The organism is Bacteroidota bacterium, assembly GCA_016722375.1.
Taxonomy (GTDB): Bacteria; Bacteroidota; Bacteroidia; order Chitinophagales; family LD1; genus Bog-950.
The window spans coordinates 1-57,671 of record JADKJG010000012.1; the positions used below are offsets into that span (position 1 = coordinate 1).

Annotated in this window: 52 protein-coding genes, 2 tRNA genes and 2 pseudogenes (1 of these 56 running past the window's edge); 34 read left to right on the plus strand and 22 right to left on the minus strand. The window is 42.9% G+C overall.

The genetic code is table 11. From position 1 onward, the window contains the following. Window positions 1-336: 336 nt before the first annotated feature. Genes IPP77_14960 through IPP77_14975 form a run of 4 tightly spaced genes read left to right on the plus strand, consistent with a single transcriptional unit; the run spans window position 337 to window position 2,442 of the window. Window positions 337-531 carry a hypothetical protein gene (locus IPP77_14960; GenBank protein MBL0310912.1) on the plus strand — a complete coding sequence of 65 codons (195 nt, stop codon included), beginning with the start codon at window positions 337-339 and terminating at the stop codon, window positions 529-531. After that, window positions 528-1,031: a hypothetical protein gene (locus IPP77_14965; protein MBL0310913.1), complete on the plus strand. Its 504-nt coding sequence runs from the start codon at window positions 528-530 to the stop codon at window positions 1,029-1,031. Before IPP77_14960 ends, IPP77_14965 begins: the two co-directional genes overlap by 4 nt. Beyond that, the gene (locus IPP77_14970) at window positions 992-1,537 is read left to right on the plus strand and encodes a hypothetical protein (protein ID MBL0310914.1); all 546 of its coding nucleotides are present in this window, start codon (window positions 992-994) and stop codon (window positions 1,535-1,537) included. The genes IPP77_14965 and IPP77_14970 overlap by 40 nt, the downstream gene beginning before the upstream one ends. After that, the gene (locus IPP77_14975; GenBank protein MBL0310915.1) at window positions 1,474-2,442 is read left to right on the plus strand and encodes a hypothetical protein; all 969 of its coding nucleotides are present in this window, start codon (window positions 1,474-1,476) and stop codon (window positions 2,440-2,442) included. Before IPP77_14970 ends, IPP77_14975 begins: the two co-directional genes overlap by 64 nt. Window positions 2,443-2,458: 16 nt before the next feature. On the opposite strand, the gene IPP77_14980 is transcribed toward IPP77_14975, so the two are convergent. The 3 genes and pseudogenes from IPP77_14980 to hemW all read right to left on the minus strand — a co-directional run bounded on the left by IPP77_14980 (window position 2,459) and on the right by hemW (window position 6,054). After that, window positions 2,459-3,598: a cystathionine gamma-synthase gene (locus IPP77_14980; protein MBL0310916.1), complete on the minus strand. Its 1,140-nt coding sequence runs from the start codon at window positions 3,596-3,598 to the stop codon at window positions 2,459-2,461. 28 nt (window positions 3,599-3,626) lie between these two features. Beyond that, window positions 3,627-4,864 (minus strand): annotated as a pseudogene (locus IPP77_14985) (DUF1015 domain-containing protein). A gap of 47 nt (window positions 4,865-4,911) precedes the next feature. Beyond that, window positions 4,912-6,054: a radical SAM family heme chaperone HemW gene (gene hemW / locus IPP77_14990; GenBank protein ID MBL0310917.1), complete on the minus strand. Its 1,143-nt coding sequence runs from the start codon at window positions 6,052-6,054 to the stop codon at window positions 4,912-4,914. Between the two features lie 72 nt (window positions 6,055-6,126). Between hemW and IPP77_14995 the strand changes: the two genes are divergently transcribed. The 15 genes from IPP77_14995 to IPP77_15065 all read left to right on the plus strand — a co-directional run bounded on the left by IPP77_14995 (window position 6,127) and on the right by IPP77_15065 (window position 20,809). Beyond that, window positions 6,127-7,899, plus strand: coding sequence for a BamA/TamA family outer membrane protein (locus IPP77_14995; protein ID MBL0310918.1), 1,773 nt, complete (start codon window positions 6,127-6,129; stop codon window positions 7,897-7,899). Window positions 7,900-7,903: 4 nt separating this feature from the next. Beyond that, on the plus strand, window positions 7,904-8,776 hold the full coding sequence (locus tag IPP77_15000; GenBank protein ID MBL0310919.1) for a DUF4271 domain-containing protein: 873 nt from the start codon (window positions 7,904-7,906) through the stop codon (window positions 8,774-8,776). A gap of 217 nt (window positions 8,777-8,993) precedes the next feature. Next, entirely contained in the window at window positions 8,994-9,866 is an 873-nt protein-coding gene (locus IPP77_15005; GenBank protein ID MBL0310920.1) for a uroporphyrinogen-III synthase, read from the plus strand. A gap of 301 nt (window positions 9,867-10,167) precedes the next feature. Next, window positions 10,168-11,367 carry a squalene synthase gene (locus tag IPP77_15010; GenBank protein MBL0310921.1) on the plus strand — a complete coding sequence of 400 codons (1,200 nt, stop codon included), beginning with the start codon at window positions 10,168-10,170 and terminating at the stop codon, window positions 11,365-11,367. Window positions 11,368-11,375: 8 nt separating this feature from the next. Then, a complete protein-coding gene (locus tag IPP77_15015; protein ID MBL0310922.1) occupies window positions 11,376-12,746 on the plus strand; it encodes an FAD-dependent monooxygenase in 1,371 nt (456 codons plus the stop codon). Window positions 12,747-12,933: 187 nt separating this feature from the next. Further along, window positions 12,934-13,569 (plus strand): TetR/AcrR family transcriptional regulator, encoded by a 636-nt coding sequence (locus IPP77_15020; GenBank protein MBL0310923.1) that lies wholly within the window; start codon window positions 12,934-12,936, stop codon window positions 13,567-13,569. A gap of 34 nt (window positions 13,570-13,603) precedes the next feature. Then, entirely contained in the window at window positions 13,604-14,869 is a 1,266-nt protein-coding gene (locus IPP77_15025; protein MBL0310924.1) for a TolC family protein, read from the plus strand. Between the two features lie 24 nt (window positions 14,870-14,893). Continuing rightward, window positions 14,894-15,784: an HlyD family efflux transporter periplasmic adaptor subunit gene (locus IPP77_15030; GenBank protein MBL0310925.1), complete on the plus strand. Its 891-nt coding sequence runs from the start codon at window positions 14,894-14,896 to the stop codon at window positions 15,782-15,784. Window positions 15,785-15,787: 3 nt separating this feature from the next. After that, window positions 15,788-16,711 carry an ABC transporter ATP-binding protein gene (locus IPP77_15035; GenBank protein ID MBL0310926.1) on the plus strand — a complete coding sequence of 308 codons (924 nt, stop codon included), beginning with the start codon at window positions 15,788-15,790 and terminating at the stop codon, window positions 16,709-16,711. Further along, window positions 16,708-17,451 (plus strand): ABC transporter ATP-binding protein, encoded by a 744-nt coding sequence (locus IPP77_15040; protein MBL0310927.1) that lies wholly within the window; start codon window positions 16,708-16,710, stop codon window positions 17,449-17,451. The genes IPP77_15035 and IPP77_15040 overlap by 4 nt, the downstream gene beginning before the upstream one ends. After that, window positions 17,451-18,557 carry an ABC transporter permease gene (locus tag IPP77_15045; GenBank protein MBL0310928.1) on the plus strand — a complete coding sequence of 369 codons (1,107 nt, stop codon included), beginning with the start codon at window positions 17,451-17,453 and terminating at the stop codon, window positions 18,555-18,557. Before IPP77_15040 ends, IPP77_15045 begins: the two co-directional genes overlap by 1 nt. Next, window positions 18,554-19,675, plus strand: a complete 1,122-nt coding sequence (locus IPP77_15050; GenBank protein ID MBL0310929.1) for an ABC transporter permease — start codon at window positions 18,554-18,556, stop codon at window positions 19,673-19,675. Before IPP77_15045 ends, IPP77_15050 begins: the two co-directional genes overlap by 4 nt. 332 nt (window positions 19,676-20,007) lie before the next feature. Continuing rightward, window positions 20,008-20,268 (plus strand): type II toxin-antitoxin system RelE/ParE family toxin, encoded by a 261-nt coding sequence (locus IPP77_15055; protein MBL0310930.1) that lies wholly within the window; start codon window positions 20,008-20,010, stop codon window positions 20,266-20,268. 127 nt (window positions 20,269-20,395) lie between these two features. Then, complete coding sequence (locus tag IPP77_15060) at window positions 20,396-20,698, plus strand: HigA family addiction module antidote protein (GenBank protein ID MBL0310931.1); 303 nt, start codon at window positions 20,396-20,398, stop codon at window positions 20,696-20,698. 15 nt (window positions 20,699-20,713) lie between these two features. Next, entirely contained in the window at window positions 20,714-20,809 is a 96-nt protein-coding gene (locus IPP77_15065) for a type II toxin-antitoxin system RelE/ParE family toxin (protein ID MBL0310932.1), read from the plus strand. Window positions 20,810-20,935: 126 nt separating this feature from the next. Here IPP77_15065 and IPP77_15070 read toward each other — a convergent pair whose 3' ends face one another. The 12 genes from IPP77_15070 to IPP77_15125 all read right to left on the minus strand — a co-directional run bounded on the left by IPP77_15070 (window position 20,936) and on the right by IPP77_15125 (window position 36,169). Then, window positions 20,936-22,600 (minus strand): ATP-binding protein, encoded by a 1,665-nt coding sequence (locus tag IPP77_15070; GenBank protein ID MBL0310933.1) that lies wholly within the window; start codon window positions 22,598-22,600, stop codon window positions 20,936-20,938. After that, window positions 22,590-23,663, minus strand: coding sequence for a DNA (cytosine-5-)-methyltransferase (gene dcm / locus IPP77_15075; GenBank protein ID MBL0310934.1), 1,074 nt, complete (start codon window positions 23,661-23,663; stop codon window positions 22,590-22,592). Before dcm ends, IPP77_15070 begins: the two co-directional genes overlap by 11 nt. A 231-nt stretch (window positions 23,664-23,894) precedes the next feature. After that, window positions 23,895-24,158 (minus strand): hypothetical protein, encoded by a 264-nt coding sequence (locus IPP77_15080; protein MBL0310935.1) that lies wholly within the window; start codon window positions 24,156-24,158, stop codon window positions 23,895-23,897. 286 nt (window positions 24,159-24,444) lie between these two features. Further along, window positions 24,445-24,516 (minus strand) — tRNA-Arg (locus tag IPP77_15085). 434 nt (window positions 24,517-24,950) lie between these two features. Next, window positions 24,951-28,607, minus strand: a complete 3,657-nt coding sequence (locus IPP77_15090; protein MBL0310936.1) for a PKD domain-containing protein — start codon at window positions 28,605-28,607, stop codon at window positions 24,951-24,953. Continuing rightward, a complete protein-coding gene (locus IPP77_15095) occupies window positions 28,576-30,096 on the minus strand; it encodes a hypothetical protein (GenBank protein ID MBL0310937.1) in 1,521 nt (506 codons plus the stop codon). The genes IPP77_15090 and IPP77_15095 overlap by 32 nt, the downstream gene beginning before the upstream one ends. Before the next feature lie 164 nt (window positions 30,097-30,260). Next, window positions 30,261-31,466: a hypothetical protein gene (locus IPP77_15100; protein MBL0310938.1), complete on the minus strand. Its 1,206-nt coding sequence runs from the start codon at window positions 31,464-31,466 to the stop codon at window positions 30,261-30,263. A gap of 46 nt (window positions 31,467-31,512) precedes the next feature. Then, window positions 31,513-33,186, minus strand: a complete 1,674-nt coding sequence (locus IPP77_15105) for a T9SS type A sorting domain-containing protein (protein MBL0310939.1) — start codon at window positions 33,184-33,186, stop codon at window positions 31,513-31,515. A gap of 96 nt (window positions 33,187-33,282) precedes the next feature. Continuing rightward, entirely contained in the window at window positions 33,283-33,564 is a 282-nt protein-coding gene (locus tag IPP77_15110; GenBank protein ID MBL0310940.1) for a hypothetical protein, read from the minus strand. Continuing rightward, complete coding sequence (locus tag IPP77_15115; GenBank protein ID MBL0310941.1) at window positions 33,551-34,105, minus strand: hypothetical protein; 555 nt, start codon at window positions 34,103-34,105, stop codon at window positions 33,551-33,553. The genes IPP77_15110 and IPP77_15115 overlap by 14 nt, the downstream gene beginning before the upstream one ends. Continuing rightward, a complete protein-coding gene (locus tag IPP77_15120) occupies window positions 34,098-34,532 on the minus strand; it encodes a hypothetical protein (protein MBL0310942.1) in 435 nt (144 codons plus the stop codon). The genes IPP77_15115 and IPP77_15120 overlap by 8 nt, the downstream gene beginning before the upstream one ends. Before the next feature lie 2 nt (window positions 34,533-34,534). After that, a complete protein-coding gene (locus IPP77_15125) occupies window positions 34,535-36,169 on the minus strand; it encodes a hypothetical protein (GenBank protein ID MBL0310943.1) in 1,635 nt (544 codons plus the stop codon). A 328-nt stretch (window positions 36,170-36,497) separates the two neighbouring features. Between IPP77_15125 and IPP77_15130 the strand changes: the two genes are divergently transcribed. Next, on the plus strand, window positions 36,498-38,024 hold the full coding sequence (locus tag IPP77_15130; protein MBL0310944.1) for a hypothetical protein: 1,527 nt from the start codon (window positions 36,498-36,500) through the stop codon (window positions 38,022-38,024). A 151-nt stretch (window positions 38,025-38,175) separates the two neighbouring features. Here the strand turns inward: IPP77_15130 and IPP77_15135 are convergent. Continuing rightward, window positions 38,176-38,249: transfer RNA gene (locus tag IPP77_15135), tRNA-Ile, on the minus strand. Window positions 38,250-38,301: 52 nt separating this feature from the next. Here IPP77_15135 and IPP77_15140 point away from each other — a divergent pair. Further along, window positions 38,302-38,934: an HAD family phosphatase gene (locus IPP77_15140; GenBank protein ID MBL0310945.1), complete on the plus strand. Its 633-nt coding sequence runs from the start codon at window positions 38,302-38,304 to the stop codon at window positions 38,932-38,934. Here IPP77_15140 and IPP77_15145 read toward each other — a convergent pair. Further along, entirely contained in the window at window positions 38,927-39,931 is a 1,005-nt protein-coding gene (locus IPP77_15145) for a DUF3089 domain-containing protein (protein MBL0310946.1), read from the minus strand. The genes IPP77_15140 and IPP77_15145 overlap by 8 nt on opposite strands. A gap of 46 nt (window positions 39,932-39,977) precedes the next feature. Here IPP77_15145 and IPP77_15150 point away from each other — a divergent pair, with 46 nt between their 5' ends. From IPP77_15150 to IPP77_15170, 5 genes and pseudogenes are all read left to right on the plus strand, one after another. After that, a complete protein-coding gene (locus IPP77_15150; GenBank protein ID MBL0310947.1) occupies window positions 39,978-40,499 on the plus strand; it encodes a hypothetical protein in 522 nt (173 codons plus the stop codon). 57 nt (window positions 40,500-40,556) lie between these two features. Next, a pseudogene (locus IPP77_15155) lies at window positions 40,557-41,562 on the plus strand (amidohydrolase). After that, window positions 41,562-42,839, plus strand: coding sequence for a kynureninase (gene kynU / locus IPP77_15160; protein MBL0310948.1), 1,278 nt, complete (start codon window positions 41,562-41,564; stop codon window positions 42,837-42,839). The pseudogene IPP77_15155 and the gene kynU overlap by 1 nt, the downstream one beginning before the upstream one ends. A 29-nt stretch (window positions 42,840-42,868) precedes the next feature. After that, window positions 42,869-43,573 carry a septal ring lytic transglycosylase RlpA family protein gene (locus IPP77_15165; protein MBL0310949.1) on the plus strand — a complete coding sequence of 235 codons (705 nt, stop codon included), beginning with the start codon at window positions 42,869-42,871 and terminating at the stop codon, window positions 43,571-43,573. A gap of 145 nt (window positions 43,574-43,718) precedes the next feature. Beyond that, complete coding sequence (locus tag IPP77_15170; GenBank protein ID MBL0310950.1) at window positions 43,719-45,032, plus strand: UDP-N-acetylmuramoyl-tripeptide--D-alanyl-D-alanine ligase; 1,314 nt, start codon at window positions 43,719-43,721, stop codon at window positions 45,030-45,032. Here IPP77_15170 and IPP77_15175 read toward each other — a convergent pair. The 4 genes from IPP77_15175 to IPP77_15190 all read right to left on the minus strand — a co-directional run bounded on the left by IPP77_15175 (window position 45,014) and on the right by IPP77_15190 (window position 48,425). Then, window positions 45,014-46,180 carry a formimidoylglutamase gene (locus tag IPP77_15175; protein ID MBL0310951.1) on the minus strand — a complete coding sequence of 389 codons (1,167 nt, stop codon included), beginning with the start codon at window positions 46,178-46,180 and terminating at the stop codon, window positions 45,014-45,016. The genes IPP77_15170 and IPP77_15175 overlap by 19 nt on opposite strands. A 94-nt stretch (window positions 46,181-46,274) precedes the next feature. Beyond that, window positions 46,275-47,492, minus strand: coding sequence for a citrate transporter (locus tag IPP77_15180; protein MBL0310952.1), 1,218 nt, complete (start codon window positions 47,490-47,492; stop codon window positions 46,275-46,277). Window positions 47,493-47,571: 79 nt separating this feature from the next. Then, window positions 47,572-48,108 (minus strand): hypothetical protein, encoded by a 537-nt coding sequence (locus tag IPP77_15185; GenBank protein ID MBL0310953.1) that lies wholly within the window; start codon window positions 48,106-48,108, stop codon window positions 47,572-47,574. 74 nt (window positions 48,109-48,182) lie between these two features. Then, window positions 48,183-48,425, minus strand: coding sequence for a helix-turn-helix transcriptional regulator (locus IPP77_15190; protein MBL0310954.1), 243 nt, complete (start codon window positions 48,423-48,425; stop codon window positions 48,183-48,185). Window positions 48,426-48,793: 368 nt separating this feature from the next. Between IPP77_15190 and IPP77_15195 the strand changes: the two genes are divergently transcribed. From IPP77_15195 to IPP77_15215, 5 genes are all read left to right on the plus strand, one after another. Beyond that, window positions 48,794-49,498, plus strand: coding sequence for a hypothetical protein (locus IPP77_15195; GenBank protein MBL0310955.1), 705 nt, complete (start codon window positions 48,794-48,796; stop codon window positions 49,496-49,498). 236 nt (window positions 49,499-49,734) lie between these two features. After that, window positions 49,735-52,026: a sodium-translocating pyrophosphatase gene (locus IPP77_15200; GenBank protein MBL0310956.1), complete on the plus strand. Its 2,292-nt coding sequence runs from the start codon at window positions 49,735-49,737 to the stop codon at window positions 52,024-52,026. 76 nt (window positions 52,027-52,102) lie between these two features. Next, complete coding sequence (locus tag IPP77_15205) at window positions 52,103-52,501, plus strand: hypothetical protein (GenBank protein MBL0310957.1); 399 nt, start codon at window positions 52,103-52,105, stop codon at window positions 52,499-52,501. Between the two features lie 3 nt (window positions 52,502-52,504). Beyond that, a complete protein-coding gene (locus IPP77_15210; protein MBL0310958.1) occupies window positions 52,505-52,993 on the plus strand; it encodes a YajQ family cyclic di-GMP-binding protein in 489 nt (162 codons plus the stop codon). Window positions 52,994-53,031: 38 nt separating this feature from the next. Then, window positions 53,032-53,331 carry a YbaB/EbfC family nucleoid-associated protein gene (locus tag IPP77_15215; GenBank protein MBL0310959.1) on the plus strand — a complete coding sequence of 100 codons (300 nt, stop codon included), beginning with the start codon at window positions 53,032-53,034 and terminating at the stop codon, window positions 53,329-53,331. Between the two features lie 12 nt (window positions 53,332-53,343). Here the strand turns inward: IPP77_15215 and IPP77_15220 are convergent, their stop codons facing one another. Then, the gene (locus IPP77_15220) at window positions 53,344-54,267 is read right to left on the minus strand and encodes a TIGR01777 family protein (GenBank protein MBL0310960.1); all 924 of its coding nucleotides are present in this window, start codon (window positions 54,265-54,267) and stop codon (window positions 53,344-53,346) included. A gap of 71 nt (window positions 54,268-54,338) precedes the next feature. Here IPP77_15220 and IPP77_15225 point away from each other — a divergent pair, with 71 nt between their 5' ends. The 3 genes in view from IPP77_15225 to IPP77_15235 are tightly spaced (at most 21 nt apart) and all read left to right on the plus strand, a layout consistent with a single transcriptional unit that may run on beyond the window. Continuing rightward, window positions 54,339-56,090, plus strand: coding sequence for a hypothetical protein (locus tag IPP77_15225; GenBank protein ID MBL0310961.1), 1,752 nt, complete (start codon window positions 54,339-54,341; stop codon window positions 56,088-56,090). A gap of 21 nt (window positions 56,091-56,111) precedes the next feature. Continuing rightward, window positions 56,112-57,626, plus strand: coding sequence for an ABC transporter permease (locus IPP77_15230; protein MBL0310962.1), 1,515 nt, complete (start codon window positions 56,112-56,114; stop codon window positions 57,624-57,626). Between the two features lie 5 nt (window positions 57,627-57,631). After that, window positions 57,632-57,671: the start of an ABC transporter permease gene (locus IPP77_15235; GenBank protein MBL0310963.1), read on the plus strand. The gene runs 1,256 nt beyond the window's last position; 40 of the gene's 1,296 nt are visible here — the first part of the coding sequence; the start codon lies at window positions 57,632-57,634; the stop codon falls past the right edge of the window.

Below are 57,671 nucleotides of genomic sequence, written 5' to 3' on the forward strand. Positions count from 1 at the left end.
CTTACCTTATTGTTAAGGTGACTAATGACGATAAAATTCTCACCAAGAAAGTGTTTGTAGGCAGGTAGTTTACAGTCCTTTCCAAGTTTTCCTTTTTGCAAAAAGGGTCTGGCTGTTTGGCCAGACCCTTTTTTTTACTTTTTTCACCGCCTAGATTTTCTTGTTTCAAGACAGATTGCTTATTTTTACGTAAGAGTAAGGAGTGATTTGATGGATACAGTCTTGAGGATGTCATGCTATGGCATTATTTGCGTAAAGAAATTACATTTAAGTCTTGATTTATGGATACTTAGAGCCGGAGCACGAAGCAATAAGGCCGCTAAATTGCAGTAGCAGATGAAGAAATTTTTATTGATTGCTTTAGTTTTTTCGGGTTTAGCATTGGTGTTGGATGCCTGTAGAAAACCGTCCAAGCCCATTCTTCCTGAAGAATTGGTTCTTCGGGATCGTGCGCTTCCGGTTGGGGCAACAGGATTAGAAATTGATTTTGCCGCATCTGATTTCACAACCGGGATTTGGTTTTTAATATGATAGGAAGTACGCCAAACGTAAAGGTTGGCGACATATTAGTGAGCGGAGAAGGCGATGGCTATATCCGGAGAGTTACTGCTATTAGCGTCAACGGTAGTGTATATACTATCACTACCACTCAGGCAACCTTAGAGGATGTGTTCATTCAGGGGCATCTGGTGTTCGACTTTGATTTGAACTTTCTCAAAACCGGTAAAAACCTCGGATTGATTGACTCCGTACTGGCAAGGACTCTTTATAAGGATGCCTCGCTTTCGGTGGTGCTTTCAGCGCAACTTCAGTATGCACCTACATTTCATTATGATTTTTGGTTTGATACAGCGGGCATTGCTTCATGTGATATCACTGCAACCAATGCTAGCTATTCATCGAGCGCTTCGGTGAAAGTGACCGCCACGCAAGCGGCATCATTACTTAATAGAACAGACACGCTCCGCAAATACAATAAAATTTATCGTTCTTGGAATTTGGTAAACGGTTATCCACCCCGGTGGTGGTGAGACTGGATTTAAGTTGGGTGGCTGAATATTCTGTGGTCACAGAATCTACAGTATCTAGTACTTATACGTTCTCTGGTGTTGGCCCCCAAACATTGGGTGCTAAATATGAAGGCGGGCCTTGGAAGAGTACCTATACTTTCAATCCTAATCAAAATACCTCTACTTCACAGGCTCCCGGTGTGGACGATGTAGAGGTTAAAGTGACTTGCCGTCCGGTGTTGGCATTTAAAATTATGGGAGTACCCGGTCCGCATGTTACCGTTGGTTTAAAATCGGAAGTGGCAGGCAGATTAGCCAACGCAACGGGCGATTGGGATTTGACGGCAGAAAGTTGGCATGAGACGAGCCAGAAAATTTCAGGAACCATTTTCGGAAAAAATGTCCCCGACTTAGCTGAAGAAATATGGGAAACAAATAAAGTTGGCTTTAGCACACCAATACCTTGGCAGAGATTTCGGGAAATAATCAACGCGCCTTTGAAGGTCAGCCTCTGCCCAATCCGATAAAAGTAAAAGTAACCGATTCAAAAGGCTTGGCAGTCAAAGGGGTTCCGGTTCATTTTGAACTCGCGGCCAATCACGGAACGGCAACTCCGGCTACGGTATATACGGATGTAAATGGATTTGCTCAAACTAACTGGACATTGGGTAGTCGTTTAGCGCCGGTACAACACATGGATGTCAGCGCCCGTAGAGGCGACCTAAGCGAAATTATTTCTTCACCGATCGGTTTTACGGCGATTATAGATACTCCTATTACGTGTACCACCATGATAGATAAGGACGGCAATAGTTATCCTGGGTTAATCATTGGCGGCAGATGTTGGGATACCAGAAATCTAACGAGCACAAAATATGGTGTAAGTGGAAACCCACCAATCACGCAGGTTCAGGACAGTTCTGCTTGGGTACTTGCCAGTCAGTTGGGAACCGAAGCATGGTGCAACTTTCAGAGCGATCCGGCTTATGGTGTGCGCAATGGAAAATTATATAACTGGTATGCTGTTAATAATGCCAACGTGTGTCCCGTAGGTTGGCATGTCCCTACTAGAACCGAGTATCAAGCCATGTTTGATTCTCTCGGAGGCAATGCCGCGGCCAGCAAAAAAATAAAGATGAACGTGCTCTATCCTAATAATGCGTCCGTACCGGATACCGGTTGGGGTCTGGCAACTACTCAACCGCCGTTAGACGCCAATAATATCAGCGGTTTCTCGGCTGCTTCGGTTGGATCAAGAAGCGAAATCTCGATTTATTCAGCTACGGATTATCAAGACACCTACTTCTGGACTTCAAGCCCGGTGAATGCGAATACAGCATACGCCGTTGAGTTGAAAAGAGGAATTTCGAGCGTAACTTTTGTTACAAGACCAAAAGGACGAGGCTACTCAGTTCGCTGTATTAAAAACTAGCGGAACAGGTTTCTATTTAGCCCAAAGCCTGTTTCAAGTCTTCCAGCAAATCTTCCACATCTTCAACCCCCACACTGAGGCGCAAGAGATTATCTACCACTCCCACTCTTTCTCTTTCTTCTTTTGGTATAGAAGCATGGGTCATAGTTACGGGATGATTCACCAAAGATTCTACTCCTCCTAAGGATTCGGCAAGAGCGAACACTTTGAAAGAAGAAGCGATACGGAAGGTTTCTTCGATCGAAGTATCTTTAAAAACAATGGAAATCATACCTCCGAAATCCTTCATTTGTTTTTTGGCAATCTCGTGATTCGGATGATCCGGGAAACCGGGCCAGTACACCTTGGAGATTTTGGGATGAGTTTTGAGATATTCGGCAATGATTTTCCCGTTGTAGCAATGACGCTCCATGCGCAAGTGTAAAGTCTTGATGCCGCGCAGCACAAGAAAGGAATCCATAGGGCCGGGTGTGGCACCGCAGGAGTTGTGAATGAAGGCCAGTTGCTCATACAGTTTATCATCATTCATCACCAACGCACCCATCACTACATCGCTATGTCCGCCCAAATATTTGGTAACTGAATGCATCACGATGTCTGCTCCTAAAAGCAAAGGGTTTTGAAGATAAGGAGATGCAAAAGTATTGTCCACCGCGAGGAGTATTTTATTCTCCTTCGCGATTTGAGCCGTTCCAGCAATATCAATAATCTGCATCGTTGGATTGGTGGGGGTCTCTACCCAAATCAGTTTGGTGTTCTGGTTGACCTGCACCCGAATCTTCGACAGATTCGTCATATCAATGAAATGAAACTTGATACCATAGTTAGCGAAGACCTTGGTAAACATGCGATAAGATCCACCATATAAATCATCACCGGTAATGACCTCATCCCCAGGGCGCAGCAGTTTCATTACGGCATCGGTAGCCGCCATTCCGCTGCTGAAACAAAGTCCATGTTTTCCTTCTTCCAAAGCAGCAATGTTTTTTTCCAACGCCACACGTGTAGGATTCTTGCCACGCGCATAAGCATAGCCCTTATGTTTTCCGGGAGATTCCTGCACAAAGGTGGTGGTTTGATAAATAGGAGTCATGATGGCTCCGGTAGCGGGATCAGGCTCTAAGCCCGCGTGAATAGCTTTGGTTCCGAATTTCATAATTAAAAATTGAGTGGCGAATGTAATTTTAAAATAAATGCGTGAACAAACCATCGCGCAATTTAGGCTCGAACCAGGTAGATTTTGGTGGCATCACCTGCCCGCTGTCGGCTATGTCTATCAGTTGTTGAATAGAAACAGGATAAAGCGCAAAGGCTACTTTCATCTCGCCGTTGTTCACTCTTCTTTCCAATTCATCTAATCCGCGAATGCCGCCGACAAAGTCAATGCGCTTATCGGTGCGCGGGTCTTTGATTCCTAAAAGCGGACTCAAAATATTATCCTGAAGAATGGTGATATCCAACACTCCGATGGGATCGTTTGTATAAACTCCGTCCTTCGGTTTCAGTTGATACCAGTTGTTGTCGAGATACATGTCTATTTCATGCAACGCCGCAGGTTTGCTTTTTGATTTTTTCAAAATGGTAAATTTCTCTTCTATACTCTTCAGCAGTTGTTCGGAAGTCAAACCGTTTAAATCTTTCACCAAACGGTTATAATCCATGATGGCCAAATGGTCGGAGGGGAAAAGAACGGAAAGAAAGTAGTTGTATTCTTCTTTGCCGGTATGATGGGGATTTGCTTCGCGCATTTTCATTCCAACCTTTGCCGCCGAAGCAGTGCGATGATGACCGTCGGCGATGTAGGTGAAAGGAATTTCCTTTTCAAAGGTGGCTATGATTTGGTGGATGGTTTCTTTATTGTCTATTAACCAAACGGTATGGTGAATTTTATCTTCCGAGTCGAAATCATAAATCGGACTCTGCTCTGCAATCACTTCATTGATCAGCGCACTGACTGTTGCATTTTTGGGGTAGGTGAGGAAAATAGGGCCGACATGCGCCTGCACCGCCTGCATGTGTTCCATGCGGTCTTGTTCTTTTTCGGGCCTAGTGAATTCATGTTTTTTAATCACATCATTAAAGTAATCATCAATGGAAGAGCAAGCCACCAGCCCCACCTGTACCCTTTGCCCCATGACTTGCGCATATATATAGAGACAGGGTTCTTTATCCTGAATCAGAATACCCTCCTTTTGCATCTTGTCCAGATTCTCTTTTGCCTTGCGGTAAACTTCGGGTGCGTGTTCATCTACCGAAGTGGGCAAATCGATCTCTGCTTCACCACGTGCAAAAAGGAATAAGGATTGCCTTCAGCCATTTTGCGAGCTTCGGAAGAGTTCATCACATCGTACGGAAGAGAAGCGACCTGACCGACAAAATTTTTGTCGGGTCGAACCGCTTTAAAAGGTTTTAGAATAGCCATATCGTTTTGTTATGGTGGCAAACATGGTAAAACTTAGAGAAATTATTTCAGGAAATGAAAAGTGATGCCGCAATTTTATCAGCGAACAGTTTGCCTGCATCCGTCAAAGTCAGGATCGAATTATTTAAAGAATAAAGCGAGGCATCTAGCTTTTTTATCTCCTGCCTAATAGAATCAGTAATAGCTGATTGGTGTTCCTTCGATACAAATTCAAAGCCCGAGATATTTAATCCCCAAATTGTTCTGAGCGAAGTCATGATATGTTCATTCACTTTTTGGGCCTCGGTGAGCAGTTCTAGTTCATGCGGAATTTTGCCATTCCTTATACTGTTGATGTATTGAATGTTGTTAGGAATGTTCCATTGCCGCGACATCTCATTAAACGAATGAGCCGAGGGACCCAATCCCAGATACTTTTTCCCAAACCAATAGTTGGAGTTGTGGACGGCATATTTCTTGTCCTTGGCAAAGTTGGATATCTCATACTGCTCATAACCGGCTTTTCTCATTTCCTCCATGAGAGTTTGGAACTGTCGTGCTGACTGTTCCTCATCCACCGGTGTGGCTATCCCTTTTTTGATTTTATTCTCCAGAGTGGTTTTGGCTTCTACCGTCAGGGCATAAGAAGAAATATGTGGAATGTTTAAATCAAATGTCTTTTCGAGATTTTGATGCCATCGCTCATCATTCAAGGTGGGCGTTCCATAAATCAGATCAATGGTGATGTTTTCAAAACCAGCATCCTGTACTCGACGGATGGAAGAAAGTGCCTCTTCGCTATTATGGACGCGATTCATATAATCCAAATCTTCATCGAAAAAAGATTGTACCCCAATCGAAAAGCGATTTAACCCCAAACTCTTTAAGGAGCCGAACTCCTTGATTTTCGCTAAACTTAAATCATCTGGATTGGCTTCGATGGTGAACTCTTGAAGGGAAGAAATATCATGATGCCGTTCAATCTCGCGGATAATAGATGCCATTTCTAGATGACTGAGCAATGAAGGAGTGCCTCCTCCAAAGTAAATAGTCTCTATTTTTTCTTGATCGAGATAATCCTTGCTAAGTGCTATCTCGCGATGCAGGGATTCCAGAAACCTTTCCTTATTGGAAAGTGAAGTGCTGAAATAGAAATTGCAATAGCTGCAGGCCTGTTTACAAAAAGGAATATGAATGTAGATACCTGCCACAGGGCACAAAAGTATTAGGATAGTGCTGAAATGAAATAGAAAGCGGGCAATAGCGTTATTTTCGTTTGACTCATGCGAGGCATTTTTGCTATTCTGTTACTACTAAATCTGAGCCAGGCTTTTGGTCAGGGTGAGTATTCTTTGAATGTAGTATCAGCAGACCAATCTGATGGCTTTTTCAAAAAACAGTTTTCTTATAAAGTCCATTTCAAAGATTCCTTACAAGCAAAACAAGAGGCTGTTAGCTTGCTGAATAAAATTAGGACTTTGGGGTATGTTGCGGCATCTATTGATAGTATGCATATAGACAGCCTCCAAGTATCTGCCTACCTATATATAGGAGAGAGGTTTCAAAATGCCTACATAGAAAACGGGAACGCTGATCTTTCTCTTTTGTCGGGTGCCGGAGTGAAAGGATATGTAACAGCCGGGCGCCCCATATCGGTTGCGCAGATTGAAAAGATGAAGGCAAACATTCTGAGTGAATGTGAAAACAGCGGCTACCCCTTTGCTTCGGTCCAATTGGATAGTTTTCAATTGGAGCAAGATGGTTTTTCAGCCAAACTGTTCATCGAGAAGAATGAACAGATTCGTTATGACACTCTTAAAATATTAGGGAAAACAAAAACCAAGTATGTATTTCTAAAGAATTACCTCGGCATCAAAATAGGAAAGCCCTATAATGAAAGCAACATCCAGCGGATTCATCAACGACTGCGTGAGTTGCAGTTTGTCGAAGCCATTCAACCGCATACTGTAGAATTCCTGAACGGCAAAGCACGAATCAATTTGTTTCTGAAAGACAAACGGTCCAGTCAATTCGATTTCCTCCTGGGCTTTTTGCCGGGGTCTTCCGGACAAAAGCTTCTAATAACTGGCGATGCCCGCCTTCACCTGTTTAGTTTGTTTGGTGTCGGCGAGGAGTTTTTTTTCAAATGGCAGAAACTGCAACCCAAAACCCAGACACTAGACATCAAATTTGTGTATCCATATTTGATTGGTTTGCCTTTGGGTATCAATGCCGTTTTTCAACTTTACAAAAAAGATACAGCCTTTGTAGATATAGCCGGCGATTATGGAATTCAATATCAAATTATCGGGAGTAATTACCTGAAAGCATCACTGAAACAAAAGACCACCATCATTACCTATGTGGACACAGCCTATATTAAAGCCAACAAGAGACTTCCCAATAATCTCGATGTCAGCTCTAATGAATTTGCCTTACAATATTTTCTTCAGAAACTGGATTATCGGTTTAACCCTACCTCCGGCTATCAGTTGACGGTCGAGGGCTCTGCTGGAGCCAGAAAAATCAAAAAGAATAATACCGTAGCCAACTTGCCCGACGAATCTTCAGGAAGGAACTTTAGCTATCTGTATGACACCATTAAATTGAAGACATTTCAATTTCGTATAGGATTGGCTATTGAAAAGTATTGGAGGTTGGCATCCAGACATACCATCAAAACTTCTTTCGATGGCAAGTATTTGTACGCCCCGACAATTTTCTTTAATGAAAAATACCGGCTGGGCGGCATGAACTCATTGCGCGGATTTGATGATCAATCTATTTTTACCCCCTATTATGCTATGGCCAATCTGGAATACCGGTTTCTGCTTTCGAAGAATTCTTACTTTAGTACGTTCTTCAATGCAGCGATGGTCGAAGATGCTCGGGCCGGCAAAGGTCCGTTTGATTTTCCGTTCGGATTTGGCGCTGGTGGAGCAATAGAAACAAAAGTAGGACTCTTTGGAATTACTTATGCTATGGGAAAACAATTAGACAATAAGCTTTCTTTCAAGTCGGGGAAAATTCATTTCGGATACGTCAATTATTTTTAGCCGCTTGAAAATATTTCTCCTTTCTCTTTTTATGGGTTGTGTGTTTTTTGCCAATGCTCAAACTACTTTGACCATCTCACCGCCAGAGGTCTCAGACTCCATGCAGGTGGACTCGAATCATTTAGATTCGATCCTAAATCAGCAATATGTTGATTTAGCAAACGAAAGGTCGTCTTGGCTTCAGTCAGAGAAAGACCATCTGGCCGATGTGCAACAGGTGATGCAGCCGAGAAAAAATATCGGGATAGTAATCATACTACTGATAGGACTCTCTGCTATTACCTATCTAAAGATTGCTTTTGGAAAGCAATTAGAGGAACTGTTTCAATCGCTAATAAACTTCAACATTGCGCAGCAGATTTTCAGAACGAAATCAGAAGAACTCACGATGTCTTCTATTATCCTCCATGCAAATTTTATTATCGTATCTGCCCTGTTCGCATATTTTATTTTAACCGGTGAAGCACAGCAAAGTAATTCCCAATACTATTCAGCCATTGCATTTTTGATTTTTTTATTCACATTATTTTATCTCGCCAAGATATTTTTGTTGAAGTTTATTGGAATCGTCTTTGAGCTAAAAAATGAAACCGACGAATATATTTTTCACTTCACCACTATTTCAAAAACATTAGGACTGACGCTGTTCCCTGCTCTTTTTGTTTTAGTGTTTGCACCAAAACATTTTATAAAAGTGGTGATGATATTATCAGCAATTATTTTTGCTGCCTTTTTCTTCCTGCTGCTTTTAAGAGGGTTATCCACAGCAGGAAAAATCTTGTATAGAAATATCTATCACTTTATTGTTTACGTTTGTGTTGTGGAAGTATCAATGATGTTTCTACTTTTCAAATTGTTAACCAAAACAATTAACTAACCATGGCAACAAAAAAGAAAGCCGCCAAAAAAGCCGCAAAAAAGCCTGCTAAAAAAGCAGTAAAAAAAGCGGTTAAGAAAGCGGTTAAGAAGACAGCAAAAAAAAAGTAATTAAAAAAGCTGCTTCGAAAAAACCAGCCGCCGGAAAAACTTCTTCCAAGAAGTTGACCAAGAGCGGTACAACGTCCAACAGTAGTAGCGCTCTCAAAAAGGCTGATGTGAGATCACCTGAAAGGAGCGCTACTTCTTTTTCCCCCAAGTCGGTTGCTACAAAATCGGCTATGGTAATTCCTCACCGACCGGAAAAAAACTACGCCAGTTTTATCTCCGACGACCCTAAGACCAAAATAAAACAGATTCTGGTAGCTCAACCAAAACCCGAAGGTCCGAGGTCGGCTTACTTTGATTTAGAAGCCAAGTACAAAGTTAAATTCACCTTCCTGCCTTTTGTAACTGTGGAGGGAGTGTCGGGAAAGGAATTCAGAAAACAAAGAATTACTTTAAACGAATACAGTGGAATTATTTTTACTAGCCGTAATTCGATTGACCATTTCTTTCGTATTTGTGAAGAGTTGCGGGTACGCATGAGTCAGGAAACAAAATTTTTCTGCACCTCCGAAGCCATTGCTCTTTATCTTCAGAAATACACGCAATACAGAAAGCGAAAAGTATTTTTCGGCGATGCCAACAATAATAAAGAGTTGCGCACCTTGTTGATGAAGCATCGGGACACCACTAGGTTCCTTTATATCTGCGCCGAAATGCGCAAGGATGAAATCACCAGCTTTATGACTGCCAATAAATTTAATTACGTAGAAGGCGTCATGTACCGGACGGTACCTAATCTCCTAAAGCCCTTGGATATTTCAAAATTCAACATGCTTATTTTGTTCAGTCCTACCGGTATTCATTCGCTCTATCATAGTTTTCCAAAATTTAAACAGGATAAACTAAAGATTGCCGCCTACGGAACTACTACTGCTGATGCTATCATAAGCAAAGAATTAAAATTTCATGTGATGGCTCCCCTCGGTAGGGACACTACTATAATTACAGCACTTGAAAATTATTTGAAAGAAGCGAATAAGTAATTTCTTTAGAACCATTTTCAATTACCAATTGTGTAGTCGCTAGGTCTATCGAAGCGACATACACGAATTTTGCAAAGCTGCATACATCTTGAGCCAAGCGGTACACATTTTGTACTTGACAAGGGAGCCTGCTCCCTTGTTGTATTGGCCTCGAGCGTTTCGTCATCGGAGCTTTTTTGTTTTACAGTTTATTAACCCCACCATCAAAATTATATTGGAAATACCGAAAAACTCCGCTTTCTTTGCGTAAATCAAAGAATCAGGTTGTTTAGAATAATTGAAGCAATCTAAAAATCCCGTTATGGTAGGAGACCTTTTAAAATCTGCACATAAGCCTTTTGAGATTCTGGCCATGCTCAAGGTCAAGTTTGGTGACTATGCTATCAAGAGCAATGAAGAGCCTTTGGATGTCTTGGCACTGAAGCAAGGTGATCGTGATTTTTGTTACTCAGCTTTGAATGAGGTTTCACGCTCTTTTGCCATCGTTATCCAGCAACTACCAAAAGAACTCCGCGATCCGGTTTGTATTTTCTATTTAGTGCTTCGCGGGTTAGATTCGGTGGAAGATGATATGACCTATCCGGCAGAGAAAAGATTAGCTCTGTTACGTGAATTCTATGTTAAGTGTGATGAATCCGGATGGAAAATAGAGGGGGTTGGTGATTCTAAAAACTATCGGATTCTGCTTTCAAATTTTGATAAAATCATCCGTGTGCTCAAATCCTTGGACAAAGGTTATCGCGATGTCATATTGGATATCTGCCGGAAGATGGGTGAAGGGATGGCGGACTATGCAGAGCGCAAAGTGGTTACGCTCGATGATTATGACGAATACTGCTATTATGTTGCGGGTTTGGTAGGAATTGGTTTGTCGAGTTTGTTTTCAGCCTCCGGCTTAGAATCAGACGAATTGAAAGAAAGAACAGAGTTGTCAAACTCTATGGGTCTATTGTTGCAGAAAACGAATATCTCTCGCGACTATTATGAAGACCTTAGCTTAGGACGTGCATTTTGGCCCAAAGAGATTTGGGGAAAATATACCAGTCGCTTGGAGGAACTGGCTAAAAACCCTACTTCAATTGAATCACTTGCCTGTATCAACGAATTAGTCACCGATGCCTTGCAATATGTTTCCAATTGTGTGGTTTATCTCCACATGTTGAGGGACCCTCAGATATTCCGTTTCTGTGCCATTCCACAAGTCATGGCCTTAGCAACGCTTGCCAAAATTTATAATAACCCAGACGTTTATACGGAAGTAGTAAAAATCAGAAAAGGATTGGCAGCTAAAATGATGGTCTATACAAATAGTATGGAAGTGGTACATCGCACCATCAACACCTTTGTTTTAGAAATTGAAAAGAAACTAGACAAACAGGATCCAAATCACGATAAGACTCAGTTTTTGTTGGAAGAGATAAAAAAATCTTTAGATGCGGTAAGATACTCGCCGCGCCACATTCCGCCTAGAAAGACGATTGAAGAAACCGTTTTGTTTTAAGATTAAATATGAATAGTAAAAACCAATATGATGTCTGCATTATCGGTGCGGGCGTTGCCGGTGGCGTGTTAGCCGCCTATCTGGGACAGCATAATATCCGCGTTGCAGTGGTAGAAAAAAGCCTGAAAGAGCAGGATCGTATTATAGGTGAATTATTGCAACCCGGAGGAGTTATCAAACTCCGAGAAATGGGTTTAGAACATCTCCTCGAAGGCTTCGATGCTCAACCGGTAGAAGGATATGCCCTGTTTCTGGATGGCAAAAATTTCAGAGTATCCTATCCTCCCAATGAAAATGGCCGTGGTTTTCGCAATGGGAAATTTGTTCAGAAGATTCGGGAGCACATCAAGTCACTTCCATCGGTTACGGTAATAGAGGGAACAGTGACCCATGTGATGGAAGAAGGAAATATTATCACCGGTATTTCTTACACCGATGCAGCAACTAAAGAAGAAAAAACAATCCATGCTGCCTTAACCGTAGTATGTGATGGCATGTTTTCCATATTCCGTGAGCGACTGTCTGCCAATGTGAAAAAGGTGAGTAGCTATTTTCTCGGTCTGATTTTGAAGGATGCCAACATGCCCTATAAGAACCACGGGCACGTGATTGTGGCAAAACCCTCCCCTTGTTTGGCATATCCGGTAACCTCTACCGAAACAAGAGTATTGATTGATTTCCCGGATAAAGAACCGCCAAAGAAAAGCCCTGAACTGGTGGCTTTTCTGCGTGACCAGATGGGGCCCCAGATGCCGAAGGAACTTCAACCCTCATTCTATGCAGCCGTGGAAGAAGGGAAATTTAAAGTAATGCCGAATCACTTAATACCTGCTACGCCCAAATTAACACAAGGTGCTGTGCTGATCGGTGATTCGTTGAATATGCGCCATCCACTAACCGGTGGCGGGATGACGGCGGCCTTCACAGACATTCTGTCTCTCGGCAATAAACTAATCGCCCTGAAAAAATTCGACAAGCCTTCGGAAGTTACAGAGACGGTACGTTCATTTTACGCCACTCGTCATCAACAAAACGCTACGATTAACATCCTGGCTGATGCACTTTACGGAGTGATGAGTAATGAAGATTTAAAAAAAGCCTGTTATGACTATTTGAGTCGAGGTGGTAGTTATTCGGGTGAGCCGATTTCCATTTTAGCAGCCGTTTCGCGCGATCAGAAACTATTGACTCGTCATTTCTTTGCAGTGGCCATGTTTGGAGCCGGCAATATTTTAAAACCTTTTCCCACTCCTAAAAAGGTGGTTCGCTCTTTTAATATGATCCGTTCGGCGGTTCGAATTATCAGACCTTTGGCAGAGAATGAACGGCCTAGTCGGATGATGAGAACCGCGTTGAATTTCTCTAAGTTCCTGTTTTAGAGCTAGGGAATAGTCTTCCTAAAATAACCTTCCTACAATGTTATTGTGTGCTGTAGCTCTGCACGGTATTTCTTTCATTGGATGGATACTCTGTAGTTCAAAATTCGATATGGCTCTACCTTCTGTCTTCCTTTTAATCATTTGATTAAATCAAATGGATAATTATATATTTGCCGCCGAAATGGCTATAGTTAAAAAGAAGCCGATAAAAAAGTTGGCTGATGCTTCGACAGAGGAGCGCATTAAGGAAGCTGCGCGAAAATTATTCACCCAAAAGGGCTATGAAGCCACCCGTACACGCGAGATCGCTGAAGAGGCAGGGATGAATTTGGCCTTGCTCAACTATTATTTCCGCAGCAAGGAAAAACTCTTTGATATCATCATGCAGGAAAACCTCCAGCACTTCATGAAGGGCGTTTACATCATTAGCCATGATGAGACCACCACCTGGCAGGAAAAAATAGAAAAGTTAGTGGCCTACTATATTGATATGCTGGTAGTCCAACCAGACATTCCCTTGTTTGTTATTAATGAAATCAGAAACAACCCGGAGAAGTTTGCCAACATGATTCATTCAAAAGCGCATCTCATGGATTCGCCTTTTATGAAACAATTATTGGCGGGAATAAAGAAGGGGGAAATTATCAAAGTGAACCCCATGCACCTAATGGCCAATATTATGGGACTGACGGTATTCCCATTTCTCTCTGCTCCGCTGTTAAAGCTCGTGGGCAAGATGAACCAAAAGCAATTCACCGAATTGATGCAGGAGCGGAAAAAATTAGTGCCCATCTGGCTGTATAAAATGATGAAAGCAAATTAGGCGCAGCATGAAAACGAAAAAAACAATCCAACCGATGAAGCAAATTATCGCCACCGTCGCAGCTATCTTTGGCCTATTGTTTCTATCCGCACAACCGACAGAGACTTTAACGCTAGACGGATGTTATATACTGGCTCAAGAAAATTACCCTCTATTTAAACAAAGAGATTTGATTGGTAAGAGCAAGGCCTATAATATTGACAACGCAAAAATGGGCTACCTGCCGCAAGTCAATATCTCCGCCCAAGCCACCTACCAAAGTGATGTCACAAAAATAGCATTGCCTCCTTCGGTCCCCATCACTATCGAGCCTCCCAACAAGGACCAATACAAACTGTATGGTGAGGTGAATCAATCGTTGACCGATGCCTTTTTGATAGAGCCGCAGCGAAAGTTGGCACTTAATCGAGCAGAGGTGGAGCAGCAGAAACTGGAAGTGGATTTATATCAGTTGAAAGAACGAGTCAATCAGTTGTACTTCGGTATTCTATTGATAGATGGACAAGAAGAGCAGGTGGAGATATTAAAAAGGGATTTACAGTCTGGAATAGATAAGATTAGTGCCGCCATTAAAAACGGAGTGGCTTATAAAAGCAACCTAAGTGAATTACGTGCTGAATTACTAAAAGCAGATCAGCGTACGATTGAATTGAAAGCTACACGCAAAGCCTACGTAGATATGCTTGGCCAGTTTATCAACCGCGAGCTGACTGAAAATACAAAACTGGAATCTCCCACACCTGTATTGCCCTCTTTGGGGCTCAACCGACCCGAACTTTCATTTTTTGATTTACAGAAAAAGACATTAGATACTCAGGATAAACTGGTGGTGGCTAAGACTTTGCCTCGGGCTGGAGTGTTTTTTCAAGGAGGATATGCTAATCCTGCCTTAAACTTTCTGAAGAATGAATTCGCAGGATATTACATCACCGGAATCCGTTTTGGCTGGTCGCTAGGAGGTTTCTATACGCTGCGAAAAGATAAAAAACTGTTGGATGTAAATCGCAGTCTGATAGATATACAGCGAGAGACCTTTTTGTTCAACACTAATTTTGCTTTGAAACAACAAAATGCGGAATTGGATAAGTTGAATGATCTGATCAAATCTGATGACGAGATTATTGGTCTGCGCGAGGAAGTAAAAAATGCGGCAAAGGCACAATTAGAAAACGGAGTTATCACGAGCAGCGACTTCCTCACCAAATTAAATGCAGAAGACCAAGCGAGACAAAACCGGTTGATTCATCATATTCAGTTGCTGATGGCCCAGTACAATTATAAAACCACCTCAGGAAATTAAATTCACTATGAAAAAAAACAAACCATGAGAAACATTTTATTCATCGCCGTAGCGCTATTCTCGTTGATTGCTTGCAACAGAAATAAAAGTGAGTTCGATGCTTCCGGGACTTTTGAGGGGGAGGAAACAATCATCTCATCCGAAGCATCAGGAACGATTAAGGCCTTTCACTTGGAAGAAGGTCAAAACCTGAAAGCAGGCGAAGTGATAGGCTACATTGACAGCACACAGCTTTATCTGAAGAAGCGACAGGTACAAGCACAAATAAGCGCGGGCCTCAGTCGGAAACCGAACGTTGGCAAGCAAATAGCAGCGCTTCAAGAACAGAAAAAAACGGCGGAACGCGAACAAAAGCGGATGAGTAATTTGCTAAAAGCAGATGCGGCCACACAAAAACAAATGGACGATGTGAACAGCCAGTTGGATGTTATTCAAAAGCAGATAGACGCTCTGGAATCGAGCTTAGATATCACTAGCGAATCTATCAATAAAGAATCTGTTCCGATGCAAGTACAGATAGACCAGCTCAATGATCAACTCAAAAAATGCCTTCTTGTCAATCCAACGGAAGGGACCGTATTGACAAAATATGCGGAGGTGAACGAAGTAGCCACACCAGGCAAAGCCCTTTACAAAATTGCTAACATGAGCAGCTTACTACTTCGCGCCTACGTAACCGCTGATCAGTTGTCGCATCTTAAATTAAATCAGACCGTGGCTGTTTATACGGATGATGGGAAGGACAAATACAAACAATACAAAGGGAAAATAAACTGGATAAGCGATAAGGCAGAATTTACGCCTAAGACCATTCAAACAAAAGAGGAACGAGTGAATCTGGTTTATGCTATCAAGGTTCTAGTGAAAAACGATGGCTTGTTGAAACTAGGCATGTACGCCGATGTAAAGTTTTAAGCCGTGGCCTCTGTCGTATTAGACCATATTACTAAGACCTACAACTCCGGAAAAATAACGGCGGTTGATGATTTTTCTCTTTCGGTGGGAAAAGGAGAACTGTTTGGTTTGATTGGTCCCGACGGAGCGGGAAAGACCAGTATCTTCCGAATACTCACCACACTTCTCTTGCCGGACAAAGGTACCGCTTCGGTAGAAGGTTTTGATGTAGTAAAGGATTTTAAAGCCATTCGTGGCTGCGTTGGTTACATGCCCGGTAGGTTTTCTCTTTATCAAGATTTGACAGTCGAAGAAAATCTAAATTTTTTTGCAACGGTATTTGGTACTACGATTCAAGAGAACTATGAACTTATCAAAGAAATTTATGTGCAGATTGAGCCTTTCAAGCATCGCCGTGCAGGAAAACTATCCGGTGGGATGAAACAGAAACTTGCTTTGAGCTGTGCGCTAATTCATAAACCTAAAGTGCTTTTTTTGGATGAGCCCACCACCGGTGTTGACGCGGTATCGAGAAAGGAATTTTGGGAAATGCTCGGGCGCCTAAAACAACAGGGTATTACGATTATGGTTTCAACCCCCTATATGGACGAGGCCTCTTTATGCGATAGAATTGCGCTGATGCAGGATGGCAAAATCCTCTCGTTAGATACTCCGAGCAATGTGACCAAGGCATATCCGACAACTCTTTATGCAATGAAAGACCATCATTTGTATCCCCTTCAAAACAGCATTCTTGCTTATGAGCAAACCAGGAGTTGCTATTCCTTTGGTGAGTATTTGCATGTCACACTCAAGAAAGATTCTGAAGTTGGCATGGCTCAACTCATGTCCTATCTGAAAGAGAAAGGGTACGGAGCTGTAGAAACGAAGAAGATTGAACCGGAGATTGAAGATTGTTTTATCCGATTGATAACTGAGCAGGCATGAAAGAACCGGTTATTAAAACTGAGAAACTGACTAAACGTTTTGGTGATTTTGTTGCCGTAAACGAAATCAGCTTTGAGACGTATCCCGGTGAGATATTTGGTTTCCTTGGAGCCAATGGTGCTGGCAAAACAACCGCTATGCGCATGCTTTGCGGCCTTTCGATACCCAGTTCGGGCAAGGCAACAGTGGCGGGCTTTGATGTATTTACCAAGCGCGATGAAATCAAAAGAAACATTGGATACATGAGCCAGAAGTTTTCGTTGTATGAAGACCTCACCATCATGGAAAACATCAAATTCTTTGCAGGTATTTACGGGCTTTCAGACAAAGACATAAAACGCAAACGGGAACAATTAGTAGAGGATCTCGGATTACAAAAGGAAGCTAATCAGTTGGTGGCTTCTCTTCCTTTGGGCTGGAAACAGAAACTAGCTTTCTCCGTTGCCATCATTCACGAGCCCAAAATCGTGTTTCTTGATGAACCGACTAGCGGAGTAGATCCGGTTACCCGTCGTCAATTCTGGAATCTAATTTATCAGGCTGCCGCCAAAGGGGTGACCATTTTCGTCACGACTCATTACATGGATGAATCGGAATATTGCAACCGTATTTCGATTATGGTGGATGGCAACATAGAGGCGCTGGATACGCCTGCCAACCTGAAAAAAAAGTTTGAAGCACAGTCTATGGATGATGTGTTTTTTCAATTAGCACGGGGTGCAAAAAGAACAGCCGACTGATGAAACAGTTTTTCACTTTTGTAAGAAAAGAATTCCTACATGTTTTTCGCGACCCGAAGACATTGCTCATGCTTTTTGGAATTCCGGTGGCTCAGATTCTGCTTTTTGGTTTCGCACTGACCAATGAAATTAAGAATTCAAAAATTGTAATTGTTGATTATGCAAAGGATGTGGCGTCACAACAATTAATTGAAAAAATTCGGGGTAGTGCCTATTTTGAATTGCAGGAAACGCTGATGAGCCATGAACAAATCGAAGAGTCCTTTCGAAGTGGCCATATAAAACTAGCCCTAGTAATCCCCGCTAATTTCAGTGATGATCTGGCTCATCTGAACCATGCACAGATTCAGGTTTTGGCAGATGCTAGCGACCCAAATACCGCGACTGCACTTACTAACTATATTTCTTCTATCGTAAACGACTATCAATCTGCAATGATTGCAACAAGGCAATTGCCACTACGCATCATTCCCGAAATAAGGATGCTATATAACCCACAATTGAAAGGAGCCACCAATTTTGTTCCAGGAGTGATGTCGCTGGTGATGATGTTGGTGTGCGTGATGATGACCGCTGTTTCTATAGTCCGCGAAAAGGAACTGGGCACCATGGAGATTCTTTTGGTTTCTCCCTTTCAGCCTATTCTGGTGGTGATTTCTAAAGCGATACCCTATCTGTTTTTGTCGCTGGTGAATCTGACAACTATTCTACTGTTAAGTGTGTTTCTTCTGGAGCTGCCGATCAACGGAAGCCTTTTCTTGCTCTATGCAGAAAGCACTTTATTTATTCTCACCTGTCTCTCCATCGGGCTACTCATTTCTAACTTAACAAACTCTCAGCAAGCGGCCATGATGTTTTCGTTAATGGGTATGCTACTGCCCACCCTCCTGTTCACCGGGTTTATGTTTCCAATTGAGAACATGCCGGTTCCATTACAGGTCTTTTCCAACATCGTTCCATCGCGTTGGTATTATATCATTGTGAAATCAGTGATGATCAAAGGACTTGGTCTGGAACAGATATGGAAGGAGACCCTTATTCTTTTCGGCATGTTGCTTTTTTTCATCGTACTGAGCATTAAGAGCTTTAAAGTCAGATTGACATGAGAACAATTAGATTTTTATTGGAGAAGGAGTTTCGCCAAATATTCCGCAACAAGTCTATTCTGCCGATGATTTTCGTTATGCCGATTATTCAACTTTTGATCCTTCCTTTAGCGGCTAACTATGAAATCAAAAACATATCTATAGCAGTGGTGGATCACGACCATTCGAGCTATTCACAGAAACTTATTTCCAAAATCACCGCATCAGGTTATTTCAAGTTGGCGGGTTATAATGCCAGTTACAATCAAGCGTTAAAACAGGTAGAACAGGATAAGGCCGATTTAATTTTAGAAATCCCATCGGGATTTGAGAAGAATCTGGTGAGAGAAGATCAGCAAAAAGTTTTCATTGCCTCCAATGCTATTAATGGGATAAAGGCAAATTTGGGCACCGCTTATTTGGGCAATATCATTCGCAACTTTAATAGTGAAATCCGAATGGATTGGATACAACCCACTCGTTTCAACCCGATGCCCGTAGTTGAAATCGCTTCGTCCAATTGGTATAATCCATTTATGAACTACTATTTTTTTATGGTTCCGGGCATCCTTGTAATTCTCGTTACCATGATAGCCGGCTATATGTCGGCACTGAATATTGTCAAGGAAAAAGAAATCGGTACGATTGAACAGATTAACGTAACCCCCATAAAGAAGTATCATTTTATTCTGGGAAAACTGATTCCATTTTGGGTGTTGGGAATGGTTGTTTTCACCATAGGGATGTTGGTGTCGTGGTTGATATACGGCATTATTCCTTTGGGCAATATAGCCTTGTTATACGGATTTCTGGCGGTGTATCTTTTGGCGGTTCTGGGCTTCGGATTATTGGTATCTACCTACTCTGAAACGCAGCAGCAGGCAATGTCCATCGCATTTTTCTTTGTCATGATTTTTAATCTGATGGGGGGCCTATATACTCCCGTGGATAGCATGCCTGAATGGGCACGATTTATTTCAAAGGCTATACCGGTCACCTACTTTGTTGATGTGATGAGAATGATCGTTTTGAAGGGGAGCGAATTCCACAATATCACCACTCATCTGGTGGCTATTCTGATAATTGCTGTTGTATTGAATACCTGGGCAATTATCAATTACAGGAAGACGTCTTCCTGATATTAACAAGGACTCTATTCATCTGTAAGAAGTGAAACACATTGCCGATGCACAGGCCTTTGCCATCACCCTCGAACAAAAAGGCGGTGTTCCTTCGCCCACTCTCTCGGCTATGTATGCCATGGGGAATATTTGATTATTGAGAGCCATTTACCAAGATTTGGTAAATTCATTATTTCTTTTGTATCTTTGCCTCGTCAGTTTCGTAAAACAGAATAGTTCTTTGATTTAGCGGATGACTGCCAGCATCCATAAAATGCTTAAACTATTGCAGTGGTTATGGCTGAGTTACAAACAAAAAACTCAAACACATGTAGCCTAAAAAGCAAACAATGACAGTAAAAATAGAAAACGAGTATCTCGAAAATCTTTACCAGGGAATAAAGGTAAAAGGCAAACCGAGGTTTAACAAGCATGTGATAACCGGGTTTATAAAGACAGTAGATAGATTAAAATTCGGCGATAACCTGGCTGATATTAAAGCCCAAAGGAGTTTAAATTTTGAAGCCCTGAAAGGTGATTTAAAAGGAAAATTTTCTGTACGGGTGGATATAAAATATAGAATTATCCTCCGGATGGAAAAGACAGGTTAATACTGGAAGATGTGATAGTTATTGAGGACTTAACTAATCACTATAAGTAAATAAGAAAATAAAACCGGATGCTTTTGGCAGAAAGGATTCGGCTTTATCAAAATAAACAAGACTAGACAAGACAGATATGGCAGAGTACAAAGTTATAGGAACCCGAGGGAATGAAATTCATTCTAAAGTTATTCTACACCCCGGTGAAATTCTCAACGATGAGTTGGAAGCAAGAAATCTGAAAAAGATGGATGTTGCCAAATCGCTCGGAATTACTCCGGGCAATTTAAGTGAGTTGGTTCGTGGTAAGCGGCATGTCAGCGCTATGACAGCCATTAAACTAGAAAAGATACTTGGTATCAGCGCTGAATATTGGTTGCGCGTTCAAATGTATTACGACCTCGCTGTGGAAAGAAAGAAGATGAGATTGGCGGCTTAGAAAGTTTCATCGCTCATCGCAAATAATTACCGCATCATCTATCGGATTTTGGACAGTGAATTGATGGTAGATGTGATTGCTATTGGCCACCGAAAGGATATTTATAAATGATGATGGCCGTTTACCATTCCGGTTGGTGGAAAAAACACCAACCGGCGCGAAAGAGTGGTCGTTGAACTTCTGCCCCCACGGTTTTTTACTACGACCTTTATAAGCCGACGCGAACGAGGAGGATGTTTATGGCTGCTTAGATAAGAGTTTGTTCACTCTGCCTTTTATATTTTCGTAAATAGATGTCAATTTGAGTTTAGCTACATCAGTCAAAAGTGCTGTATGAGCAACAGCATCTCTCATCGGTTTGTACTCGTTTGCATCTCTTGCTAAACATGCTTCTTTCACTGGGTCTTTCTTGTCAACCAAGTAGGCAAGGTCATTCATTGATAAATAGCTTGAGTCATTTTGTTTTCGTCTAATCTCAATACTGATATTCCCTTTGTTCTTGCTGTCGGTCTCAACTCTTTTCCATTTATCAATTTCAAGTTTTGCTTCCTTTGACAAAGGTTTTTTATTTTCTTGAATGAATTTGCGAATTAAGTTTTCGGAAATAAAACACTCGGCATAAGATTGAAAATTAAAAGAAGCATCATCAGCTAATTCATCTACCCAACTATTAACTAAAGCATTTGATTTTTTTCCTGTAGCGGTTGGTGGTGTTGAATATTCATCTGATACTGCATTATACAAATCTCTTGATGTCCTTTCCTTTTTCGATATTCTCTCACTCTCCGCATCACCTGTTTCTTTGAACTCTACTCTCCACTTATCCCAATCATCAATGACAACTTTTAGAATTTCATCTTTTATTGTTGTTAGTAGCGCTTGATATTTTGGGTCGTCCGAAACAACTCCTTCACGGTCACTTGTGAATCTGTCTTTTTCTTTATCGTCTAATTCGTTGAGATGAATCTGCCCATACAAATAACTCTCAACAAGTCGAGCCGAAGGAATATGTTTTAGAATTCCTCGTTCCCGTAATCTTCCATTTACATACAGGTCAACACCAACTCTCTCGTCTGTATTCATGATGTTTAAATCACGAGGTTTAATAACAGATGCAATAAATCCTTTCACTTTGCCCCCGACACTTAATTTCTTTTTTCGTTTTGCACCTTTCAAACCCTCATGTATAAACGGGTCATTGATGTTATTGATCTGCCAAACAAATTCTGTTTTGTCTGCTAATTCTTGTAGATGTTTGTGAGTAATTTTTATTCCATCAATGTAAATATTGAACGCTTTGTCTAATAGAGAAAACCTAAAATAGAGCGCAACAACTTTTTTAAGAATGTCCAAACTATTTCTTATTCCGCCATTGATTTCCTCGAAACAAATAATCGTTCCCTTCTGATGTCCTTTGGAATATTTTCTAAATAAATTTCTATCTGGAATCCCTAATTGGTATTGTTTGGGAGTGAAATCGCTTGTAATTGCAGCGTCCAACGCGGTATTATCAATAACTCCACCAACATAGCTTTTGCCTTTTATTTTCGATAGAATTGTAATTCGCTTTGCACAAGAAAGCAAAGCAAGTTTTCCTATTCCCTTTCTTCCAATGAAAGGTCTGCCACTTGCTGATTTTTGTCTTCCACCTATTCGCTTTGAGTAGCCGATTCTTAAAAATTTATTTTGAAAATCATCTGCTATCATACCATCTCCATCGTCTTTAATTATAAATCTGTTTCTCGATTTGTCAATGTAGATCCAAACATTTTTAGCATCGGCATCCCAAGAATTTGAAATTGCTTCGCCAATTACTGTTACGAAACTCCGATACAAATTTCTTCCTAAGTGATTAAGAATACTTAGGGAAATCTCAAAAGAAAATGGTTTGTTAGTAGCCATGATGTTGGTTGATATGTTGTTTAATGGTTTTTGCAATTATATATCCCAATCTCGGTGGAACTGCATTGCCGATATGTTTTTCAATTATTGAAGAATTGAAATCTTCCTTTGAGCTAACGAAATCATACTTCTTCGGAAACGACTGAAGAATTGCTGCCTCACGTAAAGAAATTGCTCTGTCTTGTTCGGGGTGTCCAAATCTTCCGTTCCCGTATCCTGTGCATTGCGTTGTCAGTGTCGGTGAAACTTCATTCCAATTCATTCTTCCGTAAACACTGCCATAAGATTTACCCGATTTTTTTTTGTGGCAATCCAAAACCAATTCATCATCCCACTCTTTCCAACCGCCACCTTCACTTGTTGCCCTTATTCTTCGCAGGTTCAAATCTGAAAGTTCCCTTGCTCGATGCAGATGATCTTTGTGATACGATTCGCCAGATTCAATTTCCGGTAAGTGTCCAATTGCTTTCTTAACTGTCTTTACTTTTTTGCCTCCATGAGTTTTCCTAATTAGTTTTATTTCTCCAAATTTTGAAGCAAGCAATATCAAACGCTTTCTTCTTTGTGGCACTCCATAATCTTTTGCGTCAACAATTTGATAAGAGATGAAGTAATTGTTCGCTGTAAGAACACCAATAAAATCCTCAAAAACTTTTCCCTCGTTATACTTCATCAGGTTTGGAACATTTTCCATTGAAACAATGTCGGGTTGTATTGCCTCAATTATTTTTCCGAATGAGTAAAGTAGTTTCCACTTGTCATTTGTTTTATTGCCTTGCTGGTATGTTGAAAAAGCTTGACATGGGGCACACCCTGCAAGAATTTTTATTGAGTTGTCAGGATAGAGTTTTGCAATTTCTGTCGGTGAAGTTTTCGTCAAGTCAGAATGAATGAAAGAAGTTGAGTTGTTTTTCTCGTATGCGTATTTGCATGAAGCATCAAAATCAATTCCTGCTCGAACATCGAATTTTGCTTTTACAAAGCCTTGTGTTAAGCCGCCAACACCGCAGAATAAATCTACGACCGCAAAAGTTTGTGGTGTATTTTTTATATTACTCTTCATTTCTTGCATTCAGTTTGATGTTAGCAGTACTACCATATAATGACCTCCAATATTTATTACGCGAAATAAATCTATCAAAAATTCGCTTTCCACCCCACAACCGCTCAAAACCCATTAATAAAACACATAATTTGGCTGCTCTCTTCATAATCCGCTCTCTAGTAAACGATTATCAACAATAATCCCCCGAATATCAATGATAATCCCCCGATTCTTAATCAATTTCCCCGCTTAATCAATCAAGTCTTCCGCTATCTTAATCATAGTAGCCGCATTATTGATTAAGTCTTTCGCTATCTTAATCATATCTGTGGCTATCTTGATTATATCATTTGCTTTATCAATCACAACTGCAGTTATCTTAATCATAAGAGCGGCTAAATCGGTCACAACAGCGGCATTCTTAATCATACCTTCCGCTATTGTGATCAAAGAAGTCGCTATATTGGTCAAACGGGCAGCTTTTCTAATCAAAACCTCCGCTGTTTTAATCAAAACAGTTTCTATACCAATCAGGGTAGCCCGACTTGTAAGCGCCGATTTAATCCCGGTTTATAGTTCAGGGTTTGTGCGCTGAACTCATTCAGCGCCATTGGTTGGAGCGGCCCGGCGATGGGTATCACCCGGTAGGTCGCAGACATGTTGGTTTTTTGTTGGACTGAAACCCTACTTTGAGAAAGGCGGGATTTCTTTATTTATAACACAAGATGCCTGCTCGATCGATCGGCAGGCGTACTTACGGTATGACAAAATAAGGTAACAGAAAATTAGAAATGAAAAGTAGCCCCGAGCAGAATCGAACTGCTATCAACGGTTCCGGAAACCATCGTTTTATCCATTAAACTACGGAGCCAAATTCTATATAAACAATAAGGCAAAGATTTTCATTTCGTATTCGTGGCCCCACCCGGGCTTGTGCCGGGGCGTTTTTTTGAATGAGATATCTAAGAACGTCCTTGCTGACCTAAACAACGGCCACCAATGGCCAATGCTTTTCAGAAAACAAAAATAGATATTCTTTCAATAAAAGATTACGATTGGAGAGTTAATTGAACTTTTACTTTATTCTTTCCGTACAATAATTACCACAAAAGCGTGCTGCTACGTTTAAATATCGCTTCTGCATAGCGATGCCGAAATGCCCATTCCATCCATCAGGTATAATCTCTAAGGTCATTTATCCTAACAGCAACGCCGCAAGGGAAAGAATTTACCTCTTAAATATGCCCTACATCGAGCGCTTTTGGTAACAAACGCACATTTTTTACTTCAGAAATAGCGTTCTCTTTAGTTGTTTACTATAAACACCTTTTTTGTGGTTACGGATTCTTCGTTTTTGACTCTCACAATAATATAGGCTGCCTGTAAGTCAGTGATTTGCTTTTTATAGACGGATGCGTTCACAAATTTCTCACAACTAATCACCTCTCCCAATAAGTTGTATAACGCTATCTCGGCTTGTACTCCCTTTTGATTAGTGAAGTCCACATATACCATATTCTCCGAACTCCAGATATGGATTGGTTTTATCGTTAGCATGGTAGAGATTCCTGTAGCACCTCTTGATGTTATGTTTACTGTTTGAGTAGTATTGGATTTGCAACCGGTTGAATTTATTACTGTCAAATTGATGCTGTAGGAACCCTCTGCCCGATAAAAATGTGTTGCATTTTTGGTTGTGGCTGTGTTGCCGTCTCCGAAATCCCAGTGATAGGTGGCGACATTTGTAGTCGTAGCACTAAAATTGATTTCTTCATTCACTTCGGCCAAGGTCACACTCGCAGCGAAAGATGCAACGATTGGTTGTATTCCTTTCACCTCTATTTTCTTCATCACCGTGTAGCCGCTGTTGTCCGTCAAGGTCAACTGATATACTCCACTGTTCGCGCTGATCGTCATCGGATTGCCCGAGTTGAGTTGGCCGCTGGAGATGGTGGTGCTGTTGACATCCGTAATTGTATAGTTCCAGTTGGCATTGCCCGGCTGCGTAATTTCTATCTGTCCGCTGCCGCTACAGCTTGCATCCGTCGTCAGGATATTAGCCGGTGGAGTAAAGTGCAATACAAAGCGATCTTGATTATCTGTTTTGCTTGCAGTGAACGTATAGCTGCCGTTGCGCAGGTTATGCCAGGTATCCGTCTTCTTATCTTCTAAAAGGATATATGTCGTCGGGTCGAAGCTCTGAATGCCCTGTGGCGTGATTGTCATCGTGCCGTTCATGTCTGTTCTCAGTCCCATCGGCACCGTTGTTACTTCTGTCAGGCTCGGCAAGGTGTTGATGCCATACCACATGTTCGTGTTCATGTGGGTATAGAGCGTCGGTACCCCTGAAGCGCTGCCCGGCTTGTTGGCATCCAGTTTGTTGTCAAAATTTATTGTCGCTTCGGAACTGAATGCTATTCTCGTTTCGTCTTTACCTCCGTTGGCATAGTTCAACTCCAGTTTCAATGCGTTTGCTGCATCTACCCGGTGGAACTGTACATTCGTCGAGCGAACGCGCTCGCTCTGATAAAAGTGATAAGTATGGTTACCCAAGGAGCCCGGAATAACTCGTACCATGAAGGCCTGGAACGGCGCAATGACTACGGTACCCGAGTTCCCATCAATAACTACTGGTAGCCAGACTCCCGAAAAAGGTCCTGTTGTATGCCACACCTGTACTTGGTCGCCGAATCCGTCTGCAGTACGGTCTATCGTCAAATCTAATGCTGATGGATATGGGTTACCCACTAAGTTCCAACCTGAATGGATAGGCTGAGCTTGTAAAGTATTTACCGTAGGATAGCCGGAGTTGTTCAGCCCTCCAATATTGATATTGCCTGTATTGGCTGCCCCCACTAAGGTTCGGGTGGTATCGCCTTTCTGGTACGTGGAGTAGCCCCGACCATTGTCCATATTGCCACCGCTCTTGATCATCCAGTTACCCAGCATACATCCGCCAGAGGACATGTGTCCGTCGTTGTACACAAACGTTGTGCCATAAGCAGATCCCCAGTTACTCTTAGTTTCATCACAGGTAGGATATGGTGTTACATAGCTGCCGTCCGGGCCGCTGGCACCCAACTGACTCAAGAGAGGACTGTTCACCGGTGAACTCATGAAATGCTGGTTAGAACCAAGTGTCGGGATGTAGCGTTCTGCACGAATTGCCCCTGTTAGGGTTCCGGCAAAACCGGTTGTGAAGTCATCTATATATGAATTGTGATTGCTGGAGTTAGACTTGAGTATTAAGGCCGCTGCACTTACATCTAAATCTCCAAGCTGTAGGTGCAAACCATTGTTTATCGAAACATCGGCTCCAGAATTTAAGTGTACGCCGTCTGCGTTGTTTATCTGCAAAATATTAAACTGAGTATTATCAGAAATAGATTGACTTCCACTACTGCTATTCATGACTACGGTGCCAGAACCCACCACTGCTGCATTGCTACCAGCTCCGCCTTTCCAATTGCCGCAAACATTGAGGTTTTGCCCCAAAAGGCTTAACACGGCTCCAGAAGCAATATCCATATTGCCGATAGTGACATTACTACCAGTAATGGTCGGTGAGTAAGGTGTTCCTACCGGTATAACAACGTTCGAAGCACAATTATTTGGAATGGCTGCCGGATCCCAATTGGTTTGAGTAAACCAACTTGTATCTGTTGTTCCTAACCAAGTACTAGTACAAATGGCCACCGTAGAAACACCGATCATATCAGAGATACAACCATTTATTGCATTGGTAGCTACTACAGAATAAATGCCCGGAACATTTTGAGGGCCGAAACTTATAGTATTTCCAGTGCCAGATACGATGCTGCCCACCGGAATATTTGTATTTCGATATAGTTGATAGTTTACTCCCACTTCTGAACCTGTTAAGCCCATCGTAGCGGGGACACAGGCTCCTCCCGATACATTAAAAGCTACCGGACTATTATTTATTGTCAGCGTAACCGGTGTTCTGATCGCACTTACACAGGTCGTAGTCGAATTTCTTGATTCTGCAAAATAAGTATTGGCAACAGAAGTGGCGTATGTGCTGCTGTTAGATTGCAAGAGCCCCCCACCGGCACTCATGTCGTACCAGTCAATTTCATTTCCTGCGCTCGTAGCACTAATCGTACCCGGTGCATCATTGGAGCATATAACAACATTGCCACCACTAAGTGGTGCAGAAGGAAGCGGATTGACAGTAACTGTTATGCCTGAAGGAGGACCCGGTAGTGGAGAGATACACTCCGGCCACTCGGCACGAATGTAGTAGGTGGTTGTTATTAAGGGACTTACATCCAATCCCGCATCTGAAGTGGCCAATTGTCCTCCTACCGGTATGGTATAAAGGTCGTTAGAATACCACTGCCAATATGCGAGATTACCCAGTGTTCCACCGGTTTGTGTTAGATGAGTTTGTTGTGTGCCGGTGTTGCAAAGTGGATTGACCGATACGTTCAACGAGGAAGGAGCCGTGGACATACCGGGGAAGTTCCAGCCGATATTATTTCCTAAATCCTGGCTGTTGGTACCGGCATTAAAGGTAGCTCCGCCGGTTGCCTGGTTATCGGATATACGTATATAATCCGCACAAACGGTGCCGCTTGATTTTGAAAAAGTAGCACGGCTTCCAGCCACACTGGATTGGATGCGGATAGGAAAACCGCCTGATCCACTGATGTTGAGATCGCCGTTAATCGTTTGTGTAGTTCCATTCGTAAGCGTATACTCATGACCGGGTGAAAAAGTCAGATTATTGAAAGTGCAACTAGCGGATATCACACCATCGGTAGCAAAACTCACGTTGTGAAAGTTCATAGCTGACTGTATTAAACCCGACTTACAGGGCCCTGGAAAGTTCAGGTCATAATAGGTTAAACCACCACCGCCGCCAAATCCAATACCCGGCGAAAAGCTTAGATTATTACCCGTCAGATTAATGGTGGAGGTACCCGCATTCAACGTCAATCCCGGTGCATATACCTATAGGCCAGGAAGTAAAGGATATGTAGGACACATTAAACACTGATGAGCCCATAATCAGTCCGCGCGGCGTGGCAACCGTTGATGTAAAACTGCTACAATTTACTGTCTGTCCATTAGAATTTAATGTGCCACCATTCAGCGTGATGGTGCCGTTCGGCGTGCTAAACACATCCTGCAAAATCCAGCCGCCACCAATCCCATTGAAATTGATTGCGTTAGCAAATGATTTGCCCCCTGTTGTAATTGTTTTACCCGTACTCGCTGCCTCAAAGTTTACCACACCCGCATAAGTCATATTCATTGCGGCTGTTAAGGTCAGCGAGCCGTAAATACGTATTGGATTGGAAGAGACCCCCGCTAAGGTTGGCGTATTGGTTACGCCCGTCCAAGTCATATCGTTGCACGCAGCAGTTACGTTTATTGTAACTATCTGGCTTGTAGCGTTAAAGGAGTTAAGGTCAAAAAATACATTGTCGGCTGCCCCTGGGGAGCATCCAAAGATAGCGCCCCCGCTAGTTAGCGACCAGTGATTGCCATCATTCCAGTTACCGGTTCCACCTATCCAGTATAAATTTTGTCCTCCACCCCCACCAAATGTCCAACCGGTGTTGTTACCCTGATCATTCGAGTTGCTTGCAGTAAATGCTGCACCGGTAGCTTTGATGTCTTTTATGCTTACATAAGATACACTGACAGGATTTGGAGAGTTTATAGTTGCTTGGCTACCTCCCGTGGAAGATTTGATCGTGATTGGTCCTGTGCAAGTGCCGGTTGCACTTAATGAACCGTTTATTGTTTGCGTAGTTCCGTTAGTCAGTGTATAATTGTGGTTGGGTGAAAAGGTCAGATTATTGAAAGTGCAACTAGCGGATATCACACCATCGGTAGCAAAACTCACGTTGTGAAAGTTCATAGCTGACTGTATTAAACCCGACTTACAGGGCCCTGGAAAGTTCAGGTCATAATAGGTTAAACCACCACCGCCGCCAAATCCGATACCCGGTGAAAAACTTGGATTATTACCCGTCAGATTAATGGTGGAAGTACCCGCATTCAACGTCAATCCCGGTGCATATACCTGCCAAGAGGTAAAGGATATGTAGGATACATTAAACACCGATGAACCCATAACCAGTCCACGCGGCGTGGCAACCGTTGATGCAAAACTGCTGCAATTTACCGTCTGTCCATTAGAATTTAGCGCGCCACCATTCAGCGTGATGGTGCCGTTTGGCGTGGCAAAGATATCCTGCAAAGTCCAGCCGCCACCAACGCCATTGAAGTTGATTGCGTTAGCAAATGATTTACCCCCTGTTGTAATTGTTTTACCCGTACTCGCTGCCTCAAAGTTTACCACACCCGCATAAGTCATATTCATTGCGGCTGTTAAGGTCAGCGAGCCGTAAATACTTATTGGATTGGAAGAAGCCCCCGCTAAGGTTGGCGTGTGGGTTACGCCAGTCCATGTCATATCGTTGCAGTTAGCAGTTACATTTATTGTAACTATTTGGCTTGCCGTGGTAAAGGAGTTAAGGTCAAAAAATACATTATCCGGTATGCCGGGGGAGCATCCGAGGGGAGCGCCACCGCTGGTCAGCGACCAGTGATTGCCATCATTCCAGTTGCCGGTTCCGCCTATCCAGTATAAGTTTTGCCCTCCGCCTCCTCCAACAAATGTCCAGCCGGTGTTATTACCCTGATTGAAACAATTGTTTGCGCTCCCGTAGCCTTCATATCACGAATGTTTAAATAAGCCACGCTAACAGGATTTGGAGAATTTATGGTTGCTTGAATGCTTGGGGTGGAAGATTTAAGCGTAATTGGTGTCGTGCAGGTAGCGGTTGCGCTTAATGAACCGTTTATTGTTTGCGTAGTTCCGTTAGTCAGCGTATACGCGTGGTTGGGTGAAAAAGTCAGATTGTTGAAAGTACAACTGGAGTAAATCTCTCCATCAGTAGCAAAATTAACATTATGAAAGTTCATAGCCGACCGAATCGAAGCCGACTTACAGGGCCCTGGAACGTTCAGGTCATAATAGGTTAAACCAGCGCCACCGCCAAATCCGATACCCGGTGAAAAACTTGGATTATTGCCCGTCAGATTAATGGTGGAAGTACCTGCATTCAATGTCAATCCCGGTGCATATACCTGCCAGGAAGTAAAGGATATGTAAGATACATTAAACACCGATGAGCCCATAATCAGTCCACGCGGCGTGGCAACCGTTGATGTAAAACTGCTGCAATTTACCGTCTGCCCATTGGAGTTTAGCGTGCCACTATTCAGCGTGATGGTGCCGTTCGGCGTTGTAAACACATCCTGCAAAATCCAGCCGCCACCCACGCCATCAAAGACAACATTGCCCGCAAGCGACTTTCCATTAGTGGTAATGGTATTCCCCGCAGTGGTAGCTGAGAATTTTATAGTTCCGTTAAAGCTATTTACCATCGTTGAATTTAATATGAGCGAGCCGTAGATGTTTAGAACATAGGCAGAACTTCCGGATGTAAAAACTGCACCGCTGATTGCATTGGTCCAATCCATATTATGACAACTATACAAGGTGCTATTTATTGTAATAGTCTTACTTACGCCAGTAAATGAATTTGCATCGAAAAAAACATCATCGGCAGATGTCGGTATCTGCGTATAGAACGACGTGCCTCCTGATGTAGTGGCCCAATGGTTAGCAAAATCAGACCAAGTGCCTGAACCGCCTACCCAATAGTAGTTGCTACCGACAGCAAACTGAAAACAAACCAACATTAGCGTTAATAATGTCCATTGAATTTTTGTTGCGATTTGTTCGCAACAAAAGTGTTTAGTATAGACGTGTTTCATATTCTTGATTGTTTTTGAAAACTGTTTTTGTAAATACTTTTAAAGCCTACATTTTTATTAACTTGGTAATGAGGGATTGTTCTTCTGTTTGTATCCGCAACCAATAAATTCCCCTCGCTACATTTAGCTCTACCGGAAATCTGTTGGCGCTTATTTTCATCTCATAAACCTTTCTACCCTGTCCATCAAAAACTTCGGCAATACTTCCAACCAATTCATGTTGCGCTTCAATAATCCAAGCACCATCAGGAGAAGGATTGGGGTATATTCGAACCGCTCCTTCACCGGCTAAATCATTAATGCCGACCGCAATAAATGTTGCTACCGAGCGCGCATGGCAACCATTGGCATCGGTTATCTCCACCTGATAGTTTCCGGCTTGCTTGGCTATCAATATAGGCGATGTCTCACCAGAAATCAAGCTGTTATTAAAATACCACTGAAAAGCGATGCCATTATAAACTGTCAACGTATCGCCTTTAACGCTGATAGACACCGATGGTACGGGATAAACCGAAAGGCCTATATGGTTGGAGGTAGCGGTACACCCATTATTGTCGGTGACCGTCAGATAATAATTGCCGGCTTGTTTAGAATAGAGGCACTTAGTCGTTTCACCCGTATTCCAAATATATTGTTGATACCCTGCTGCAGCACAAATATATGCACTGTCCTGGGCACAAATCGTAGGCTTATCTACACTAATTGAAATATCAGGAAGCGATAATGAACTTGCAACCGTTGCAGTATCGGCTATGGTACAACCTCCCGAACTGACTACAGTTACTTCATATTGCCCTTCGGATAAGTTCAATACAATAGCCGTAGTATCCCCTGTATTCCATAAATAGCGAAACGGCCCCGTACCGGTATTGATTGCTGCTTGCACGGTTCCGTTGTTCTGTCCGCAGGTGGTATTGTTGGTGATTAGAGATAAATCAATCCCTCCCGAACCAACATGGATGGTTGCATTATCCGTACCGGAGCAGCCTTGGGAATCGGTCACCGTTATTGTGTATAGTCCCGCCGCTAGTTGTTTTGCAATTTGTGTGGTATCATTATTGCTCCACAGAAAGCTAAAGGGCGATTGGCCGGTTACCATCTGCACTTTTGCTTCACCAGTATTTCCGCATTGTGCATCGGTGATCATTACATTAAAAGTTACACTATCCGTAAACGCTATAACGAAAGAGGCAGTATCAACTACGTTGCCCAAACAAACAGAACTCATATTCAAAACCACTGAAACCACATCACCATTATGCAGTGTGTTGCTTGGAAATACTGAACTGTCCGTTCCGGTAACCGACCCGTTTATATACCAGCTAAACAACCCTATTGAATCGGCATTTGTCGCGGAGGCATTTAGAGTAATTAGCTTACCCGAGCATATAGCACCTGGTGTTGTATTTGATATTGACACAGAGGGAGTGCCGCCAATATTCGTAAAGTTCCATCCGGTATTGCCGCCTAAATCCTCGCTATTAGTCCCCGCATAAAACAGCGCCCCCCCAGTAGCGTTATTGTCAGAGAGTCGGACATAGTCCACGCAAACCGTACCGGTTGATTTGTAGAAAGTTGACTGGCTGCCTGAAGTGCTGGATTGAATTCTAACAGGAAAACTGCCGGTGCCACTTATGATCATGTCTCCAAGAACAGTTTGTGTTTTCCCGCTGGATAATGTATAAGTTCGTCCAGGGGTAAACCGGATCTCATTCATCGTATTATTTCCGCTTATTTCTCCACTACTCAGAAAACTCACATTATGGTAGAAGTTGTTGCCTTGGAGTTTGCCTGATGCGGGGGTCCGAGAAGTTTACATCGAAATACGTAATGCCGCTGCCAGTAAAGCCAAGCCGGGCGAAAAGCCCGTGTTGTTACCGGTCAGATTGATAGTAGAAGTACCACAGTTAAGAGTCATTCCCGGTGATGTCACATCCCATGCCGTAAACGATATGTATGAGATATTGAAAACGGATGCTCCCATATTTAATCCCCTTGTAGTGGCCGATGTAGAGGTAAAGTGGCTTGCCGATACCGTCTGGCTATTAGTGGTTAAGGTCCCGTTGTTCAGATTGATATCACTAGTAGTGGTCAATGCATCCTGAAGCGTCCATCCTCCTCCTACACCAACAAAGTTGACTACATTGCTGAAACTCTTCCCCAGCAGTGATGGTCTTGCCTATCGAAATTGCTTCAAAATTTACCGGACCCGCAAAGGTTAAATTCATCCCACTTACAAACGTCAGAGAACCGTAGATTTTTAAAGTGTTCGATGACGGGCCTGCAAACGTTGGCGTGTTCGCTACTCCTGTCCAGGTCATATTATGGCAATTGGCCGTAGGAACGTCTATTGTTACTGTCTGTCCACCTACTGAAAAGGAGTTTACATCACAAAAGACATTGTCGGCAGTCGTCGGCACGCAGCCGTAAGGAGTACCACCACTGGTCAGCGACCAATGGTTGCCATCGCTCCAGTTGCCTGCATTGCCTATCCAGTAAAGATTTTGACTGGCACTAGTATTGATTGTCCACCCGCTATTATTTCCCAAATCCTGCGAATTGTTTGCTGTGAAGGAGTTGCTGGTACCATTAATATCCTTTAGCGATACATAGTTGACAACAATCGGATTATTCACTGAATTGAGTGTGGTTTTGGCTGCCCGCCGTATTTGTCTTGATGGCAATCACTGCACTACAGGTCCCATTAGCTATTAGTGCCCCATTGATAGTTTGGGTCTTAGCGTTTGTAATTGTATATGTATAGCCTGACGAGAAGTTTAGATTGTTGTAAGTATTATTCCCACTGATTTCTCCGTGAGTGGCAAAACTCACATTATGGTAGAAGTTGTTTCCTTGGAGTTTGCCTGATGCGGTGCCGGTGCCCGAGAAGTTTACATCGAAATACGTAATGCCGCTGCCAGTAAAGCCAAGCCCGGGTGAAAAGCCCGTGTTGTTACCGGTCAGGTTGATAGTAGAAGTACCACAGTTAAGAGTCATTCCCGGTGATGTAACATCCCATGCGGTAAACGATATGTATGAGATATTGAAAACGGATGCTCCCATATTTAATCCCTTGTAGTGGCCGATGTAGAGGTAAAGTGGCTTGCCGATACCGTCTGGCTATTAGTGGTTAAGGTCCCGTTGTTCAGATTGATATCACTAGTAGTGGTCAATGCATCCTGAAGCGTCCATCCTCCTCCTACACCAACAAAGTTGACTACATTGCTGAAACTCTTCCCCGCAGAAGTGATGGTCTTGCCTATCGAAATTGCTTCAAAATTTACCGGACCCGCAAAGGTTAAATTCATCCCACTTACAAACGTCAGAGAACCGTAGATTTTTAAAGTGTTCGATGACGGGCCTGCAAACGTTGGCGTGTTCGCTACTCCTGTCCAGGTCATATTATGGCAATTGGCCGTAGGAACGTCTATTGTCACTGTCTGCCCACTTACGGAAAAGGAGTTTACATCAAAAAAGACATTGTCGGCAGTCGTCGGCACGCAGCCGTAAGGAGCACCACCACTGGTCAGCGACCAATGGTTGCCATCGCTCCAGTTGCCTGCATTGCCTATCCAGTAAAGATTCTGACTGGCACTAGTATTGATTGTCCACCCGCTATTATTTCCCAAATCCTGCGAATTGTTTGCTGTGAAGGAGTTGCCGGTACCATTAATATCCTTTAGCGATACATAGTTGACAACAATCGGATTATTCACTGAATTGAGTGTGGTTTGGCTGCCCGCCGTATTTGTCTTGATGGCAATCACTGCACTACAGGTCCCATTAGCTATTAGTGCCCCATTGATAGTTTGGGTCTTAGCGTTTGTAATTGTATATGTATAGCCTGACGAGAAGTTTAGATTGTTGTAAGTATTATTCCCACTGATTTCTCCGTGAGTGGCAAAGCTCACATTATGGTAGAAGTTGTTTCCTTGGAGTTTGCCTGATGCGGTGCCGGTGCCCGAGAAGTTTACATCGAAATACGTAATGCCGCTGCCAGTAAAGCCAAGCCCGGGTGAAAAGCCCGTGTTGTTACCGGTCAGGTTGATAGTAGAAGTACCACAGTTAAGAGTCATTCCCGGTGATGTAACATCCCATGCGGTAAACGATATGTATGAGATATTGAAAACGGATGCTCCCATATTTAATCCCCTTGTAGTGGCCGATGTAGAGGTAAAGTGGCTTGCCGATACCGTCTGGCTATTAGTGGTTAAGGTCCCGTTGTTCAGATTGATATCACTAGTAGTGGTCAATGCATCCTGAAGCGTCCATCCTCCTCCTACACCAACAAAGTTGACTACATTGCTGAAACTCTTCCCCGCAGAAGTGATGGTCTTGCCTATCGAAATTGCTTCAAAATTTACCGGACCCGCAAAGGTTAAATTCATCCCACTTACAAATGTCAGTGACCCGTAAATCTTTAAAGTGCTAGATGAAGCACCAGCTAAAATAGGGCTATTAAGAACACCTGACCAATTCAAATCTGCACAGTTTACAATAGTCTGGTCAATAGTTACCGTTTGGTTGGTGCCCGAAAATGAATTTCCGTCAAAAAATACATTATCCACCGATTGAGGTACCTGAAGGTGAAAACTGCTTCCTCCAGAAGCAGTTGCCCAATGGATAGAATAATCTGACCAGTTACCACTACCACCCACCCAATAATAATTTGAAGCAAAGGTTTGTTTCGAAATAAACATTGTACCTGCGAGAACTATTACCGAAAATAGTAGGTTGTAAAAGTTTTTCTTCATTTCAAATTCATGATAAGCCCAACAATTTGTTTTTTTATTTTCCTCATAGAGATACTCCGCAAATTTGAAAGTAAATCTTCAATACGATTACCGCAAACCATACTTTAAAACATTATTAGAACTCTAACAGGTATTTCATTGCCTTCGTAAAATATGATTCTCGAAACATAATAGCTATAATTTCCGTTAGAATAGGTACAGTACTTTGTAATTTTATACGGCTTTCATTCTTCCTAATTAGTTATTACCTTCGTTAGATTCCTAATAGATATTTATGTACAACTCTGATGCGCTCTTTTTGTTGATTAAGGCAATGAGCAAGTCCGAAAAAAGATATTTTAAAGTAGAGAACGTCAAATCTGAGTCGAACTCCAGCAAAGATTATTTACGGCTTTTTGACGCTATAGACGCGCAAAAAGAATATGATGAAAAAGCGCTGAAGAAAAAATTTAAAGGGGAGCGTTATTTTAATCAAATTGGGGCTGTTAAGCATTATTTGTATCGCCAGATTCAAAAAAGCCTGACTAACTATTATCATGAATCTTCTCCTAACATTCGGCTCAACGAGTCTCTTTCGGAAATTGAGATTCTGTTTAATAAAAATTTAATTAATAATTGCGCGAACAGTATTAAAAAGGCTAAAGCCCTTGCTTATAAACATGAAAAGTGGCCGGAATTATTACGATTGGTCTCATGGGAAACAAAAGTGACTGTCTTACTGTATAGTTCAGAAAAAGCTGCATCGCTTAATCAGGAAATAGAGGTGGAGCGAACGACTATTTGGACGAAATATCAGCAACAGATAGCACTACAGGTGTTAGGTACTCAGATCCGTTTATTCTTCCGCAAGAAAGGTTACGCAAAAACACCAGAGGAAAGGAAGCATATCGAGAACATCCTATCCAATGAACTACTGGGAAAACCGGCCCACTCCTCTGAAGGGGAAATCAATCGGCTGGTTATGAGAGCTAATTGCTATACTATTCTAGGAAAACAGGAAGAACGATTTAACGAAAGCAAAAAGGGAATCGAATATTTTCAGTCACATCCAGATATGGTGCAGGCAAACTTTCTGGTTTACTTCCACAACCTTCGTGATTTGGCGGATATTGCTATCGCTCAAAAAAAATTCACTTATGCGGAGAGTCTAGCAACCATACTAAATGACCTCCATAAGCAGTACCAACACAAATTAAATCTAAAGTCAAAAATTGTTTATCTGGATTTTGAGGCTTCTATATTGCTTTATAAAGGCGAGTTTGAAAAAGCGCTGGAAATTATTCCTAAGACCAGAAGTATTTTAGAACAGTTTGACAAGACTTTAGAGCCCATAGATGCTCTGTTTCTACACTTCATTAACTTCCACATTCATTTTCGAAATAAAGATTTTCGCAACACGCAGTTGTCCATTCAGGAGATCATTAACCTCGGGCAAATCCGTTGGGATATGCAAGCTCTCGTGAGAATAGCCAATTTGATAGTGCAGTATGAACAACACGAGTATCAACACTTGGGCTATGTGTGGCGTTCCACCTATCGCTATTTATTGAAAAAAGAAATGCTTGAAAAGCCAGAAACCGTTATTTTGAATTTTATAAAAAATATCTCCCGCATTAATTCAGAAAAACAAGCATTGAATTCCCTCATTCAGTTAAGAGAAGAGTTCCTTCCGTATAAGGATGAATCCTTTATAGCTTCCTTCCCTTTAATTGAATGGATAGACAGCAAGCTTCAGAAAAGAGAAATCTCCGAGATTGTAATGGAAAATTATCTAAAAGCCAAAGCCGCCGAAAATGGTTAAAACTTATTTATAGCCATCCTCTGTGAAAAGGTTCGCAAGTGCGGTTCTGTTACGTATTTCTATTGCTTTGGTATTAAACGCCGTCTTTCAAATACAAGCTTAGGCTAAAAATAAAGGGTTTCGGAATTTTCCGAAACCCTTATGCCTCTTGTGGTCCCACCTGGGCTTGAACCAGGGACCCCCTGATTATGAGTCAGGTGCTCTAACCAGCTGAGCTATAGGACCTGCATTTTCAGTGCGCTGCGAAAATAGTTATTCAATCCTATTTTTGAAGCCGATGAAACCCTTTAAAAATCTCATTTTTGATATAGGCAATGTTCTGGTGGACATTGACTACGAAGTAACCGTCCGGGAATTCCAAAAGCTGGCCACTATGGACTTTGGCAGCATTGTTTCCTATTCCAAACAACATCATCTGTTTGACTGGTTTGAGACCGGAAAGATTTCAGCCGACGATTTTCGTCGCGAGTTGCGGCAATTTCTTCGCCCAGAGGTGAGCGACGATGAAATTAATCAGGCATGGAATTCAATTCTGCTGAATTATCCATCAGATAAATTTGATTTATTGAAAACGCTGAAGTTAGGTTATCGTACTTATGCGTTGAGTAACATCAACGAAATTCATGTTGCTGAGATTAATGCAGCCGCTCGGAAGAAATTTCAGCAACCAGACTTCGCCAGTTTCTTTCACCGGGCATATTATTCAAATGAAGTAGGTTTTCGAAAACCGGAGATGGAAATTTATGAGGCTATACTATCCAGAGAGAAGTTAAACCCGAACGAAACATTTTTTGTTGATGATAAGGAAGAAAATGTGGTGGCAGCTAAGAACTTGGGTATTCAAGCCTATCTGCTTTCTGACAGAAACCAGTTGTTTGAGCTTCTAAAACAAACAGGTATAATTAATTAGATCCATGCTGGCTTACAAAATATGATTGGATGCGTTGGCGCACATTTTCACGAATGTCATACCAGTATAAGTTGTAGTCGGCGATATGAAGATTTTTCATGGAACGGACATAAGGCAACTTAGTTTCTACCCAAAGAAAATGGTTGTGTATCTGTGTAGCACATGCCTCCGGATATTTTTTGTTGAGATTTAAAAGTACAGCCCCTTTGCTGTGCGAAGAATCTTCGAAAACTTTATCCCGACTCCAGGACAAAGGATTGACACAAACATCGCCAAACAACGGACTATTGCCCGGCTCCACCCCTTTTTTATAGGATGCCCACGTAACATAGCAGCCGGTTTGTGTTCCATTCTCGCAGGGCTTTAGGTTGTGATACATCGAATCCGTTATGCCAAACCCGACCAGGTAAGCTGCCACAAGTTGATGCCTCAAGGCAGTAGTATCAAAAAATTCCTGCATCAGCTTTCGGGCATGTCTGGTCCCTTGGCTATGTGAAGCAATAATAATTGGGCGCCCTTGGTTGTAATGCTCCATATAATATTCAAAAGCACTTTTCACATCCTGATAGGCAAGGTCCAACGCCTTTTCACCATCCTTCTGATGTGATTTTTCAAATGCCTCGATAATAGCTTGACGGTAGCGAGGCACATAAACCCGACAACTTTGATTAAACACACTCGCCTGATATTTCACTGGCTTTCGGTCAGTTCTACGGTTCAGCTTTTTATCATCTATTGAAGCATTCCATGTTTCTCCGTGATAATAGGTGGTGGGATAAATGAAGAATACATCTGCCTCTTTAACCGAGTCGTTTACCCATGTTTCTGAAGAAGGAATGATATCAGCCGCATCTTTTTGAAAAGGAAGTGCACTCCAGTTTTTCTCCTGCGAGTAATCCGGTGCTTCAGGTTGCGCTTCTAAACTGAAGCTGGGTGTTTGAGCAGCCGATACAATAAAGGCGAAAAGAAAAAAGATAAAAACACTAAGCTGTTGCATTTCAGGTTACGACGGGTTATTTTACATTCGTGAATTAAAGTAAACGATGATGGCAAAAATCAGACCGGCAAAGATACTCTTCCTGATTAGCATATTCACGCTTATTCTAACTTCCTGCGAAAGAAAAAGTTGTAATAGTGTGGTTTGTCCTCTAGGGCAGATTTGTCTGAACGGAAATTGTATTTGCCCAAACGGTTATGAAGGAACTGATTGTCAGACTTTAAGTGCAGACAAGTATGTAGGCAATTATATTGTTTATGAAAGTTGCCCAGGCTCTACTACTGGAAACCCTTTCGGACAGTACAACACATACATAGGCTACGACCCGAGCTATCCAAACCAGTTAATCATTTATAATCTCTTCAATCAGGGTTCTGCTTATGCCAGCATTTATACTGACGGTAGTAATCAGGGCAATACTTTAATTGTAAAAACACAAAACTTGGGAAGTATCACGGTATATGGCGATGGAAATTACGACCCAAGCACCCGCCGAATTACTATGACATTTGATTACACATTCAATTTCAATAATTACCAGTGTATCCACACCTTTTATAAGCAATAGAATACACTTGACGGAGCTGCCTTTCCTGTTTATATTTCAATTTTATCTTTGGTGCAGATGAAGATAGACATCCACACTCACATCATTCCGGAACACATGCCTCGATGGAGTGAGAAATTCGGCTACGGGGGGCTTTATTCATTTAGAACATCACAAGTCCTGTTGCGCCCGGATGATGAAGGATGATGAATTCTTTCGTGAGATTCAAGCTAATTGCTGGGATGCTGACACTCGTTTGGAAGAATGTGCCCATAATCATGTTGATGTTCAGGTACTTTCTACCATACCGGTCATGTTCAATTATTGGGCAAAACCCAAACATTGTTTGGAGGTATCTAGATTTCTGAACGACCATATTGCCGAGGTGGTAGAACGCTATCCCAAAAAATTTATCGGACTGGCCACGATTCCTATGCAGGCTACAGATTTGGCAGTAAAAGAAATGGAAAGATGCAAGAAACTGGGCTTTGCAGGAATTGAAATTGGATCAAACATCAATAACGACAATCTGAATGAACCTCAATTTTTCTCTATTTATGAGGCAGCGCAGGAATTAGATTTAGCCCTCTTCGTACACCCCTGGAATATGATGGGAGCCAAGAATATGGGCAAATACTGGCTACCGTGGCTGGTGGGTATGCCTGCAGAAACTAATCGCGCTATTTGTTCGCTCATCTTTGGCGGAGTATTTGAAAAATTTCCTCGTATCCGGTTTGCTTTTGCTCATGGCGGCGGTTCTTTTCCGGCTAATTTAGGTAGAATTGAAAGAGGGTTCGAGGTGCGTCCCGATCTGACAGCCATTGATAATCATGTAAACCCACGCAAATATCTGGGACACTTTTATGTGGACTCTCTGATGCACGACGATAAATTTCTGCGCTATGTAATTGATTTGATTGGTGAAGATAAAGTATGCCTCGGTAGCGACTATCCCTTTCCGCTTGGCGAGTCGAAGCCCGGCGAGGAAATTCGTCGTTTAAAACTTCCAAAAAAATCAAATGATAAATTACTGTTTCAAAACGCTTTAGATTGGTTGAAATTGGATAAAAATAAATTTGTGTGATGCAGTTTGAAAATTCTCTTGAGTATGCTCAAAAACTTGATGAACAGGACCAGATCAAATCCTATCGAAATCTTTTCCATCTTCCCAAAAGAGATGGCAGAGAACTGATTTACTTCTGCGGCAATTCACTGGGACTTCAGCCCAAGTCGGTTGAATCTCATATTAAAGCCGAATTGAAAGATTGGGCAGAATTGGGTGTTGAAGGCCATCTGCATGGTGAAATCCCTTGGTATTATTGCCACCATCTCTTTGCAAAATCTATTGTAAAACTTATCGGAGGGAAAGAAAATGAGGTAGTCGTAATGAACCAGCTCTCGGTGAATCTCAACCTATTGCTGATTTCCTTTTACCGGCCGAATGGGAAAAGAAATAAAATATTGATTCAGGCTAACGAGTTTCCTTCAGACTACTATGCCATTGAACAACAAATAAAGTTGCATGGATTAAATCCGGAAGAGTGCATCATTGAAGTGCGGCCACGAAATGGTGAAACAATCCTTCATACCGACGATATTCTGGCAAAGATTGAAGAACACAGCGATGAACTAGCACTCATCATGTTTAGCGCGGTGAACTATTACACCGGCCAATTTTTTGAATTGGAGAAGATTTCGAAAATCGCAACAAAGCATCAAGTTCCATTTGGTGTTGACTTAGCTCATGCCATAGGCAATGTGGAATTAAAACTGCATGATTGGAGCATTGACTTTGCTACCTGGTGTTCCTATAAATATCTCAACTCTGGACCTGGAGGGGTGAGTGGAATTTTTGTACATCAGAAGCATGGTCAGGATTTTTCCTTGCCTAGATTGGCAGGTTGGTGGGGCAATGAAGAAAAAACCAGATTCACTATGCCCAAGAACTTTATTCCTCAGGCTGGGGCGGCTGGCTGGCAAATCAGCAATGCTCCGGTACTTTCTATGGCGGCGCATAGAGCATCACTTGAAATTTTTGACAAAGTTGGATTATCCGCATTGAGAAAAAAGAGTGCGCTACTGACTGGTTATCTGGAGTATCTGATTAATAACCAAGAATCCTCTATGACAGACAATAAGAATTTTCAAATCATCACGCCGCGAAACACCGCAGAGCGAGGTTGTCAACTTTCTATTCAAACAAAAGAAAATGGAAAGAAACTGTTTCAGCAATTGAGCAGGGAAGGTATCGTAGCTGATTGGCGCGAGCCAGATGTGATTCGCGTAGCACCGGTTCCTTTGTACAATACATTTGAAGAGGTGTATCGCTTTGCGCATTTATTGAAACAACTTTCTACATAATCCGTTACCTTTATATACACTAAGCCAAAATGTCACTAATCAAAACGATATGGTGCGTTTTTCTGTTACTGCACTTTAGCCTTGCATTTTCTCAGATTTCCTATAGGAAAATCGGCATGGCCTCCTTTTACCATGACAAATTTGAAGGACGAAAAACTTCCAGCGGAGAAATATTCAGGCAAAAGAAACTGACTTGTGCGCACCGAAATTTCCCCTTTGGCACTCGTGTGAAAGTGACCAATTTAGAAAATGAAAAGAGCGTGATTGTTCGGGTGAATGATCGCGGACCTTATTCTAAAGGCCGTATGATTGACCTGACTTCCAGCGCGGCGCGAAAACTCGGCTTCATCCACGATGGCGAGGTAGAGGTAGCCATTGAGGTGATGAGTTGTGAAGGAGTTGCCGACAGCCTTTACCTGACTACCGATACCCTCAGGCCTTTTTATATAATAGAATCGCTTCCTCAAGGCGTTGAAGCCTACTCGATAAAAATCGGCAGCTATCTGTTTGAACAGAAAGTACTGGAAGTAATCAGAGAAGTGAAGGGTGAAACCAATCTGGAAGTATTTGTGCAGGCACAGGCTTTTAATAAAAATATTCTGTACCGGATATTCGCAGGAAAATTCAAAAAGAAAGGTGAGGCAGAAGAGCAGCGCGGAAAAATATTGGACTCATTTCCTGAATGTTATGTAGTGGAGATGATAAAAGAAGAGCAGCAGCCTGAAACTAAATAGACAAAAAACCCAGTAGATATTCCTTGCCAACAAGTTTCTACGTCCCCGGCTATCCAAAGCTAATACCTACATTTTCTGTCTAGCGCTTCAATTTGGCATTTACCATTATTACATTTGCTTTGGTTCAATAAAGAATACCCGGAGGATGAATATTAAACAATTGTACCAGTGCTTTATTGAGTCGAAAGGGATTTCGACCGATACACGAAAAGACTTAAAGGGCACCCTGTTTTTCGCCTTGAAAGGAGATAATTTCAACGGCAATCTATTTGCAGCGAAAGCTTTGGAGCAAGGCGCTAATTATGTGGTGGCGGACGAGTTAGCTGATGTCTCTCTAGTTGAGAAATTTGGCGAGCGATTTATACTCGTTCCTGATACATTGAAAACCTTGCAGGAGCTTGCGGCCTATCATCGTCAGCAATTCAATTGCCCGGTGCTAGCCATCACCGGCTCCAACGGTAAGACGACGACCAAAGAATTAATAGCCGCTGTTCTTTCTCAAAAATTTAAAACCTACTACACCCCCGGCAATTGGAATAACCACTTTGGAATTCCCCAAACACTTTTATCAGTTGGGAAGGATGCGGAATTCATCGTTATTGAAATGGGAGCCAATCATCAGGGTGAAATCGCTTCCTATTGCGAATATGTGCAACCGGACTTCGGCCTAATCACCAATGTAGGTATGGCGCATACAGAAGGCTTCGGTGGTTTTGATGGAGTGGTGAAAGGAAAGACAGAACTATATCAGGACATTGCTGCTCGCCAAGGCAAGCTATTTGTTTGTACCGATCATGCCATACTTATGGATAAAAGCTCGATGGTGAAAGACCGCATCTTCTATGGTTTAGCGCCGAAAGCAGATTGCCGGGGACACATCGAAAAGTCAGAGGGTGAAATGCTTTCGGTTTATTATGAAACGAAACAAACACTCATCCAGACACAATTGGTGGGCGATTACAATTTTGAAAATGTGATGAGTGCCATTTGCATCGGCCAATATTTTGGTGTGGAAATAGAGAAAATCAAAGATGCAATAGAATCATACATCCCTTCCAGCAACCGTTCTCAGAAAATTTCTTATGGCTCCAATACCGTCATCCTCGATGCCTATAATGCCAATCCATCCAGCATGAACGAGGCGCTCAAGAATTTTGAAAAGATTCAGGCTCCGAATAAAATGGTCATTCTTGGTCAGATGATGGAACTTGGAATTTATTCGGACGAAGAGCACAGGAAGATAGCGAAGACTGTGGAGGCTATGCCTTTTTCCAAAAAGGTTTTTGTCGGCGAAGGTTTTTCCTTCCTGAAAAATAATACTTCGGTAGTTTATTTTGAAAACAGCGGTGAACTAAAAATCTGGTTTCAACAACAGGATTTAAAACAACATTATATCCTTGTTAAAGGTTCCAGAAAAAACAAACTGGAAGAAATATTGACTCAGACCAACTTGGTATAAGCCTTCATCCAACGGTCGGGTAGGTCGTGGTCGCAGGCCTCTTCATAATCTTTGAACGAGCAAGGCACTAATTGGTGTCGGCCATATTTTTGCTTATCGCCAAAAGGCAGTTCCATCCACCAGCGGTCGGTTTTTTTGCTGCGCCAGAAAATCAGTTCATGGTCACCTTCTTCAATGTGGATGGTGAACTTGAAGTGCTCGTCTAAGGTAACCGGATAGTCACTCATGCGGTTGTAATAACCCTCGACAAAATACCAAATCATCTGGGCCGCAAGCTGGGTGGTCTGGCGGTTACGGTCATAGTCCGGATTGATTTCAAAAATGCCCAGCGAAGTCAGTTTATCACTCAAGCCCGCATAGCGGGTGATTTGACACAACTCCTCCCCGCTGAAACCGTTGGGCGAAGCCTGTGCATGCGCCGGAGCATCTGCCTGGCGGAGGCAGGAAATGTCAATACTCAGCATATCGGCATCGCGCAAAATCGGCTCTGTTTCTTCCAGATTGGCGCGGATTAAACCCAAGCGATGGCAGTCAAAATTCAAGCCTTCTAAAGTTTCAACTGCTTTTACATCGTTCAGGTAAGTTTGATAGCCAACGTGGCTATAGTTGAATAAATAGTTGGGAGCTTGCGTAAAAATCTTCATCAGAAAAGACGAAGCATCCATACTCTTTCCCGGAGCATCTTGCATATCTATTTTTTCATCCAGCACTACGAGATTGATCAGCGCATTCAAGTCCTTATAACCCAAATACTGACCAAAGGTGAGGTCGTGACTGCCGCCTACAATGATGGGAATGACTTTGTGAGTCAGCAGTTCCAGCATCACAGATGCCAGAGCGAAATGAGTGTCGCGGGGATTGTCGCCGGGCATAATATTTCCCAGGTCAATCATCTTAAATTCTTTCTCTGCCGGCGGCATGGTGAGTTTATAAAACTCTTTGCGCACCAAGTCGGGTGCTTTGGCAGAACCGAGATTCGATTCGTTGCCGCGATCATCTCCTACACCAATCAGTGCCAGGTTAAAATCATGCAGATCGGGCTCGGCACCGTTATAAATAAAAATGTAATTGCCGAGTTGCCCCGGATGAAGTTCTGCGCCTTCTAAGAGATTTTCTTTGTCTATGGGTGTGAGGAATTCGTACATCATATATCGAATGTAGCATTCCGATATTTCACCGGCGAACGAGGAAGCACTAAAAAATAAACAACGAATGGAGGATTGAACTTTCCGAAGGACGCATTCAGTGCTTGTCCATCATAATCTCTTGTATGTCCAGTTTCGGTTCTTTGTGTGGTGCATGCGGATTCCATCCCATGATTTGCAGCATAATAAAATAGGAGATTACATAGGCGGGAATGATGTACCAAGCATTTTTTACCCAAGCCACAATACTTTTTGCCTCGGGGAACATATTTGAAAGCGCCACCCCAGCCGAGGAGCCAAACCAAATCATGCTGCCTCCAAAGCCCACCGCAAAGGCCAGTATGCCCCAATCATAACCGCCCTGCACCAGAGCCAGTTTGGTCAGTGGAATATTGTCGAACACCGAAGAGAGAAAGCCCAGCCCCAAAGTTGTATGCCAACTGGCCTCCGGCAATTTATCCACCGGCATCATCGAGGCCGATAGCACCAGCGCCAACAGAAAAATTGTTCCGCTCATGGCATGGCGAATTACTTTCCAATGTGTGGTGATGATGAATGAGCCGATGAAAATTGCCAACCAAACTCCGATAGCCGGAAAATCAAGGAGAATATTGGCGCCGACCGCTCCCAACAGCATCAAGACACAGACCAACACCCGCCGTTGGCTGATGTGAACATTCCGTACCTCATCTTTCATGATGGGGTTATATCGGTGTTGCTGTATGCTGGCCGGAATGCCGACTAAAATTAGGGCAGGTACCGCCGCCACATAAGCATGCAACACATCAAACAGGTTCACTCCGTCAATCCACATCATGGTGGTGGTGGTGTCGCCCAGCACCGAGCCGCTTCCGCCGGCATTGCTTGCGGCCACAATCGCTGCGAGGAATGCCAAATGCAATTTGCGCCGATATACCACATGCGCAATACCACCCCCTATCATTGTGGCGGCGATATTGTCGAGCAGTGCAGAGAGCATAAAAACGATGACCAACAAAGCAAATCCTCCCGTCCAGTTATCAGGCAAATATTTTGGCAGTCCTGCCGGAATTCCCGAATGTTCAAAATGATCGGCCAGAATGGCAAAGCCAATGAGAAGCCCGAATAGATTCAACAAATCTTTCCACTCGTGATGCAAATGGCCCACCAGCCCGAAAGAGGTGAACACTGTTTTATAGATCACGATGGCAACCATGCCGGTCAGCGCTACTTCCATCGTTTTGTGATGAAACAGCGCCACGCCCACTAAGGTCAATCCAAAAAGAAAAAACTCAAGACCTATCCCCCATATATTTACCGGTGCAAATAATTCCATAGGCGCGAATATAATCAAGCAGGGTTATGCTAAGAATTTGGAGACATATCGAAACTCCTATCTGCCGGAGAATGCAATTTCAGGACTGCGGACCTTTGTGTTGCTCCAACTTCACCTCCAACAATTTTTTGAGGTCTTCATAATCGCAAAGCAACATGCGGTGGTTGATATAAACCGGCGGAGGAAGCAGCCATTTTCTTTTCAGAAAGAAACGAAACAGGCTGCTCGGCTGGCGCTCAACAAAAGATGTGGGGTCATAAAGTTCCAGTATGATATTCGTTCGCTTGAAATAGCTAATGCCTTGAATGGATTTTATTTCATTCCATTTCACGAACACTTCCTGATAATAGCTGGCGCGGGAAATAATGCCTTCATCAGTCAGAATCAAGGCTGGTTTGCTGTCAAATAATTTTTTGATAGAAGAAAAAAGCATGCCGCCATAAAATATTCCGGCTGCGGTTCCTAAAATGTAAGCTGAAGAAATGTACGTCGTATTTTCATCCATCACTTTATAGTAACAAATCATAATCACCACAGTAAGGAATACTGCGGGTACAATCAAAAAAGATACAATCTTGTATTTATCCCAATAAATTTCAAATGGTTTTTGTGGCATGGTCTTGGTGTTTGGTATGCAAACTACAAAAGTCTTAAAGATTTTTGTGGTTTTTGAATTGGCAGGGGCTGTTGCTACCGCCCGTCCCTCTTTCCATCCTCCTTCTTTTTGATGACGATAAAAACCACAATGCCCACTGCCTCACACATTTGAAGAAACAGGGGCAAGTCAGGAGTGGCTTTGCCTTTCAGAAATTTGCTGTAGGTGCCGGGGTGGATGTTGAGATGATAAGCAAAGTCCTTTTTATTGGGGAATTTAGGCTTCCGCTGCTTCTCAATCAGATTCACTACCATGTGTATGGATTCACACTGCTTCATGGGTGGGGTGTTAGTATCCACAAAAATAAAGGAAAATCATTTTTAACAAAAACTTGCCAGTGGGGCAAGAATAGTTTGGAAACAGTGCCGAATGTTGCATTTCCAAAATCGGAAAGGCAAAATGACCCATGTTTTACAACATACATCACAGGAGTTACCGCATAAATCCCACGATTTACGGCTTGCCGCGCCGGAGTTATGTTGTACATCCGGCGATTTCTGTCAGAACTCCGAGGATTTACGGCTTACCTCTCAGGAGTTTTGTCGTAAATCCTGTGAGGTAAGCCATGCCGCCGATACCATTTACGATAGAAACAAAGATTTCACCATAAAAAATCCATTTTTTAATCAAAAACAAACCAATTAACATGAAACACAAACGCTATTTACCCGAAACCGACGAAGGCAAAGTGACCTGGCTCAATGCTTTCAATTTACAATTGCCCACCTATGCCGCCCTGTTTGGTATAGACCCCGCCGTGGTGACATCGCTGCTCGATGATGGCACTTTTTTCGGCTTTCTGATTGGGCTGATGCCTGCTTTTAAGGATTATCAGAAAACTCTGATTGATTATAAAGACATCATTCGCGATGGAGGAGCGCTGGGCGTGTCGGACGTGCCCGCTCCTCCGGGTTTAGCGCCACATATAGCAACCGGCGCCGGAATATTTCAAAGGGCGGCGTCCGTGGTGGGGCAAATCAAGGCACACCCTGCTTATACCGAATTGATTGGCGCAAACCTCGGCATCATTGGCGAGGAAATAACGGTGGATTACGACACGGCAAAACCCAATCCAAAAGGAACTTTGAAAAACAGTCATGCTTATTTGAAGTGGGACAATATGCACGCCGACGGAGCCAATATTGCGGTGGACTATACTGGCGGAACCAATTACAAGTTCATAGGCCATGTGGTAGCGGGTCATTTTTTAGACGCGCATACGCCTGATTCGGGCGTAGCTCAAAAGTTTGCTTACATCGTGCGCCTCACTTTGGGACCGGAGCAGGAAGAAGTAGGGTCTTGGAGCGACCCGGTTTTTGTAACGGTGACTGGCCAGGAGCTTATGCGATAAGACGGAGATTTGACAACTTTCTAAATTTGTCAAATCTATTGGAGCAAAAAAGCCATCTCGCAGGGGGTGGCTTTTTTTGTTTTACTACTCATTATCATATCATCACATTATCACGTTTCCATCGTTTTCTTTCCTTTTTCACCCATAATTCTATATTTGCCGTCCTTTTTTAACACCCCCCAAAGTTAAGAACAAAGAATTTTTAAACTTCAATCATAAACCAACAACAATTTTTCATGGAGAATCTGATTTACACCTTGCCGTTATTTGGAGTCATTGCGCTGGCCTACATGGCTTATATGTCCGCTTGGGTTACCAAGCAAGATGCCGGCGATGCCAAGATGATGGGCATAGCCCAGAATATCGCCGATGGCGCAATGGCGTTTTTGAAAGCCGAGTACCGCATCCTCTTTATATATGTACTGATTGCCGGATCGGCCTTGGGCGTTCTTTCGCAGGTGCCTAAGGTGGCGGCTCACAGCAGCTATCTGATTATTGGCTCTTTCGTGATTGGATGTCTCTTCTCGGCGCTGGCGGGTTTCTTAGGAATGAAAATCGCTACCAAGGCGAATGTTCGTACCACGCAGGCGGCTAAAACATCTTTGGCTAAAGCACTGAAAGTTTCTTTCGGCGGCGGAACCGTGATGGGGCTGGGTGTGGCTGGTTTGGCAGTATTGGGATTGAGTTCTCTGTTCATCATTTTCTTCTTCCGTTTCATGGGCGGCGATTTTGCTACCGGCGGTGGATATGATGGCATGACGAAGGTGTTGGAGGTGTTGGCAGGTTTTTCGCTTGGTGCTGAGTCCATTGCCTTGTTTGCCCGTGTGGGTGGAGGTATCTATACCAAAGCAGCTGACGTGGGCGCTGACTTGGTAGGAAAAGTAGAAGCAGGAATTCCGGAAGACGATCCGCGCAACCCGGCAACGATTGCCGACAACGTGGGCGACAACGTAGGCGACGTAGCGGGTATGGGTGCCGACTTATTCGGTTCTTATGTAGCGACGGTTTTGGCTTCGATGGTTTTGGGTAATTACATCATCCGCGATAATGGTGGAAGTATTGCCGACGGTTTTGGCGGTATCGGCCCCATTCTTTTGCCTATGACGATTGCCGGTGTAGGAATCATTGCTTCGATTATCGGTACTTGGTTTGTGGGCGTGCCGGACAATGCAAAATCTGATACAGATACGGTGCAGGGTGCTTTGAATCGCGGCAATAACATCGCGATGCTACTGGCGCTGGCGGCCTCTTTTGGTTTGATAAAATTGATGTTGCCTGAAACCATTCAAATGAGTGTGTTCAACGCCGGAAGTTTCAGTATGATGACCACCACTTCGCTGAATGTGTTTTTTGCGGTGTGTATCGGCATGACAGTTGGTTACCTTATTTCTTATATCACAGAATACTACACCGGTCTCGGCGGCAAACCGGTTCGTGGCATCGTTCAGAAATCTGCAACAGGTGCGGCGACCAACATCATCGCCGGCCTCGGAACCGGAATGCTTTCAACAGCTTTCCCGGTCATCATTTTTGCTGCGGCTATCTGGGGCGCTTATGCACTGGCTGGTTTTTATGGAGTAGGAATCGCTGCTTCGGCAATGATGGCTACTACAGCAATGCAACTGGCGGTAGATGCTTTCGGACCGATTGCGGATAACGCCGGAGGTATTGCAGAGATGAGTGAACTGCCTAAAGAAGTTCGCGAGAAAACAGACGTGTTGGATTCGGTGGGCAACACCACCGCTGCGGTAGGAAAAGGATTTGCCATTGCCTCTGCGGCTTTAACAGCGCTGGCGCTTTTCGCAGCTTATGTAACGCTGACCGGTATTCACGGCATCAACATTTTCGATGCAAAAGTTTTAGCAGCCTTATTTATAGGAGGAATGATTCCGGTGGTGTTCTCTGCCTTGGCGATGAACTCGGTTGGAAAGGCAGCGATGGATATGGTGAATGAAGTGCGCCGTCAATTCCGCGAAATTCCGGGCATCCTCGAAGGAACCGGAACGCCGGAGTATGGCAAGTGTGTAGAGATTTCTACCAAAGCAGCACTGCGCGAAATGGTGGCACCGGGGGTAATCACCATCGTCACTCCGATTATTATTGGAATAGGAATGGGCGCTGAAGCCTTGGGCGCATACATGGCGGGAGTAACCGTGAGCGGTGTGTTGTGGGCTATCTTCCAAAACAACGCCGGTGGTGCTTGGGATAACGCCAAGAAATCTTTTGAGAAAGGCGTAGAAATTGAAGTGAATGGAAAGATGGAAATGTTCTACAAGAAATCAGAGCCACACAAAGCGGCGGTGGTAGGCGACACGGTAGGCGATCCTTTCAAAGATACATCCGGCCCTTCGATGAACATCTTGATTAAGCTTTCCTCGCTCGTTGGTTTGACGATTGCTCCGCTGATTGCGGTGGTAGATCACACAGAAACTTCTGTCAACACCGAAAAGAAAATAGAAGTGAAAGAAGTGGTAACAAAAGCAACTGCGCAAGTAGTCAACTATACCGATTACTTAGACAAGAAATAATTTTTCAAAAAAGAAACCGAAAAGCCCTCGACAAACACGGGGGCTTTTTATTTTTGAGAAGTGTAAAACCAGAATCATGACGAATAAATTTCTGCTGTCTTGTGTCTTATGTATTGCGTCTTATGTCTGTGTTGCTCAGCAACCACTACCGGCAAAAGTTTATCAAACCATGACGGATTCGACCAATTCAATAGATGTAGTGTTTTATAAAGACGAAGGAGGCAGTGTTTCTGCCGACGGACACAATGTTCAGTATTTCAACTCCTTCTTTGCAAAAGAAACAGCAGATAAAACCAAGGCGATCTCCGCAGGCTCCGTCATGTGGCTGGTGAATGGTCGGGAATATCTGTCCGGTATATTTTTCTTAGGCGATTCTACCGGCTACCTCGTAGCCAAAAAGGATGGAAAGGAATATGTAAACAAGATCACTCCAATCGGTTTCAATTTTCTGAATGGAGGATATAAAAAAAGATAAGCTATGGCAAGTTTTGATGTAATTAGCAAAGTGGACCCGCAAATAGTGGAGAATGCTATTAACGTGGCAAAGAAGGAAATCGCGACCCGCTATGATTTCCACGGATCTAAAACAGATATTGATTTTAATAAAAAGGATTTGGAGATCCAGATTACCACCGAAAACGAAATGCGTATCAAAGCCATCATTGATATCATCATTGTTCGCGGCTCTAAACAAGGAATTGACCCGCGAAGCTATGACGTGAGTAAGGAACATTACTCCTCAGGAGCGATGGTGAAAAAAGAAATCAAGTTGAAGAATGGCTTGGATAAAGATGCGATGAAGAAAATCACCAAGGCCATTAAAGATTCAGGGCTGAAAGTACAACCGTCACAAATGGATAACCTGGTGCGTGTGACCGGAAAGAAAATAGACGACCTGCAAGATGTGATGGCGATGCTGCGCAAAGGCGATTATGGCTATCCACTTCAGTTTGAAAACATGAAATAGTAATTCAACATTCAAAAATCAAAACGCAGCATTAAACTATGGGCTTTCTCGACAACATGAAACAACTGATGGAAATGAAACAGAAGATGGACGAGGTGAAAAAACGCCTCGACACTATCGAAGTGGTTTCCGAAAACGAATACGTAAAGGTGACCGCCAACGGCAACAGGAAGATTAAAGATATTGTCATCCTGAAAACAGAGGACAGGGCTGTTTTGGAAGGTAAATTGCAGAAGGCAATTAACGAGGCTCTAGAGAAGTCAGACAACCTGATGCAAAGTGAAATGATGGCAGTTACTAAAGGCGTGATGCCTGATATGCCGGGGATAGACGGATAAAGACATTTGTCGTTAGCTACTATGTTTCTTTCCCAAAACTTCTTCTAAGGCGCCTCCGATTTTAGGATATTCAAAAGTAAATCCGGTGGATAGAATTTTTTCTGCCGAACAGCGCTGACTGCAAAGCAACATACTGCTTAACTCGCCGAGTGCCAGTTCTACTAAAAACGAGGGGGCTGGAATCATGACGGCCTTTGATTTGGTCACCCGAAGAATTTCGCGGATGAGTTCTTTCATCAAAACCGAATGGGGAGCAGTGGTATTATAAGCACCGGAGACCTTTTTGTGCTCCATCGCATGTATCATGAAGCCGCATATATCATCTATATGAATCCAGGGATAATATAATTTGGGTTTATTGAAATAGCCAGCCATACCCATACGGATACCTTTCACCAAAGCCGGTAAAGCTCCGCCATCTTTAGAAAGGACAATCCCGTTTCGGCAGCGCACTTCACGAATGCCAAGCGAGCCAATTCGAATCGCTTCCTCTTCCCATTTTTCACAGACCACAGCAAGAAAATCCTTGGCCGGTTTCCGATCTTCGGTCACTAATTCATCTCCACAGTCACCATAATAGCCCACCGCTGATGCACTGATAAAGGATTCGACCGAATGTTTTTTCTTTTTAAGAGAATGATAAATCATTTGGGCGCTGTTTACCCGGCTGTCCAAGATTTCTTGTTTCCTTGATTTCGTCCATCTCTTTTCTGCAATGTTCGCCCCTGCCAAATGGATGATAGCCGAAACACCATCCAAAGCCCTTTCATCCATTTTGCCGGCATCGACATCCCATTTAAAAAAAGTGGTTCCCTGAGCACCCGGTGCAGCAGGACTTCTTCCCAATGTATTTACTTCATAGCCTCTTTCTAAAAGCAATTGGCTAAGGCGAGTTCCGACCATCCCGCTGGCACCTGTAATCAGCACTTTTTTCATGCGCTTTCTATTTTTCACAATTTTACTCTATTCTTCTATATTTGCCCGCCTCGCGTTTAAAAATAGTTATTATGAATAAAATATTCAATCGTAATTTTTTGCTCACCCTTTGCGCTGTTTTAATATTAACCGGCTGTGGTCAAAGCAATAAAAAGAAAGAGAAGAATCAGGTCATCATCCACGAATTGTCGGATACTGATATGCTCAATCCCACCAATTATCAATCGGCAGAAGCGGGCTATTACCTCGCTCAGATGTTTCAAACTTTGACCGGGGTAGATCCTCGTACTTTAGCAGAGGTACCCTTGCTTTCAAAAACAATGCCGTTGGAAGAATATGATTCAACCACTAATATTCTGAAATACACTTACGAAATCAGAGAAGAGGCTAAGTGGGATAATGGCACTCCGATTACGGGTAAGGATGTAGATTTCAGTATGAAAGTTTACAAGTGTCCTACTGTAAATGACGAGTCGCAGAAGCCTTATTTTGAATTAGTGAGCGACATCGTTACCTATCCGGACAATCCGAAAAAAGTGACCATTGTTTGTAACAAGAAATATATTCTGGCCAAAACCACTTGCGGCTCCTTCATGATTCTGCCTCAATATGTCTATGATCCGAGCAAAACTTTAGATGGCTATACCGTAAAGCAATTCAACGAAAACGCTAAGGTATTGGCGGAAGACATGAAACTGAAAGAGTTTGGTGCCGCTTACAACTCGGAAAAGTATCAGCGCGAAAAGGGATTTATTGTCGGTTCTGGTCCTTATGAATTTGACCAATGGGTGACCGGACAAAAGATTGTGTTGAAGAAGAAAGAAAACTGGTGGGGTGATAAGTTTGCCGACAAGGAATATGCCTTTGAAGCGCATCCCGACAAATTGATATATCAGGTAATCAAAGACCAGACAGCAGCACTAACTGCATTGAAAGGACTGAAATTGGATGTGATGAATGGTATTAAGTCTAAAGATTTTATCGAACAGTGTCAAGGTTCACCCAAGGTGACCGAGAACTTCAATCTGTCCACTCCTCTTTCGATGGCTTACACCTATTTCGGACTGAATATGCGGAACCCGAAGTTTGAAGATGTCAATGTACGTCGTGCTATGGCGCATCTTACGGACGTAGAGAAAATCATTCACGTCATTGGATATGACCTGGGACAAAGAGTGAATGGCCCAATCAATCCTTATAAAAAAGGAGCCTTCAACGATACCATTACACCCTATGAATTTAACATTGAAAAAGCTAAAAAGATTTTGGCTGATGCCGGTTGGAAAGACAGCAATGGCAATGGAACCATTGATAAGAAGATTCACGGAAAACTTACCGAGTTCAACATCACATTTACCTACAACGCCGGTAACGACAGCCGTCGTGATACGGCCATGATTTTCAAAGAATCAGCCCGTCAGGCGGGTATTTCGGTGGATGTGGTGCCTCAAGAATGGTCTATCTATATTGACAATCAGAAGCAACATAAATTTGAGATGTTTTACGGTGCTTGGATTGGTTCAGTGAATCCCGATGATCCAAAACAAATCTGGCACACAGAATCTATCAATGGCGGCAGCAACTATGTGTACTTCGGCAACTCTGAAACCGACCAACTGATTGAAAACATTCGTAGCGAATTAGATGAGACAAAGCGCAATGACCTTTATCGCAAGTTTCAAACTATTTTGCATGACGAAGTGCCTTATATCTTTATCTGGTCACCCAAAGAGAGAATTGCTATTAGTAAGAAATTCACCAATGCTGAAACATTTGTGGTGCGCCCCGGTTTCAACGAGGCAGCGTTCAAATTGGTTGATTAATAGAACGCTCTTCGGAATTTCATGAAGATTTTCAAATACGAGTTTAGTCTTTCTTTTCCTCTGCTCGGCTATGCGCTGAAGCGGATGGTCATATTTCTGCCTACGCTATTCATCATTTCGCTGCTCACTTTTATCCTGATTTCGAGTGCGCCCGGCGACCCGGCAGAAACCATGCTGAACCGGAACACCGGCGGCGAAGGACAAGCCTCTGATAAATTGGCCAGCGATCAAGCCTATCAAGAACTAAAACATCGTTTGGGTTTAGACCTACCGGTATTTTATATTTCATTAGGCAGTTTGGCTTCCTGCGATACCATTAACAAAATATCGAAGAGAGACCACCGCGAAAATCTCGAACGGCTTATTTATACGTATGGCAACTGGGACCAGATTTCAAACTACTACAAGCAAGTCAATAAGTTTGAGCTGACCATACTCAATATCAAGCGCGATTCGCTGACGGCTGATCCTTTGATTGAGCTGCGCAATAATATCAACCGGTTTTATATCAATTATTCTGACCCGGTTCTTTCCTCATACTTCACGGAGCTAGATGCCCTTATTACTCCCGTTCCGGCACTGGCGGTTTTAAACAAGCCACTACAAGATTTAAAATCTTCTTATGCAACGATGAAAGAAGAAAAGACCACTTGGAAGCGATATGTCCCCACCCTGAATTGGAGCGGAACCAAAAACCAATACCACCGGTGGTTGTTTGGCGATGCAAAATGGATTGGAAAGGAAGAAGACTTTACCAAATCGCGGGGCTTTGTTCGCGGCGACTTCGGTATTTCTTATTTTTCTAAGCGTCCGGTTAAGTCAATTATCTGGGATGGCCTGCAATGGACTTTCCTCATCAGTATTATTTCCATCATCATTCAATACATTGTCTCTATTCCGATTGGTGTTTACTCAGCAGTCAACAAAGACAGCCGTGCCGATTCAGTCATCACGACCACACTTTTTGTTCTTTATTCTTTACCGAGCTTCTGGATAGGAACCCTGCTCATTTTCTTCCTCGGCGGCGGAGACTATCTCGATATATTCCCTCCCTTTGGTTTGGGCGATACCGACATCACCGATGGGCTTTTTGTTCGCTTTAGCGATTTGTCCTATCACTTAGTGTTGCCGCTATTTTGCTACACCTACGGTTCCTTTGCCTACTTGTCGAGGCAGATGCGCGGAGGAATGCTCTCGGTATTGCGCCAGGATTTTATCCGCACCGCCAATGCCAAGGGGCTTTCTAAAAAAACAGTGATTTGGAAACATGCTTTCCGCAATTCCCTGCTGCCCATCATCACCATCTTTGCCTACGTATTTCCGGCGCTGATTGGCGGCTCCATCATCATTGAATATCTTTTCACCATACCGGGTTTGGGAAGCATCACTTATCAGGCGGTGGTTCAAAAAGATTACCCGATGGTATTGACCACCACCATGTTTGCAGCTATCCTGACGCTGGTGGGCTATTTAGTAGCCGACATTTTATATGCTGCGGCAGACCCGCGTATTTCTTATTCTAAAAAAGCAGGTTGATTCAGATGGCCGAACAGAAGCAGAAAAAGGAAGTGGACCAGCGCT

Excerpts from the sequence above, each read along its gene's own strand:
- IPP77_15150 (MBL0310947.1), top strand. The coding sequence starts at position 39,978 with ATGATGGCAAAAATCAGACCGGCAAAGATACTCTTCCTGATTAGCATA.
- IPP77_15145 (MBL0310946.1), bottom strand. The coding sequence starts at position 39,931 with ATGCAACAGCTTAGTGTTTTTATCTTTTTTCTTTTCGCCTTTATTGTA.
- IPP77_15215 (MBL0310959.1), top strand. The coding sequence starts at position 53,032 with ATGGGCTTTCTCGACAACATGAAACAACTGATGGAAATGAAACAGAAG.
- IPP77_15225 (MBL0310961.1), top strand. The coding sequence starts at position 54,339 with ATGAATAAAATATTCAATCGTAATTTTTTGCTCACCCTTTGCGCTGTT.
- IPP77_15050 (MBL0310929.1), top strand. The coding sequence starts at position 18,554 with ATGAGAACAATTAGATTTTTATTGGAGAAGGAGTTTCGCCAAATATTC.
- IPP77_15165 (MBL0310949.1), top strand. The coding sequence starts at position 42,869 with ATGTCACTAATCAAAACGATATGGTGCGTTTTTCTGTTACTGCACTTT.
- IPP77_15195 (MBL0310955.1), top strand. The coding sequence starts at position 48,794 with ATGAAACACAAACGCTATTTACCCGAAACCGACGAAGGCAAAGTGACC.
- IPP77_15055 (MBL0310930.1), top strand. The coding sequence starts at position 20,008 with ATGACAGTAAAAATAGAAAACGAGTATCTCGAAAATCTTTACCAGGGA.
- IPP77_15120 (MBL0310942.1), bottom strand. The coding sequence starts at position 34,532 with ATGGGAGCATCCGTTTTCAATATCTCATACATATCGTTTACCGCATGG.
- IPP77_14965 (MBL0310913.1), top strand. The coding sequence starts at position 528 with ATGATAGGAAGTACGCCAAACGTAAAGGTTGGCGACATATTAGTGAGC.
- IPP77_15095 (MBL0310937.1), bottom strand. The coding sequence starts at position 30,096 with ATGACATGGACTGGCGTAACCCACACGCCAACCTTAGCGGGGGCTTCT.
- IPP77_15180 (MBL0310952.1), bottom strand. The coding sequence starts at position 47,492 with ATGGAATTATTTGCACCGGTAAATATATGGGGGATAGGTCTTGAGTTT.
- IPP77_15200 (MBL0310956.1), top strand. The coding sequence starts at position 49,735 with ATGGAGAATCTGATTTACACCTTGCCGTTATTTGGAGTCATTGCGCTG.
- IPP77_15070 (MBL0310933.1), bottom strand. The coding sequence starts at position 22,600 with ATGGCTACTAACAAACCATTTTCTTTTGAGATTTCCCTAAGTATTCTT.
- IPP77_15230 (MBL0310962.1), top strand. The coding sequence starts at position 56,112 with ATGAAGATTTTCAAATACGAGTTTAGTCTTTCTTTTCCTCTGCTCGGC.
- IPP77_15170 (MBL0310950.1), top strand. The coding sequence starts at position 43,719 with ATGAATATTAAACAATTGTACCAGTGCTTTATTGAGTCGAAAGGGATT.
- IPP77_15185 (MBL0310953.1), bottom strand. The coding sequence starts at position 48,108 with ATGCCACAAAAACCATTTGAAATTTATTGGGATAAATACAAGATTGTA.
- IPP77_15125 (MBL0310943.1), bottom strand. The coding sequence starts at position 36,169 with ATGTTTATTTCGAAACAAACCTTTGCTTCAAATTATTATTGGGTGGGT.
- IPP77_15210 (MBL0310958.1), top strand. The coding sequence starts at position 52,505 with ATGGCAAGTTTTGATGTAATTAGCAAAGTGGACCCGCAAATAGTGGAG.
- IPP77_15140 (MBL0310945.1), top strand. The coding sequence starts at position 38,302 with ATGAAACCCTTTAAAAATCTCATTTTTGATATAGGCAATGTTCTGGTG.
- IPP77_15130 (MBL0310944.1), top strand. The coding sequence starts at position 36,498 with ATGTACAACTCTGATGCGCTCTTTTTGTTGATTAAGGCAATGAGCAAG.
- IPP77_15060 (MBL0310931.1), top strand. The coding sequence starts at position 20,396 with ATGGCAGAGTACAAAGTTATAGGAACCCGAGGGAATGAAATTCATTCT.
- IPP77_15040 (MBL0310927.1), top strand. The coding sequence starts at position 16,708 with ATGAAAGAACCGGTTATTAAAACTGAGAAACTGACTAAACGTTTTGGT.
- IPP77_15190 (MBL0310954.1), bottom strand. The coding sequence starts at position 48,425 with ATGAAGCAGTGTGAATCCATACACATGGTAGTGAATCTGATTGAGAAG.
- IPP77_15105 (MBL0310939.1), bottom strand. The coding sequence starts at position 33,186 with ATGAATGAGATCCGGTTTACCCCTGGACGAACTTATACATTATCCAGC.
- IPP77_15010 (MBL0310921.1), top strand. The coding sequence starts at position 10,168 with ATGGTAGGAGACCTTTTAAAATCTGCACATAAGCCTTTTGAGATTCTG.
- IPP77_15045 (MBL0310928.1), top strand. The coding sequence starts at position 17,451 with ATGAAACAGTTTTTCACTTTTGTAAGAAAAGAATTCCTACATGTTTTT.
- IPP77_14980 (MBL0310916.1), bottom strand. The coding sequence starts at position 3,598 with ATGAAATTCGGAACCAAAGCTATTCACGCGGGCTTAGAGCCTGATCCC.
- IPP77_15100 (MBL0310938.1), bottom strand. The coding sequence starts at position 31,466 with ATGAAACACGTCTATACTAAACACTTTTGTTGCGAACAAATCGCAACA.
- IPP77_15205 (MBL0310957.1), top strand. The coding sequence starts at position 52,103 with ATGACGAATAAATTTCTGCTGTCTTGTGTCTTATGTATTGCGTCTTAT.
- IPP77_15220 (MBL0310960.1), bottom strand. The coding sequence starts at position 54,267 with ATGAAAAAAGTGCTGATTACAGGTGCCAGCGGGATGGTCGGAACTCGC.
- kynU (MBL0310948.1), top strand. The coding sequence starts at position 41,562 with ATGCAGTTTGAAAATTCTCTTGAGTATGCTCAAAAACTTGATGAACAG.
- IPP77_14995 (MBL0310918.1), top strand. The coding sequence starts at position 6,127 with ATGCGAGGCATTTTTGCTATTCTGTTACTACTAAATCTGAGCCAGGCT.
- IPP77_14960 (MBL0310912.1), top strand. The coding sequence starts at position 337 with ATGAAGAAATTTTTATTGATTGCTTTAGTTTTTTCGGGTTTAGCATTG.
- IPP77_15025 (MBL0310924.1), top strand. The coding sequence starts at position 13,604 with ATGAAGCAAATTATCGCCACCGTCGCAGCTATCTTTGGCCTATTGTTT.
- IPP77_15030 (MBL0310925.1), top strand. The coding sequence starts at position 14,894 with ATGAGAAACATTTTATTCATCGCCGTAGCGCTATTCTCGTTGATTGCT.
- dcm (MBL0310934.1), bottom strand. The coding sequence starts at position 23,663 with ATGAAGAGTAATATAAAAAATACACCACAAACTTTTGCGGTCGTAGAT.
- IPP77_15015 (MBL0310922.1), top strand. The coding sequence starts at position 11,376 with ATGAATAGTAAAAACCAATATGATGTCTGCATTATCGGTGCGGGCGTT.
- IPP77_15175 (MBL0310951.1), bottom strand. The coding sequence starts at position 46,180 with ATGATGTACGAATTCCTCACACCCATAGACAAAGAAAATCTCTTAGAA.